This is a genomic window from Paenibacillus sp. LS-5 (assembly GCF_056121505.1).
In genome coordinates this window covers 57,672-115,342 of the sequence record NZ_JBWAVA010000013.1, presented here as the reverse complement: position 1 = coordinate 115,342, position 57,671 = coordinate 57,672, and the positions used below count along the sequence as shown (strand labels likewise).

Genomic DNA, 57,671 nt, shown 5'->3' with positions numbered 1-57,671 from the left:
GGGGAAGGATTCCACATTGTGCAGTCCGGTATCACGGAAGATCACTTCCAGTTGCTTTCTGTCCGGGAACAAGGCGAGAGATTCAGGAAGCCATTTGTATTGTTCATATCGTTTAGCGAAAAGTTTGCCTAGCAGCGGAAGGACCCGCTGGAAATAAAAATAATAAATGCCTTTGAATGGCTGTTTCATCGGTTTGGATAATTCGAGGCATACGACCATGCCTCCCGGCTTCACTACGCGTTTCATTTCGTTCAATACCTGAACCGGGTCAGGGACATTGCGGAGTCCAAAGCCAATCGTTGCGTAATCGAACGAGTTATCGCCGAAGGGAAGCTCCATGGCATTGCCCTGTACCAGAGAAATCTGGTTCTGAAGATTTCTTGCTTCTACTTTGCGACGGCCCACTTCCAGCATTCCTGCACTGAAATCCAGCCCCATAACACTACCGTTCCCGCTGGCTTCCGCAAGCGCGATACTCCAGTCACAGGTACCGCAGCACAGATCAACTGCAGAGTCTCCAGGCTTCATTCCCATCTTCCGCATGGTGAACTTACGCCAAGCTTTATGTCTGCGGAAACTCAAAATGTCGTTCATCAAATCATATTTACCAGCAATGCTCTCAAAAACGGAATGTACAAACTGCTCCTTGGGTTTGGTGCCTTGATCACTGAGTGTGGTCGTTTTCTCTATTGTCATTCCCTAACCCTCCACGGCAGCTTGTCCGGAAATTTTCATATGCAGGAGAAGGCGGTCAAGCGCAGTATTCAACTCACTGAACAAGCTTTCGTCCTTTACCCCCTGCAGTAGTCCCTGAATGGACTGAATGGATCCATGCAGCTTGTCCGTCAGCAACGAGTCGCATTTGTATTTCATCTTTAGCTTTTTCCAATCTTTAAGATCAATCTCTCTCTCCAAAAGCCGGCGCCGTTCATCCTCTGCAGCGGATTCTAATATCTTCCAGTAAGAATAGCCATCCATTGCATTTCCCGCATCATTTCCACGACGCAACTCCAGAAGAAGGGTCTCATACTGGCTGACTTCGGCAAGGAGCATCTCCCATAACTCTTTAAGCGGTTCCTCAATCATGGGTGTAAAAGAAAGGAACAGCCTCATATTGAGCTGTACCGTGTGCCGCAAATATTGTTCTGCTGAAAAAATCATGGATTTCATCTTGCAGTACAGATTAGCCTTCATTACATTAACATCCGCAATGGCGGTGCTTAAAATGCCCACCATTTCAATCTGTTCATGCTTAGCCAACAGGTGATAGAACCAGCTGCTAAAATAATCCCCGGCCAATACCTTAAGCTGCCGGGACCGCATGAGATCTCTGTCAGGCTCATCCTGCGTTCGGTCGATCGATTCATGGGTATCAAGCCCAAGCTGAACCAGCCCGGTTACTAATGTGAACAGCTCTATGCCTTTCAGATCGGCAGAGGAACCGTGACTCAAAAAAATATATAACAAATGACCACGCCCGTCTGAAAACGGCGGCAAATCCGTATGCCGCTGAATCATGTCGTAGTCTGTATAAGGTTTAGCCAGTTGGGGTATGCGGTACGGTTTCATTTCAGCCTCCGGAGCCATTGACGTTATGACAATCTTTGTTCACAATCTTGTCTATTATATCACATGTTTTTTGGTCACGCACTGTGAGCTCACCTAGTTTATTTTACCCAGACTGGGGATATATGAAATGCTTCTTCCAGAGCTCGCTCTCACTGATACGCAGTCCATTCTTAAGGGATTCCGGAAGTGGACGGCTTGCGGCGCTCTGGAGAGCTTCCTGCAGTACGGGGGACCATTCACCGCGCCGGATATCACCTGCTAGCAGCAGACGGCGGCTATCCAGCCAGTTGTCCTCAGCAACAATCCGGAGCAGCAGCTGATCTACATTTACGGTCTCCTGAAAGGCAAAAGAAATAGCTAAGGCCATATTCTGATAAATCACCTGCGGCTCAGGGCCATTGCCGGTCACCTTCAGATCCAGAGAGAGAACCTTCCCTTTCAACCCCACCCGGTCAATGGAGAGGGTTAAAGGAAGCTCCTCCAGCAGATCTACAAGGTTATTGTTCCCCAGAACAACACCTTCATCGCTGAAGACCTCTACTGCTCCATACTTACGATGCAAGGAAGGCTCAAACGTAGCCAACTGCGGAAGAAGAAGCACGGTAGCCGCAGATATAAGGACTGTGACTGCTGTTCCAATTAGCCAGCTCCTGTTCATGACAAGCCCCCTTATCATTCATGGTTGCCGCCTCTTGGAACGAATATTCGGAAATTGAGACATGGCTATCTTTAGATATATTTTGAAAAAAAGCAGGCTATGCCTGCTTTTCAGCTTTCACTTTCCAATTGTCCGTGTTTGCTCCATACTTCGGCCTTGCCGCGGATTTTCATGGCTGAGGTATGATCGGTAAATTGTGCGATGAGCACTTCACCCTTGTCCAGCTTTTCCGTATGATGAAAGCGTGTGTCCAGTCCTCGGGTGAGCCCAATAACCTGTACGCCGTTCTCTTTGGCTTTGATTACAATATAGTCGCTGCCTGCCGGGGCGGGATTAACGCCATTATTCTTCTCGGTCATGTAGAACCCTCCTATAAGTAATTTGCGGGCATATCATACCCTCTCAACAACAAATGCCGCCTTGGAGGGCGGCATCGTTATTACTCAGAAAGACTATGGGATAGATATGTAGAAATCTCTATTTGATTCCGTCTTTAAGAGCTTTACCCGGTTTGAATGCCGGTACCTTGCTCGAAGGAATTTCGATTTCTTCACCAGTCTGCGGGTTACGGCCTTTACGTGCGGAACGTTCGCGCACTTCAAAGTTTCCGAATCCAACCAGCTGTACTTTATCTCCGCTTTGCAGAGCTCCAGTGATAGCTTCGAAAACGGCGTCTACCGCTTTAGTAGCATCTTTCTTGGGAAGTTCAGTTGCTTCTGTAACTACGTTGATCAAATCTGATTTGTTCATGTATTCTCACCTCCCTGGGCAAATTTCCGGTATCATACACTGTTTCCGTTTCAACGCAAATTATACGTGATAATCCCGTTATTACTAGATATCAGCACTTCTATTCCTAGAAGCGCAACAAACTTATAGTAATACAGCCCACCCAGAATTTCAAGGCGTTAGTCAAAAAAGGAGAAGAAAGTAGCATTTTTGTCCTCTAAATAATGGGTTCAAGTAATCATTTGCACAAAAAACAGAGCAGGATCGCTCCCGCTCTGTTCTCTTGCACTCTATGATTTTTTTTAGAGAATGATAGCGATGAGGCCGCCTGAACCCTCATTGATGATCCGTCCCAATGTTTCCTGCAGCTTATAGCGGGCGTTATCCGGCATCATAGCGATTTTCCCTTGAATACCTTCACGCACGATGGAGTGCAGCGAGCGGCCAAAAATATCGGATTCCCATATCTTAATCGGATCATTCTCAAAATCCTGCATCAGATACCGTACCAGTTCTTCACTCTGCTTCTCCGTGCCAATAATTGGGGAGAATTCAGATTCAACATCCACCCGAATCATATGAATAGACGGGGCAGTAGCTTTCAGCCTTACTCCAAAGCGCGAGCCTTGACGGATCAACTCCGGCTCATCGAGCGCCATTTCGGCGAGTGATGGGGCAGCTATCCCGTAACCCGTCGTCTTCACCATTTCCAGTGCTTCTGAGAAGCGGTCATATTCCCGTTTGGCATGCGAGAAATCCTGCATCAGCTGCAGCAGATGGTCCTTACCGCGGATTTCTACACCCACTATCTCCATCAGAACCTGATCATAGAGCTCCTCAGGCGCGTATAAGTCGATCTCTGCCACACCTTGACCCATATTCATACCGCTAAGTCCGGCCCGGTCAATGAAGTCATATTCCGTGAATTGTGATACGAGCCGGTCGACATCACGCAACCGACGGATATCCTTCACCGTGTCACGGACGGAATTCTCGTAACTGCTGCGCAGCCAGTGATTCTCGCCAAGTACCATCACCCAGCTCGGAAGATTCACATTCACCTCGTGAACCGGGAATTCATAAAGAACTTCACGGAGGACGCCAGTTACGTCGTCTTCGGTCATATTCGCTGCACTGAGTGTCATGACCGGGATATCATATTTGGCAGCCAGCTCACTGCGGAGCTGCTGAGCCTCTTCACTGCGCGGTCGGGTCGAGTTGATCACAAGTACAAACGGTTTGCCGACCTCCTTCAGCTCAGCGATTACACGCTCTTCAGAATCCACATAGGAGTGGCGCGGAATTTCAGCTATAGTACCATCTGTAGTCACTACTACACCCAGCGTGGAATGCTCCTGAATGACTTTGCGTGTACCTATTTCCGCTGCTTCCTGAAAAGGAATCGGCTCCTCAAACCAAGGTGTGGATATCATTCGGGGACCGTTTTCATCCTCATATCCCTTGGCTCCTTCAACAGCATACCCTACACAATCTACCAGCCGGACATTGACCTCCAGCCCTTCCGCCACCTTAATCTGCACCGCATTGTTAGGCACAAATTTAGGCTCTGTTGTCATGATTGTTTTACCTGCCGCGCTTTGCGGAAGCTCATCCACCGCTCTAACCCGATCCGCCTCATTCGTAATGTTCGGCAAGACGATCGTTTCCATAAAGCGTTTGATGAATGTTGATTTCCCCGTGCGAACCGCGCCGACGACGCCAAGATAAATGTCTCCGCCGGTACGCTCGGCAATGTCCTTGAAAATATCCACTTTTTCCAAAAGAGATCCCCTCCTCATATTACTCCGAAGAAAAAATGCCTGAAGAGCATCGACTTCGCGTTCCGCCGGCAATCTGACCTTTGCAGGACACCTACCGGACTGACATTGTCCGCCAGGGAGCCTAGCTGCTGACTAAAGGGCGGAACCTGCATTGCCCCACGCTTAACTCCGAATGCTCGGACATGCATTTGGACTAGTATCATCATATGTATCCAGAACGGATTTATGACCCGCTACCCGCGCAATTTTTATCGGAATTTCGTAAAATCAGCTACTGCGCCTGCAGAACGTCATGACGCCCGGAAGCCTTCTCAGCTAGCCTATGAGGTGAATCTGGGAGATAGAACCTTTCTTTTGTGAATAAGCCTTGTTTGTAGCATTAAAGTAGAGGGGGCTGGGGAACAGGCTGGCCATTCACCCAGAAATAAGGCAGGGATTTGACAGGCACATAATAAGAGGCCTGCTCCAATTGGAGACGCAGATCTGTATTTTTTATAGGAGTGGTAGAATTTTTCTGTATCGCCGTCTGAATATCGATGCTGTAATCCACATAAACAGTGCCGCTTTTATCCATGATGAATGGCAACAGCCGGCCTGAATAAATGCTATTCAGTGTGATCGAATCCGTACCCGCTTTCCGGGCAGCAATCGTGAACAAACCCGGATATATCTCCTGATCTGCCGGGAGATTCCCGCCATGCGCAGACTTATACCGGTTTATCTGGCGCTGTACATCATTCACCTTTTGTACCGTTATCAGATCCATCAGTTTTACCGCTGGATCGTGCTCTTCATCCAAAATAAGAAAATAAGAGCTGCCCCCTTTTTCAAAGGCTGCTGCTGGAATTTCATCCAGATATCCCGTTTGTTGCAGCTTGTCCAGATCAACTAAGAATTTCTCATATCTGGGTGTAGCCTCATCAGCATTTAGAATAGGCAGCAATCCTTCTTGCTGCTGGTAATCATCCACTGCTGCCTGTACCCGCTGTACGCTCTCACGGTAGCTTCCTCCCGCCTTTTCCTTCTCAGGATACATACAGCCGGCAATCGGGCCTGCCAAAAGGATGAATACCACCAATAGTACGGTTTTACTGTGTAATTTTTGCTTGTTGTTCCGCTTCATGCAGCGCATCATGCCCGCATCCCGCCTTTCTTAAAGTCGTCGCTAACAGGACTACCAGAGCTCATCCTCTTCCCCGCGGCGGGCTGCTTCGAGCTTACGCCTCACGGCAGCTTTGAGCGGGTCCTCAGGAGTAAGCACAGTAACATCACCACATACGGCCGCCTGACAGGCCAGACGGACCCCTTCATCCAGCAGACCGCCCAGTTTTCGCCGTTCGGCATCACCAGCTGGTCTCAACCCTGCGCTATATTCTTCAGTTACCTTCACTTTGCACATCAGACAGCCGGCTTTTCCGCCGCAACGGGTAGTGATAGAAACTCCTGCTTTGCGTGATGCCTCCAGCAGAGAGGTTCCTTGCGTGACAACGGCTATTCGCCCCTCCGGCTGAAACGTGACGGTCCATCCCTTTTGGCGTTTCATGCTGCAGCTTCCTTCCTTAACTTTATGGAAAAGATTTGATTTCATTGGAACAGACAAGCAGCCCTGAAGCTTCAATTGAATGTAAATGCTTACATAATCGAAGCGGCTCCACCCAGCAAGCCAATAATCATAATGACGAAGGCGACTACAGACAAAACACCCCTTAACAGCCCTTTGGTCTTACTGCGGGCAAAAGTAATCAAAAACACGGATAATCCCATAATTAGAACTGCGGCAAGTGACAACCACATCTTTGTCATCGGGTCCATATCAATTGCTTCCCCCATTCTGCTAATTTGGATTGCGAATATTATAGCATGAAATACTGTCCATTTCTGAATGATATCCTCCTGATTTCAAACAAAAAAAGAGCAGAGATTCACAGAATCTGAGGGATTCCGGATCTTCTGCTCTTTTACATGAAGCCCAAGCTATTTTTTTAGCATCATTTTCATTAAAGACTCCATTGTGCCTGAATTCGCGCCGCCTTTTTTGACAGCATTGATAATCTCCTGCACAGTAGCTTCACTAACTGGCACCTTGGCCATTGATGACACCTGCTTGATCAACTGGCGGAGCTGGGCTTCATTCTGCGTAGTTCCTGGCTTGACCGTACTGGCCAGCTTCTTCACGGCGCCTTCCGTGATGTTCTTTCCCGCCTTTTTGTTAATGGCGTTCAAAGCATCCTTGGAAAAATCTCTGCTCATTCTTCATCCCTCCTCCGTCAATCCCCATTACAACATATGAGTATTTCCGGCAAAAGGTGAACGTCGAACATCCTCAGGAATGCCACTGTTCCCATGTTTCCTGTGAGATGGCTTCCATTTCCGTCTTGCGGTCCCTTCCCATCAAGGCTTCTACCGCACTGCGTGGAGACTTCCCTTGGAACAATACGTGGTATATCTGATCCGTAATTGGCATTTGCACTTTTAGCTTAAGCGAAATCGCATAGGCTGCTTCCGTTGTGCGTATACCTTCGACCACCATACCCATGGATTCAAGCACTTCAGCCAAAGGTTTGCCCTGGCCGAGCATGGATCCCGCCCGCCAGTTGCGGCTATGCTTGCTGGTTGCTGTTACCACCAGATCACCGAGCCCTGCCAGGCCGGAGAAAGTCAGGGGATTAGCTCCAAGTTCTACGCCAACACGCGAGATTTCTGCCAGCCCACGGGTAAGCAGCGCGGCCTTGGCATTGTCTCCGAAGCCCAGACCGTCTGATAAACCAGCGCCGAGTGCGATAATATTCTTCAACGCTCCAGCCAATTCTACGCCAACCTGGTCCCTATTCGTATACACCCTGAAATCATTATTGATGAAAAGCTCCTGCGCAGCAGCTGCGCGGTTCTCATCCGGCGAAGCCACAACTACTGTAGTTGGACACAGACGAACAACCTCTTCGGCGTGACTAGGTCCTGAGAGAACTACGATCTCCCCTTCATTACAGCTAAGCTCCTCAGAGATTACCGTGGACATCCGCTTCATAGTTTCCGTCTCGAAGCCCTTGGTAGCATGAATGCAGAGCATGTCTTCCTTCCAGAAAGGTCTCAGCGCACGGGCAACCTGCCGCATCCCCGAGGAAGGCGCAACAATAACAACCGCCTTGGAACCCTTAACGGCAGTTTCCATATCTGTAGTAGCAATAATGTTCGTAGGCAGTGAAATGTCGGGAAGATAATGCTGGTTCGTATGCGAATGATTGATCTCGTCAGCTTGTTCAGGTCTCCGTGTCCACAGATAAACTTCCGAGTGGTTAGCCGCCAGCACAGATGCCAGCGCAGTTCCCCAACTGCCCGCGACCAGCACGGTTACTTTATCAGACAACCCGGTTCCCCTCCTTGACCTTCGAGCCAATTTTATTCTCCCGCCCCTGGCTAATCTTCACGATATTACTCCGGTGCCGCCAGAAAGCAAAGAGGGCAATAATAAGACTACCCCACAACTCAGGTGCTGTAAAATCACTAAAAAGAAGGATCACCGGGGTCAGCGCTACGAATAGAAGCGAGCCAAGAGATACGTATTTGGTGATCACAATCGCTACAATGGCAACTATCCCGGCGATCACTGCTGGCCAAAAACAAAGCGTAGCCATAACGCCTATAGTAGTTGCAATGCCTTTGCCTCCGCGAAAATGAAAATAGAGGGGCCAGTTGTGACCGATTATGGCTGCGATCCCACAAGCCACAGCAACCCACGTCCCCCAGCCGCCAGCCCAGGTTCCGAGCCAGACAGCAGCAATTCCTTTCATTACATCCAGTACCAGCACAAGAATTGCCGGCCCTTTCCCCATCACACGCAGTGTATTGGTCGCACCTGCATTTCCGCTGCCGTATTGCCGGATATCCACACCTTTGAGCAGGCGGACCAATAACACACTGAAGCTGACGGAACCAAGCAAATAGCTTACTACGATAACCAGAAGTTCAAACGCCACTGTCTTCTCCCCTAACCTTCGTTCTCGGATTTGCGCCGTGTAAAGAGACGGATCGGTGTGCCCTCAAAATTGAATGCTGCGCGGATTTTATTCTCCAGATAACGTTCATAGGAGAAGTGCATCAGCGAAGGATCATTAACAAACACTACTATCGTTGGCGGCTTCACAGCCACCTGGGTCACATAGTTGATGCGCAGGCGGCGGCCTTTATCCGTTGGCGGAGGATTGATGGCGACTGCATCGGACACCACATCATTGACAAGATGTGTCGTAATCCGCAGCGCATGCTGCTGGGCTACGTGCTGAACCACCGGAAGCAGCTTCTGGAGGCGCTGTTTGGTAAGCGCAGACAAAAAGACAACAGGCGCATAGCTCATAAACAGGAAGTGATCCCGAATATTCGTCTCAAAGTTCTGCATCGTCTTATCGTCCTTCTCGACAGCATCCCACTTGTTGACTACAAAAATCGAAGCCTTGCCTGCATCATGAGCATAACCTGCAATATGCTTGTCCTGGTCGATAATACCTTCCTCACCGTTGATGACCACAAGCACAACGTCAGCGCGCTCAATAGCCTTCATGGCCCGCATAACACTGTATTTCTCCGTGTTTTCATAGACCTTGCCGCGTTTGCGCATGCCTGCAGTATCGATCAGCACATAACGCTGGCCGTCCCGCTCAAAAGGTGTATCAATGGCGTCGCGCGTGGTACCGGCAACATCACTGACAATTACCCGTTCTTCTCCTAAAATAGCGTTGACCAAGGAGGATTTGCCAACATTCGGACGCCCAATTAGTGCAACACGGATGACATCATCATCATATTCCTCATCGGTTTTCTCTGGCAGACGTTCAACAACCGCATCTAGCAGATCGCCGATACCTGTACCATGGCTACCTGATATCCCGATGGGATCACCAATTCCAAGGCTGTAGAATTCATAAATATCCTCTGTACGTTTCATGTTGTCAACTTTATTAATGGCCAGGACAATCGGCTTACCGGATCGGAAAAGAATTTGCGCAACCTCTTCATCCGAATTGGTTAATCCGGTTTTTGCCTCGCACATAAAGACGATGACATCTGCTTCTTCGATCGCCAGCTCCGCCTGAACGCGGATGGACTTCAGAATGGCATCCTCACCGTCAATTTCAATACCTCCAGTATCAATTACGCTGAAGGATTTGCCGTTCCAATCAGAAACGCCATAGATCCGGTCACGTGTGATTCCCGGTTTATCTTCTACAATGGCCAGTCTATCACCAATTAGCCTGTTAAATATCGTCGATTTACCGACGTTAGGCCTCCCAACAATGGCCACAACGGGTCTTGCCATATTCATTCCTCCTGTCATCCTTACGCTACTCATCATAGCAAAAAACGCTCTAATTGGCTAACATAGTTACCACTAATCTTTCCATTTGAGTGGTCTGTAAAACATAATCGGCGAACCCCCGTATCGAGGGTTCGCCGATTACTTTACCCATATATGTGTAAATACGAAGGGATTAGTTATTACCCTTGAATTTATCCAGCTTGTCACCGAAACGTTCAGCCAATGTGAAGCTGAGGCCTTCATTGCTAAGCGACACGTTAGGGTTGTTCAGCACTTCTTTAGGCGCTCTGTCTCTGTTGTTGCTGCGTTCTGGTCTAGCCACCTGTGCTGGGGCTTCTTCGGTTTCCTTGATGCTGAGGCTTACACGCTTCTCAGAAGGGTTGAAGTCCAGAACTTTAACCTGTACTTCCTGTCCTTCTTTTAGCACTTCATGCGGAGTACCGATGTGCTTGTGGGAAATCTGAGAGATGTGCACAAGACCTTCTACACCTGGAAGAAGTTCAACAAATGCACCGAAGTTCACAAGGCGTTTAACTTCACCTGTTACAACGTCGCCAATGTTGATTTTGCCTGCTGCAGAATCCCAAGGACCTGGAGCAGCTGCTTTGATGCTGAGGCTGATTTTTCCTTTTTCAGGATCAACCTTAAGTACTTTAACTTTAACTTTTTCGCCTTCGGATACAACATCAGAAGGTTTCTCAACGTGGTTCCAAGCAATCTCGGATACGTGAACCAGACCATCAACGCCGCCTACATCAACAAACGCGCCGAATTGAGTCAGACGTTGCACGGTACCTTCGATAATTTGTCCTTCAGACAGCTCGGACATAATCTTCTGTTTGTTGGCTTCGAATTCTTCTTCAAGAACTTCTTTGGCAGAAAGAATAACTTTGCTGTTCTCACGGTCCAGTTCTTTCACTTTCACACGCAATGTGCGGCCTTTGTAGTCACTGAAATCTTCTACAAAGTGACGTTCAACCATGGAAGCTGGAATAAATCCGCGTGCGCCAACATCAGCCACGAGACCACCCTTTACAACGTCAGCAACAGTTACTTCGAACGATTCTTGGGAAGCAAAATACTTTTCGAGATCTTCCCATGATTTTTCGCTGTCTACTGCACGTTTGGAAAGCACCAGGCTCTCCTTGTTGTCGTTGATGCTGACTACCTTGCATTCCACTTCTTGTCCAACTTCAACCGCTGCTGCAGCGTTGTCCAGTTGTACGGAAGACAATTCGCGAATAGGAATAACGCCGTCGTATTTATATCCAATGCTTACATAAGCTTGGTTATCTTCGATTTTGACGATTGTTCCTTTCACGGTATCGCCTTTTTTCAAAGAAATGATCTCCAAACCTTCTTGGCTAGTCACTTCTTCTTCATTGCTGGCAACTTCTTCTGTAGCACCGTTGTTCTCTGCTGCTGCGGTTTCCACAGTTTCAGTTGCTTCTACGGCTCCATTGTTTTCTACATTAGCCGCAGTTTCCTGATTTTTAGTTTCTTCAGACATGTGATTACCCTCCTCGATTCAAAACCCCATTTATTTAAACCCGCGTATAGCAGAGTTCAAAACAAGCATTGCATGATATCACTTACACTTTCACGTTAGTATGTTCCAAAAATTAGCGGTTATGCCGATATTATAATCAGTGGAACATCCATACGCCTGCCATACATTAATTCACAGTAGGCTGGCCGGTCTTTGACATCTCATGTATCCGTCCCATAATGACATCAGTGACTTCTTCAAGAGATTCACTGCCTGCTCCGGCGAATGAACTGAGATCTATGGGAGCCCCATAAATGACAGTGATCCGGCGAAAAGGCTTGTAAGAACCGACAATAGCGGCAGGAACAACTGCTGCACCGCTGCGAAGCGCAAAACTCGCTGCGCCTTTTTTGGCCACACCGGAGTCAGAGTTTCGTGTCCCTTCCGGAAAGATACCCATAACATTACCGCTGCGAAGCGTATTAAGGGCCGTTTTGATGGATTCTTTGCTCACGCCGCCACGTTTGACAGGAAAAGCGCCCAATTTATTGATGAGCCAGCCTAATACAGGAACCTTAAATAGCTCCGCTTTGGCCATATACTTAACCTGACGATTCAGCTTGATCCCAATAGTCATCGGATCCAGTAAGCTGATATGATTGGCGCACAGCAGAACTCCGCCTTCCTCCGGCACATTCTCTTTTCCTATTATCCTAAGCGGAAAGAAAACGGCATAAATCAAGCGAAGCAATCCACGGCAAATGACATAAATCATAAATGATTTCTCTCCCCGTCCACATATGATCTGCAGTGGGATACAATGGCTTCCACAACTTGTTGGATATCCATATGCGTCGTATCCAGAAGAATTGCATCCTCTGCACGGCGCAGCGGTGAAATCTCCCGTCCTTCATCCAGACGGTCCCGCGCGGCAATATCGTGTTCAAGCTGCTGGAGCGTCACTGTTTCCGCATCTTTCAGTTCCTTGTAGCGGCGGAGAGCCCGCTCTTCCACACTTGCCGTCATGAAAATCTTCACTTCGGCATCCGGTAGTACAGTCGTACCGATATCTCGGCCGTCCATCACAACTCCCTTGCGGAGCGCCATCTGGCGCTGCAAATGGCTCAGTCTGGATCTTACACCCTCGATTTTCGAATACTGCGATACTTGGCCGCTAACCTGAAGACTGCGAATATGCGGAGTCACGTCTTCCCCATTGATCAGCACCTTCTGCACGTCCTGTTCCGGGATCAATTCGATCACCATATCGCGGACCTTCTGGTCCACTAGATGATCATCTTCAGCCGGAATGCCTTCACGGATCATATACCAGGTAATCGCCCGGTACATTGCTCCAGTGTCGACATAAATGTAAGACAGCTTCTGGGCTACCAAACGGGCAACAGTGCTCTTGCCTGCCCCGGCAGGTCCGTCGATGGCGACGTTAATTCTGTCGTAAGTATGTGTACCCTGCCTATCCAACGGGGCATTCCTCCTCAAACACTCTTTCAGTCAAGAAAATACAAGCTTGCTGATTTTATCAAGAAAAAAGCAGGCATTGCCTGCGACTTATAAAATTATACCACAGGTTAACCCTCAGTGCAAAATGACACAGAGGTATTTGTATAGAAAAAAGCGTTATTTTATGCCTTTTTTTGCTCTGCTCACCGGTTGCGGAAATCAAACTGGCGTTCAAAACAGAAACGTATAATTTTTTGCCGTTCCGAATCGGTAATCGCTGCGAACTTCACCATCACGAGCTTTCGCCCCGTATCCAAAGTCTTAACCCGGACAATCTCACCTTCAAAGTTCACATGCTCTGTGCTGCCGTTCCGGTATGGAACCAATAGCCAGCAGAATAGCTTGCCCCCCACTTCAGGCTGCACCTTGGAATCGCTAAGAAAGGACGTTCCTCCGCCGCCGATATCTTCAGTACGCACCAGGTAACGGCTGCCCAGGGAGTCTTTCACCGCAAGCTCAAGCTCTGCGTTCACGCGGAAGAAGCTTCGGCGCTGGACCTTGAAGATAGAGTCTTTATCCGGCTTCTGTATTCGTACCATGCGGATCACATCTTCCTTAAAGCCTACCACATGGGTATTAAAGTAATTTTTGATACCGCCTTCCGTCAGAAAATGTACGGACAGCTCATCCCCTATAAACAGTTTTTTCAACTTACCGTTACTTTCCTGCATTGGGATTTCGATCAAAAAAGCCTCATCTTCAAGCTCTGCAATTCTCGATCTATATTCCACTTCTGCTTCTGCAGCATCACTTGAAGCAACCTGTATGTATAGATATTCGTTAATTTTGGGATACAAACCTGTCACCGCCACATGATTAGTATTTATTCTAAAATAGATTATAGCATGGAGATTTAATGCTCGGTGAGAAATATTATTCTGATTTTGAAATAACAAAAAGGTGCGTTCCACACGGGAACTGCACCTTTCAGTTTGGTTATTGCTTTTCAGCGTAAATATGTTATTTATCCTGTGCGCCTGAAGATGTCCTGGCCTCTTCGACTGCCTCCTCGTGACCGTCTTCAGCGTTTAAGTAAATCCGGTACTGTGAGCCGTTGATTCTGCCTCCAAACTCATAGGTGAGCACCTCTTCGGCATCCTCATTCTCTATCCAGGCTAACCTGCTATATAGAACCTTATATTCCGGATTCAGCATTTTTTGGGCAGCAGCCAAAGTCAGAGCCGGTTTGGGTATCACTCTCTTCTTCTGACGCTCACGGACGTAATCACTCGCCTGAAATCCTGTGGGTTCTCCAGTATCTAATCCAACGCGAAGCGTCATCTTTTCAGGATAAATCAGGACGCCGTTACGGCTGGTGACGAAGGTCAAATTACCCAGATTATCGTATCGGTCCGCGCTAACAGCGGTCATATCCGGATATCCTTTTTTCTTCAGGAATTCTCCCGCTTTGGCAACAGACTGATTCATCGAAACCTTAGCCGGACCTACGTTCCGATTGTCATTGTAGGAGATGAGCAACCCGCCATTTACGGTAAAATCCATACTGATCGGCTCTTTATGATCTTTGCTGGTTACTACTGCGGTATACGACGCCCATTCGGTTCCTTTGCCGTTTTCCTTGATCTCAACACTCGGATTCCCGGTGATATCCGCAAATTTGATCGCGTTGCGCTTCACATCTTCTACGGTAACCGGCTTACCGCTTAGCTTCTTCACAGAGCGTTTATTATAAATACTGGCCACAGAAGGACCGTAATCCAGCTCAGGATAAGCGGCTACCCGTTTGTCCACGGTTTTGAACCCATCGATAATCGTGTTGTCTTCCGCTTTCTCCTCTGTTGCCAGCGCAGATTCCACATCCATCCAGCGCAGCCTGTTTGTGATTACCTTATTTTGAACCTCCTGAAGATCCTTGGAGATTTCACCCGAGTTCTTATAGAGTGCCTTTAGATTACCCATTTCATTGTCTGTAAGAGGCTTTTTGGTAAAATCACGCACGGCCGCTTTATAAGAGAAGTTGGAGATTTTGGACAAGAACTCCTCCGTCTCACTGAACGGCAGCAGGGTAAGAGGCAGCTGATTGATCTCATTCTGCGCTTCACTGGTCAGCCTCCAGACATTCACAAGCCCCTTGCGGTGCATACCACTCGACGTATTGTTGACTGCCAGTGTATTCCCAAGCTCACCATGAAGCTGCTCCATGTGATAAGAAAGGTCATGAAAAGCGCGCTGATATTGGTTCTCCGCTTTGATGAGAATCGAGTTCTTCTCTTGGTTCTCCTGGTACCCCCACACTAACGCACCAATCAGCAGCAGCGTGGTAATCGGGAACATTAAGGCACTTAATCTTTTGTACATAGGACCGCAAGACTCCCTTCAATAGCTTATTGCCGTTAGTTTGACAATAACTGAGAAGTCTTATGCACCCAAATGATCTGCAAATCAAAAAAGGGAACCCTACCAAAAAACATGTTAAGCCCGCTCTTCAATTTCAAAGCCGCTGCTGCTGTTGCACAGACACTGTTTGAATCCGGTCTGAATCACCCCATGCTCTTTGTTCCCTCTTAAAATGTAGCTTTCACCGCAATGTTTGCAAACAATCCTAACCTTTACACGCAAAAAAGACACCTCGCTCCTTTCTGGAATTCCTTGCTTACGGAACTACCTTTCAGGTATAAGTGTGTCCATCTCTACTAGAGGTTAATCTCTTCTTCACGCTTCAGGAACCGGAACGGAGAACGGTTGTTGGCCCGTGCCACCTTTCCCATGCCCCCATACCATAATACAGCCATCAACGGGACGATAAACCAGATCCAGGTATTGGTCATGGTCGTAAGGATAAAGTCATAAATACCGTGCCACAGCCAAGGCAGCAGCAGGGACATGATCAATATCCCCTTTGTTTTGACGCCCCCCGAGAACTTGGCCCTGCCCATATGGTAGCCCATAATAACCCCGAACATGGCATGACCCGATACCGGAAGCAGCGCCCGCATAAACATAGATCCGATTGAAGCGTGGCTGTACCAGGCATACATTACATTCTCCAAAGTTGCGAAGCCGAGCGAAATCGCTACGGCATATAGTATTCCATCATAAGGCTCGTCAAATTCGGTATGATTGTAGATCATATGGTACAGCACAAACCACTTCAGGCCTTCTTCCACACCGGAGGAGATCAGAAAGGAATCAACGTATGGCCCGCCATCCAGTCCAAGCACAAGGCCTCTTTGGATAATCATAATAGGAAAAACAATCAACAGTCCTAGCAAAAACACCTTCAGGACTATAAGAAGCGGCTCCTGATCATACTTGTCCTTAAGATAGAAAAAAGTCAGCAGCGCAAGTCCCGGTGCTACTGCTGACGAAATGACCGATAACAAAAGCACCGATTACCCTCCCTGCGCTCTCAGACTTCATGTCCCTCATATTCAGAATTCCATAAGTAATAGCAAGAAAGGGATCAAAGATAACTTTGTTCCCCTTCTATCGTCATTGCTGGCGTTTGAAATGAGTGCAGATTAATTCTATTGCATTTTCTTGCATAACCGTCTTCCCGTATTCAGACAAAACGGCTTCAGTTACAGGCGATGAGTCCCCGAACTCGGAGAGTACACCCACTAGACCAGATAATGCAGTTTCTTCAAATTCCTTCGGATCAAAGTAGAGATACCATATATCATTATAAGAATACAGTTTTCCTTGAGAAGTAATATTGCCGAGGAGCACATGAGCCGCTTCAACCAAAGCCTCAAAATCGCGGAATGCATATACAATGGAGTCGCTTTGTTCTAGAGTAACTTCCATTTCATAAATCTCTTCGGGTAATTCTTCTTCACCGGATACACCGTACTGATGGTGATCATATTTCCCCCTAGTCACTATAACGACCATACCTTGCGCGGGCAATGCGAATACTTCCACGGCAAGCGGACCGGTAGCGTCAAAACCAAGTTCACTGTACGCTTGATCCATCATTTCCGTAAACAAGTCATGCACCTTGGGAACTTCCTGCCACATATCTTCCTTCTGGATGCCCCGCTCGCTCAGGTCGTCAAAAGTGAGGAAAATCCGTATCTTATCTTGACTTAATCGCTCTATTCTCATGACAGGATCCTCCTTTTGCAAGCTCATTTATTATAATGTATGATGAGTCCCGAGTAATGAGCCAAAAATGGTTACTATGTATGTATGTTATCATTTTGACACAGCAAATGCACGTAAATAAAAAATTATTTCTTCCCAAATCTAAAGAGATATTCTTGAAAAAAAGAATCATTTTGCGGACGCTAGTCCCCAAAATGATTCTGCAGTAATATTTTGCGTTTACAATCCCGGTATGGCGGTATGTGTATCCTTGAGAATCTGCTCTACTTCATGCTTCACATCAGGGTTGCTGCGGATGAAATCCTTCAGCATTTTAAGATTGGCTTCTCTGGATTTAACCGTCGACTCCACCTTGTGTTCGTTATTGCCAGCGGAGGCATGTGTGCTGGTATCCTTATTGCCGCCAGCAGCAGCATTTCCAGCTGCCGTACTGCCAAAACCAGTCATAGCCATGTTCATGATTTTGTCCTTTGCCTTTTCGCCAGCCCCGTTCATCAGACCGTCCGGCTGAAGCAAATTGGACATCATGGCTCCGCGTTTTTTGGACATCATCATACTTATTGTAGCACCCAGCAGCACTCCGCTAAAAAATGACGAAGTATTCATATCTCTAACCTCCTTGTATGGTAAAATCATGCTTAGTGTTCGCGGAAAGAATCCGGCTCATACAACTTAACAACAAGAAAGCGAGATGAAATAAGTGGGTAAAGCAACCTCAGCGCTGCTGCTGTCCGTTCTTCTGCTGTCCGCATGCAGTAGCGGAGCTAATGAAAATGCAGGGCCAGTTACGACAGAGCAGCCTCCAGCGGCTACATTACAGGCAGCACCGGAATCATCGCCACAGGCAAGCACCAGCCCTGAATCAAGCGCGACTCCTGAAGCGATACCTTCAGAGGCTCCAGCAGCAAGCTCCACTCCGCTATCACAAGCGGATAATGCAACTGGAACCAGTAAAGAACCCGTTAACAATGCCGCTGCAGAGATTCCGCTGCTCTATCATATGAACAAAAATTATGACATTATCCCCAATGCGGAAGGCACTGCCAAAAAAGTAATCCTGCTCACCTTCGATGATGGCCCAAAGGACGCAAAAATGATTAACCCTTTGATGGATACACTCGACAAGCACCATGCCAAAGCCATCTTCTTTGTGAATGGTTACCGGGTGAAAGAACATCCTGAACTCCTCAAGCTCATTCATAGCCGGGGCGGTATTATCGGCAATCACAGCTGGGATCATATCGTATTGAAGGATAAATCCTACACTGAAGTCAAGAAGCAAATTGAGGACGTACAGGCTATTGTTAAAGAAGTTACTGGCGATACCCCGGCGTTTTTCCGTCCCCCACATGGAGCGGGCGGTGATGTTGGCAAGAAAATTGCTGCCGAGAACGGCATGCTCTATATGACCTGGTCTGTAGGTTCACTGGATTGGGAGATGAAAGAGAAAGATAGCGGCAAAACAGCGAAGCTGATCTCGAACGTTACAGGCCAGCTCCACTCCGGCAGTAATATTCTAATGCATGAACTTCCTTGGACGGTAGAAGCACTGGACACTCTATTGACAACACTTGAAGGCAAGGGTTACAGCTTCGTAGATCCGAGCAGCATTGAACTAAAAATGCGTTAAGCTGTATTAATTAATAACATCAGAAGTATTTGGCCGCATTTAAAAAGGTATCTCTTGCTGAATTCGCAGGAGATACCTTTTTTCTATTCTTTAGCCGCTGACACCCTGATCATTTCCTCTAAGAAGTGTGATCACATGCATTTCAGATGGACTCCCCCAGCGAAGTGGCAGATGTGCAGTTCCAAATCCCCGGCTGATCAAGATTTTGACCTTGGTTTTAGAGCCTTCTTTTCTCGGAAGCACATAATGTCCAGCGTTATATTGCCGGTAAAAGGGGTCAACATGGCGATGGCCTACGAAAGGTAAAACCACCTGTCCCCCGTGCGTGTGACCGGCCAGCACCAGATCCGCTGGAATCTCCGATTGCACCGAGAGCCACAGTAGATCATGTACTAGGATAATTCGGCAGAGTGAAGACTCTGGTCCTTGAGGTGGTGGTAAAGGCTGATACGCTTTTTTACCGCCCTTCTGCGGATAATCAACACCAGTCAGAAGCAGTCTGCTCCCATCATTCTCCATGATGACATTCTCATCCTGTAGCAAAACAGCCCCGCTCCCACGTATGATGTTGTCTACAAGAGAAATATTCGCCCTGTAATCATGATTACCGTGCACCGCATATACCGGTGCCAGTCCCGTCACCAGCTTCATATTATCGTAGAGACGGTTAATGGACCCGCCCTTTTCCGTCAGGTCCCCTCCAAGGAAGACCGCATCCACTCTCCCTCTCAAAGGACTTAGGAGTTTTAACGGCAGGCGCCTCCGGTGAATATCCGAAATAAAAAGAATGCGGAAGCCTTCAAAAGCCTCAGGTAATGCTTCAAGAAATATTTCCTCGGCAATAATCCGGCTGCTGAATGCTTTCACAAACATCATAGCCAGTACCACTGCAGACAGCAGCACAAAGCCCGACAAAATACCCAGTAACCAGGAGGTTACCATAGTGTATTCAAATCTGGAGCCCCTATAAGACCCCAATACAAAAGGAAAATGAGCAAAAGTAAAAAAATTACAATTAATGAGTTTATGAACATCTTACTCAACCGGAGCCGCTCTGAAGGGTAGCTCTCTGCACGTGAAGGTGTTGAATTTTCTTCATCCACCAGACTTTCTTCCCGTTTTACCTGTTTTATAGGCTGTACCGAGGAGTGGCGGCTTTTTCTCGACAAGGTTCCGGCTGCTGCTACAGTAGAATCAGCAACCAATGGTACAGTTGATGGGTGCTGCTGCGATTTTGTTCTTTTTCTCACTGATACAGATTGTTCGTCTCTATTCGTTTTTTTGCGGGACTTCACCCGGCTAAGTTCTTCACTCATGACTCCCTCCGGTAACGGATCACAAGACCCGAGAACACATCGATGATAAAGTGGCATAGAATGGGTGCCCAAAGTGTGCCTGTATGAATGTATATATATCCCAGACCATAGCTGCTGAGGAACACCCATCCTGTTGGGATCCAATGCCGCAAATAACGCACATGAATCACGGCAAATAAAATGCTGGTCCAATAAAGCCCAAAAGAATGCTGAACTGCTCCGCGGAATAGCAGCTCCTCACAAACCGATACAATAGCTGCGATGACAATAATATGCCACAAGGGTCTTTTTCCAAAGAGCAGTTCGTTAATTCCGCCATCATCCATGCTGTCTGCGGGAACAATATGGGTAAGCAGAAAGTCCACCACCAGCATAATTATGGCAAGTCCAAGTCCCCAAAACACAAATTGTGCGTTTTCCGGAAAATTTAATATGTGAATAGGGCTTCTTTTCTGTAATAATATCCATATCAGACCGATAATTAAAGTAAGGCCCTGCGTGATATATAAGTTCAGTAAAAGAAGCTTATCGGTTAACTGCTGAGGATCGGCTTTTTTAATCTTGATGTCACCAAATTTGAATTTTTTCATTGTAACCTGCCTGTTCTCTATTGTTTTTACATAAGATAATTCCCCTAGACGAAGGAGCATAATTATGAAAAGCCGTACCTCCCGCACTCAAATGTTATACACACTGGGTTTTCTATTTTTTCTGATTTCCGCATTCGCCGCTTTTTTTACGGGAGTGAAGGTCGGGGCAGACAAAACAGAAGCCAAATACGAACAACCCGATACTAAAAATTCCGCAGAGGAATATTCCGGCTCCTACCAGCAGCAGGATCTTGTTACGTTCTATCATAACGTATTTTTGCCCTATCGGGAATTCAAGCGCAATTGGAACAGCGAACTGGACAGCCTGGCCCGTAGCACAGATGCCCGTGAGAATGCGGCAACCCTTAAGAATCTCAGTATTCTGGCAGACAAGCAGTATGACAAGGTTACGCAGGATTCAATCTTCACCGGCTCGCCTATGCTCTACGAATCCCAGTTGAATATACTGAAGAGCCTCACCTTGTTCTCACAGGCTGCCAGCAAAGTCAATGCAGGCGCATCAGGGACTGAAACAGCCAAAGTGCTGAAGAGTGACAATTTCACGGCAAGTGCTGTCAAATTCGGATTACTGGCACAAAAGGACTTCTATGACTCCATGCTTAAATGGGGCTCCAAAGATAACAGCAAAATCCCTTCGGAAGCCGGTGAGCTGAAGACTCTTTCTTTTATCCAATGGAAAAAAATGCCCCTCTTGCTTAAGAACGCTTCGATCGCTGACATTATGCTTAATCGATCCATCTATGCGGGATTCGATCCACAGGATATTACAGCCAAAATTGACGATATGATCTATTCCGGGACGGCCAGTTCACTAAATCTCAAGAATGTTCAATCTGCCGTCACCCTGTTGATTTCTACAGGAGCCGTGCAGGAGCAGGATTTCATGAAGTGGCGTGAACAATATTATGGCAAGGAAACCATGCCGCAGCTTCCGTTTTTTTATGAGTAGAACCAGCTATTGCATCATAACGAAAAATGAGAGTCACTTCAAGGCGGCTCTTCCTCAATAGACTATTGACACATTTGGCATCACCATGTTACATTATGAAAAATTAATCAAGAAAAACCGATGATGGAACAAAGATTCTGCAAGTCTTCAGAGAGCCGGTGGGTGGTGCAAACCGGTGACAAACAGAATTCTTTAGCACTCCTGAGATATTGTGTCGAACCTATACAGTAGGCACAATCGGATCATCTCCGTTACCAGTGTGGCCTTTGCGGGCCAATGAGGCTGCTTCTTCAAACGTTGCAGTGAATTAGGGTGGTACCACGACAACTCTCGTCCCTTACTACGGCAGTAGTATGGGGTTGGGAGTTTTTTTGTTATTTATTTTCCAGTTCAGGGGTTAACAAAGCCCAGATTCCGGATTCTCCGGTCTGCTGCACTCTTTTTCTTTTATGCGACAGCGCGTTCCTCCGTTATTCCGACATATTTTTCACTAGTTGTTTTTGGCTTCTGGTACTGTGGACTGCCTCTTCAGGGCATCCTTGGGCATATATAGCTTTCCAAATTTAAGGAGGACAAGAAACCATGTTTAAAGTACTAGTATCGGATCCGATCAGCGATTTGGGCATTCAGCAATTAATGGACGCAAGTGATGTGACTGTTGACAAAAAGACGGGTCTTAGCGAAGACGAGCTTATCGCCATCATTGGCGAGTATGATGGCCTGCTCGTACGCAGCCAAACAACTGTAACAGAGAAGATTATTGCAGCGGGTACCAACTTGAAAGTCATTGGCCGTGCCGGTGTTGGTGTTGATAATATCAAGCTCGAGGCAGCCACACAGCGCGGTGTCGTTGTTATCAACGCTCCTGACGGCAATACAATCACAACCTGTGAGCATGCTTTTGCCATGATGATGGCACTGGCCCGCCACATTCCTCAGGCATACGCCAAGACCATTTCCGGTGTATGGGACAAGAAAACTTTCCTGGGTGTAGAACTACGCGGCAAAACCCTTGGTGTACTTGGTATGGGCCGGATCGGCAGTGAAGTGGCTAAACGTGCCAAAGCCTTCGGTATGAATATCCTTGCCTATGACCCGTTCCTGACCGCTGACCGCGCGGAAAAGCTGGAAGTGAAGCTGGCTTCGGTAGACGATATCGTACGCGGTGCGGATTTCATCACTGTTCATACTCCGCTTACCCCGGAGACCCGCCATATGATCTCCGGTCCGCAATTCGAAGTCATGAAAAAAGGAATGCGCATCATCAACTGTGCCCGCGGTGGTGTTATTGATGAAATGGCGCTGGTTGAAGCCATTGACAGCGGCATTGTAGCTGGTGCAGCTTTCGACGTATTCGAGAAGGAGCCGCCGCAGGCTGATCATCCGTTCCTTTCCCATCCCAAAATCATCGTAACACCTCACCTCGGTGCTTCCACCGTAGAAGCCCAGGAGAACGTTGCTATCGACGTATCGGAGCAGGTGCTGCATATTCTGCGCAATGAGCCATTCATCAACGCTGTGAACATCCCTCCTGTCGCTCCTAGCGTGATGAACAAACTTCAGCCTTACTTCACACTTGGTGAAAAGCTGGGCAGCTTCGCCACCCAGCTTACCGATGGCGCGATCCGCGAAATCCAAGTGGAGTATGCCGGTGATCTCTCCGATGTAGATACACAGCCCCTAACCCGCTATATAGTCAAAGGGGTACTTTCCCGTCACTTTGGAACGGATGTGAACATCGTTAATTCGATGCATCTGGCCAAAACCCATGACGTGAATGTTGTTGCAACACAGGCATCCAAGACGAAGGGTTTCACCAACCTCATCACCGTTACACTGAAAGCCGATCCTGATGAAGAGCGTCTGGTGGCAGGAACACTGTTACAGGGTTATGGGGAACGAATCGTACAGGTTAACAAGTTCCCGGTCGATATCGCTCCAGAAGGCCATCAGATTGTGATTTCACATAACGATAAACCGGGTATCATCGGTGCTGTCGGTACATTGCTTGGGGAAAATGACGTCAATATCGCCTCCATGCAGGTAGGACGTAAAATCGTTGGTGGTGCAGCGATCATGCTGCTTACCGTCGATAAGGCGGTTCCTCAGGCCGTTCTGGTGAAGCTGGCAGGACTGCCAGAGATCAATACTGCGGAAGAAATCATTTTACTGTAAAAAGTCTCTGAATAGACGCTCTTTGGAACGCTTGCATACGCCTGCTGTTCCAAGGAGCGTTTTTCTATTTCGGTCGTTGCCTGTGAGCCGGATGAACTAGTGATAACAAACTTGTCTATTTGTAAGAATGATTACATTATATGAAGCAACGCTTTCAATATTAATGCCCGAAAGACCTATAAGAGCATTTTTATGTCAGTTCTTACAATAGACCTCCCCCATGAAAACGCCTATAATATTACAATAACCAACATTATTTTAGGGGGAACTTTTTATGATGGAATGGATGAACAAGCTTCCGTTAAAACAGAGAATTATTGCCGGTTGTTACCTGGTTGCCGCTTTATTCGCTGTCCCTGTATTAATCATGTTTATAGCAATGGGCAAGATGCTTATCGGCATTATCATGGTAGTGGTCTTGGCTGGACTGACTCTCCCTCTCGCACGCTTTATTGAGAGAACGCTTACATCCTCTTTTGACGACATTTCCAACGTAACTCATACGATTGCCAAAGGGGATTTTACAACCCGGGCAGATGAGAACGGTTCCATGGGTGAGGTCAGCCGTTCCTTTAATATAATGATCGACAAGCTAAAAAAAATCCTTACCGAAGCCTCACAGATTACCCGTCAGGTTATGGATGCCAGCCGCGGGATTGAAGACAAGAATCAAAATCTGAAGATTGTAATGGCCCAGGTCTCCTCCTCTTCCAACGAGCTGGCTCTTGGCGCCAATGAAATCTCCGTAGACATTGCCGAAATGACTGAATCTATCAAGGACATCGAAACCAAGGTTTCGAATTATACTAGCTCTACTAAAGAAATGAATAGACGTTCCGTACATACGCTGGAATTAGTGGAGAAAGGCCGCCTATCTGTTGATACTCAAGCAGAAGGCATGCGTAAAAATATACAAGCTACCCAGAAAGTCGCCGACACGATCGAAGCCTTATCACATAATGCCCAGGGGATCACGATGATCACCAAAACCATTACAGAAATCGCCGAGCAGACCAACCTGCTTTCACTCAATGCATCGATCGAAGCTGCACGCGCCGGTGAACATGGCCGAGGCTTCGCTGTGGTGGCCCAAGAAGTACGAAAGCTTGCCGAAGAATCCACAGCCTCTACCAAAGAAGTATTCAGTCTGGTACGCAGCATTGAGAGCGATATCAAACAAGCGATCGAGAATATTGCTATCAATGAGGAAGTCGTACAAGTGCAAAATGAAATGATCCTTGAAACGGCTAATATTTTTGCCCAGATTGTCCAAAGCGTCCAGTACATAACCGAACAAATTGCTTCTTTTTCCTCCGAGAGCGACCTGATGCTGGAAAGTGCCCTGAAAATTTCCGGAGCAATCGAAAATATTTCTGCGATTACTGAAGAAACTGCGGCAGGAACCCAGGAGGTGTCGGCAGCAATGAACGAACAAATTAATGCGCTGCAATCCGTTGCCGAAGAAACCGAAAAAATGACCCAAGCTGTATTCCAACTCCAGAAAACGATCCATATTTTCAAATTCTAATTCCTTTCCACTTGTGCCGCTTCTAATGAAGCGGTATTTTTTTGTTCACAAAATGCTCGATGTTGATTTCATAAAAATCAGTTTTTTGACAGCAGTTCGAACCGGTAATGGTTTTGCACTTCCTTACACAGGTTTTAGTGAAAGCTACAAATCTGTAAAGAGTTGGATCCAAACGACATCTCGTTCTTAAGTCTTATTAAACTATTAACAATGAGACTCCGCCTAATCATTTCAGTCCATAAAGCCTTATCCCGATAATTAATTAGTTCTATAAACCTACACTCATTTAATTCTGATTTTCTATCACAATTTGTATTTTTAAGATTTTCTTAAATTTTATTTTAGGATAGTTTCCGATTACCTACTCTCTCTTGCACTACATTTTACAATTCACATGGATTGTAAATTTCGTCAAAAACTGAGTTTTTCGGGACAAATATATTGACAAAAGAGGAGTCAGAAATATATTGTAAAGTAAAATTATACATTTTTTATTACCACATATCGGCAAAATTCTCCGAAAGGGAATGACGCAAAGCCATGGATCTACAGTCTCATTTTTATGGGACCATGACAGCCAGGTTGCTGAACAACCGAACGTTAGGGAAACCTCGTTCTTAATGGTTATTCAATGCAGCCGGCCTGTACTCTCTTGAGTACAGGTTTTCTATTTTACTAAATATAAAACATTGGGTGGGTGGATTCTCTGAAAACAGTCGCAGATTATATGGCTGAGGCACTAAAAAACCTTGGTGTAACACATTCTTTTGGCATAATCGGCAAGTCTATTTGTCCTGTAGTTCTGAAAATGGTTGACTATGGGATTGAATTTATTCCCGGTAGACATGAAGCGAGCTCCGGGTTCGAAGCAGCAGGCTATGCTCTTAAAACTGGCAGACTAGGTGTGGCTTTTGGGACCTCCGGTCCAGGAGGAACTAATCTTCTTACTGCAGCAGCACATGCTAAGGCGAATAATCTGCCAGTGCTGTTCATTACAGGACATCAATCTATCAAGGAACTGGGAATCCCCCAGTGCCAGGATTCTTCTTCCTATCTGGCCGATCTGGCGGACATGTTCAAACCCGCTACACTCTTCAGTAAGCTAGTGGAACGCGGCGATCATTTCGGCACCCTTTTTAATCATGCCGTTTCCATTGCCTTGGGCGGACAGCGTGGACCGGTCCATTTGTGCATCCCGTTTGATGTTCAAACAGAAATGTTGGAAGAATGCCGGATAGTGATCCCTGAGCGCGAACATCTTGTTAATACCGCTAATTTTGAACGTGTAATTTCAGCAATCAATGCTTCCAGTCATCCGCTGATTATTGCAGGCAAAGGGGTTAACCGTTCTCTTGCACACCAAGAGCTCATTCAGCTGGCAGAAACCTTTAACATCCCTGTCGTTACTTCACCAGGTGGCAAAGGTGCAGTTCCTTGGGACCACCCGTTGTATCATGGACCGATTGGTGTTGGCGGATGCAAGCATGGTGATGATCTATTGAACCGCAGTGATCTGTACATTGTGCTTGGTTCACGACTGAGTGATATGACCATATGCAATCTAAAGGCTGAAAACCACCCGAAAACACTGATCCAATTTGATGTAGATCCTACCTTTGTAGGGAAAATCCTAACTTCAGAGACCCTCTCAATCGGCGGAGATTTGCGCGACAATTTAGCTTATTATCTTCAAATTTTAGATACTGCTGCTATAAAAAAACACGTAACAGAAGCCGATGTTCATTATGTGGAAGAGCTGCCTGTTCTCTCCAAGCTGTCTCTCGCCTCAGTTATGAGCACCTTAAGCGATTTGATACCTTACAACAACACTGTGTTTGTGGATGACGGCAGCCATGGCTTTAACGCCGTGAAATGGTACAACGTGAAAAAACCAGGCAGCTTTGTCTTTGATGCTTATTTTGCCTGCATGGGCAACTCTATTGGCATGGCGATTGGTGCTAAGGTGGCAGCCCCTGAAGAAACGATCGTATGCATTACCGGGGATGGCTGCTTCATGATGCTCGGTACGGAAATCAACACCGCAGTGTGCAAGAATATTCCGGTAATCTTCATCGTGGTGAACAACATGCAGCTGGATATGGCGCTTAAAGGTATGCAAAAGACAACAGGCAGAATCGATGGTACGATCTTCGAAGTACCTATGGATGCCGTGAAATTCGCTGAATCCCTTGGAGCCACAGGCTACAAATGCGAGACTGCAGAACAATTCAACGATGCAATCCAAGCCGCAGTCGCATCGAACCGTGTAGCGGTCATTGAATTGCTGACCGACCGTGATGAAGTGCCTCCAACAGCTCATCGTGTGTTGAATCTCAATTAAAATTACAGCGACGTCAAGAATCATTTCTCTCATGATAGATCCTTGACGCTCATCAGAATGCAGGAGGCTTGTCCGTGGAAAACAACATTAACAGTGGACTTAAACATTTTTCCAACCTATCCGGGGACTATGGTGCCAAGGCGCTTGCGCCTATTAAGGAGCATTTTCCCGAACTGGCCGAGTACATCATGGGCAACGCCTACGGCGACATTTTTCAACGCACAACGATTGGTTCTGACTGGAAGGAAATCGCCGTCATATCGTCTTTGATTACTATGGGCCAATTCGAGCAGCTTGGAGTCCATTATGTGATGGCGCTCAGCGTCGGAATGACTGTGGATCAGATCAAAGGCATCTTACTGCATTTGGTGCCGGTAATCGGTGCTCCAAGAGTCATTTCAGCTTTTAATGTGCTGCTTGCAACCCTTGAAGAAATCCAATAATTGCTTTGTAAACAATTTTATACAAAGTTCGACTTTTTTCTTGCAAATATGTTAAAAATATGATTCTATTAGAGGGAAAATGTCCCAAAATTAAGTATTCATGTCGAAATAAGGCGTGGGATTATAGGTTTCGGGATTTATTCTGTTATACACATTTATTTTTTGGGAGAGATGAGCAAATGGGTAAATTTATTTTGAAAACCGATTCTGTAAACAAAGTCATTAATATTGAATTAGAAGGAACCTTCTCCAATGAGGATGGTCTCAAATCGATTCAAGCTTACCAGCAGACCATTAACCCTATTACGCCTTCAGAATACGCGCTGCAAATTGACTGCAGAAAGCTGAATGTTACTTCTCCTGATGTTGTGCCTTTGCTTGAAGGCTGCTTCATTATGTTCAAATCGGATGGTTTTGAAAAAGTAAACATGACTCTTGAAAACAACCCCATTCTAAAAATGCAGCTCGCGCGTCTGGGCCGCAAGGCTGGACTTGAAAACTTGGAGATCACTTCAACTGTTTAATCATAAATATTGTTCATCGCCAGCAACTCGAACGAGGGCTGACAAGCAAGTCTAGTACGAAGTTGGAGACGGGAAGAAGCGCTCATAAACTTTTAGGAGGATTACCATGGCCGGGATACGAATTAAGGATATTGATATCTATCATCCAAGCAAAAAGATTGGCAACGACTTTTTCATACAGCATTTTGACGAAAAAGGTATTGATATCCGTGGACTCCTGACAGCACTTGGCCGTGAAAACCGCTATAGCATCGACAGCAATGAAGAGAATTCTCTGACCATGGCTTTCGAAGCAGCAAGCAACGTTCTGGACAAGACCGGGCTTACCGGGGCTGACATCGACCTGATTGCATATGCCAGTCAGACTCCTGAATACATCTTCCCGACGAACTCACTCATGATTCACCGTTTAATCGGTGGCGCATCCCACGCGATCTGCATCGATAGCAATGCCAACTGTGCGGGTATGACCGCCTCGGTAGAACAGGTAAGCCGTCAAATGATGGCCAACCCAAGAATCCGACGTGCACTGGTAATCGGTTCAGACCACGTTGCTCCGCATGCGGATAAAAACGATCCTGTCTACTATGCCAACTTTGGTGATGCTGCTGCTGCCGTTATTCTGGAGCGGGATGAGAACTCCGTAGGCTTCATTGATTCTATTTACCAGACTGACACTTGTGTCTATGGCAACTCGATGTTTCCTGCAGAAGGTTTAGCTAACCTCGGACGTGGTGGTGTAGGTGCCGGAGAGTTCAATGTGAAGTTCATACCTTTCGACGACTCCATTTGTGTGGATGCTGCCTCTGAATCAATCAATACATTGCTAAGCAATAATGAGATTGCTCCCGAGTCCATCAAAGCTGCCTGCTTCTCACAGCTGTCCCTCCCTAATATTCGCGCCGTATCCGACAAAACAGGCATCGACAACGATGTAGCGGTCTACATCGGCGATGAATTCGGCTATACTTCGACAAGCAGTCCTTTTGTAGCCCTGCACAAAGCAGTGACTACTGGAATGATTGAACGCGGTGACAAAATCCTCTTCTGGACCGTTGGCGCAGGCTGGCAGAACGTAGCTTTTGTAATGGAATACTAAGCCCTCATTCGTGTGGATACCAAAAATGGCCCGTAAGCAGATTCTCTGCTTGCGGGCCATTTGCTATAAGTTCACATATAAATTCAGTACCTCAGCTCAGTGAGCTTTCCTATCTGCATTAACGGTGCCCTTCGTGCTTCTCCCAGCCCATCGTTCGCGATACAGCATCCTGCCAGGCATGGTAGCGGAGTTCCCGTTCTGCTGACTCCATGGAAGGGGAGAATACTTTCTCAGCCTTATTGAAGCTCTCAAGCTGTTCCCTGCTCCAAATTCCTGAAGTCAGACCGGCCAGCAGTGCTGCTCCAAGTGCTGTAGTCTCTGCATACATGGTACGTGTAACCTCACTACCGAGAATGTCCGCTTGAAATTGCATGAGCAGATCATTGCGCACTGCGCCGCCATCAACCATAAGTCCTGTGAGCGGCATACCTGCATCCTTTTCCATAGCACCGATTACATCTCTTGTCTGAAATGCAAGAGACTCCAGGGTGGCCCGGACCAGATGGCCTGCCGTAGTGCCCCGCGTCAGACCGAAGACCGCCCCGCGGGCATACATGTCCCAGTAAGGTGCTCCAAGTCCTGTAAAGGCAGGAACTACTACAACGCCTTCACTATCCTCTACTTCACCGGCTTTTCCCTCTGAGTCAGCAGGAGCTTCAATCAGTCCCAGCCCTTCATGCAGCCATTGTACCGCCGCTCCGGCTACGAACACACTACCTTCTAGTGCATAATACAATTCATCTCCCATGCCCCAGGCCACTGTTGTCAGCAGTCCATGGCTGGAGACTACAGCCTCGGTCCCGGTATTCATGAGGATAAAACAGCCGGTACCATAAGTATTCTTGGCACTGCCTGCTTCAAGACAGGTATGTCCGAATAAAGCAGCCTGCTGATCCCCAAGCACAGAACGAATCGGAATCTGAGCTCCAAACCATTTACTGCTGGCTGCTCCGAATTCCCCCCCAGACATTCTGACTTCAGGCAGTATCGAACGCGGTATCCTAAGCTCCGCAATCAATTGTTCATCCCATGTCCGCTCATGCAGGTTATAGAGCATGGTGCGGGAGGCATTCGTCACATCTGTTGCATGCACAGCTCCTCCTGTAAGCTTCCAGATCAGCCAGGAGTCAATTGTTCCTCCCAGCAGTTCACCTCTCTCCGCGCGCTCACGCGCCCCAGGAACATGATCCAGAATCCAGGCCAGCTTGGTTGCTGAGAAGTACGCATCCACTACAAGACCGGTCTTGGAAGCAATCACATCTGTAAGTCCGCGCCGCTTCAATTCCTCGCACTGCTCGGCTGTACGGCGGTCTTGCCAGACGATAGCCGGATAAATAGGCTTCCCACTGGCTTTCTCCCAGATCAGAGCGGTCTCCCTCTGGTTGGTAATCCCAATAGCCGATATTTCATCAGCGGGCCTCCCGCTGCCTCTTATAGCCTCTTTGGCTGCCGCCAGCTGTGTTTCCCAGATTTGATTCGGATCATGCTCCACCCAGCCGGGCCGGGGAAAAGACTGGCTTATCTCATACTGCCCCTGTGAGATCATTCCTGCTTCATAATCAAAGAGGATCGCACGTGAGCTTGTAGTTCCTTGGTCTAAGGATAAAATCATCAATATATGCCTCCTAAAACTGGCTTCGTAAGCATAGTGGTATGTTCCACGATGAACAAGATTAATGTGGTGATTTCAACAAAAAGCACCTCTGCGGTCAGAGGCGCTGTCATACATTGTCTTGGGTTTACTGTTTTTCGACAGGGAGCCTGAGAATGAACTCAGTTCCTTCTCCCAGCTTGCTGGAAGCTGTGATGGTCCCGTGATGCGACTCGACAATATTCTTGACAATCGCGAGTCCAAGCCCGGTTCCCCCAGATTCTCCCCGCACGCGGGCTTTGTCCGCTTTGTAGAAACGCTCAAAAATATATGGAAGGTCCTCCGGAGCAATACCAGCCCCTTCATCGCTTATAACAATTTCCAGATAACGGCGGCCTTCAAGAACAATAGAGCCGGTCAGAATCTTGATGTGCTTGTCTGCAGGCGTATGCCGAAACGCATTGTCAAGCAGATTGGTTAGCACCTGCTCCAGCTTGTCTTCGTCCGCCGCTTTGAGTAGGGGCATATCGCTCCCGAAGTTCAATTCGAGCTGAATTCCCCGCTCCTTGGCCCGGACAGAAAATTTGCGGTAGACCCGTTCCAGAAGTACCTCCATATTCACAGGCACTTTCATCATATCCGTGTGTCCTGCTTCCATACGGGCAAGATCCAGCAGATCCTTCACCAGCCGACCCATCCGCAGTGATTCATCATGAATAACTTGAACCAGCTCGCTGCTCTCTTCAGGTGAAGAAGCCATGCCATCCAGCAAAGCTTCGCTGTAACCCTGCATCATGGACAAGGGTGTTCGGATCTCGTGCGAGACATTGGCGACGAAATCCCGGCGCATCTTCTCAAGCTTCACCTCTTCGGTCACATCACGCAATACAGCCACTGCACCGCGAATGGTATCATCCGAGTATAGCGGAGCCATATGAACAGACCAGACTCCTTGACGTACATGCACTTGGGAGCGTTGATCCCCTCCCTGGCTGAGTGTACTAAAGAATAAGGGCCGCAAGGGAGGTGGCACCTCGCTGTCAGCCACATCCTGGGGATAGAGCTCGGAGTCACTCTCCAATTCCCAGCTAAGGTCGCTCCACGTCTCCAGCAGCGCCTGACCATGAGGATTAGTTAAAATGATCTTCCCTTCAACATCAAAGGTTAGGACCGCATCGCTCATGCTGCGCAGAACACTGGACAGATGACCCTTCTCATGATTCAGACTGCGAATATTTTCTTCCAGCTCTTCTGCCATATGATTGAAGGAGGTGGCCAACTGGCCGATTTCATCACTGGTCACCAGTGTGAGTCTCGTCCCATATTCACCCCGGCGGATGTTATTCGCCGCTTCAATGACCTGCTGCATCGGCTGTGTGATCTTGGTGAACAGGAACAAAGCAAAAAAAGTCGTTAAGGAAAATCCTATCATACAGACATAAGTGAATAAGCGTTTGATCGCCCCGGAATTGGCGAAGTTGCTGTCGATATAGGGCAGCAGAAACAACCCCAGTGTGATAAGCACGACAGCAACCAGACAGATAATCGTGATCCACAGCTTCCCGACAAGACTTCTCCAGAATTTCACTTATTTTGGTACCTCTAACTTGTAGCCTACTCCCCATACTGTGGTAATCATCGCTGCCGATTCCGGTGATACTTTATTGAGCTTCTCACGAAGTCTTTTGACATGTGTATCCACTGTACGTAAATCCCCGAAGAATTCGTAATTCCACACATCCTTCAGCAACTCTTCACGCGAGAACACCTTGTCCGGTGAAATAGCCAAATAATGAAGCAGCTCATACTCTTTCGGAGTAAGGCTTACTTCCTGGCCCCCGGCGGTTACACGGTGTGCATCATGTTCAATGATGAGATGGGGAAATACAATATTGTTGCTGGAATTACTCTCTTTGGACAAAAAGGCTGTCGCAGAAGAGCGGCGCATAATCGCTTTTACCCGGTAGATCACTTCACGGGGACTAAACGGTTTGACGACATAATCGTCCGCGCCCATCTCGAAGCCCTGCACCCGGTTGATCTCCTCACCTTTGGCTGTTAGCATCAAAACGGGGGTCGATTTGACCCCTCTTAGCCTATTCAGTACTTCAATGCCATCGATTCCCGGCAGCATCACGTCCAGCAGAATGAGGCCATAATCATTAGCCGTTGCTTTGCGAAGTGCGATCTCTCCGTCTTCAGCTTCATCAATCTCGTAACCTTCTTTTTCAAGATACATCTTGAGCAGGCGGCGAATGCGCTCTTCGTCATCCACCACCAGTATTCTGTTCAAATGCTCTGCCATTTCACAACAACCCCTTCATCAATTACAGTACAACGTTACCCTTAGGTATAAGTGCCTCTTCGGCAGATTGTAGATTCAGTCTGTTCCGGCATAGGAATGAAGTCCGGCAATCACCAGATTCACTCCAACCAGGGTAAACATTACGACCAAAAAGCCGAGTACGGCGAGCCATGCAGATTTGCGTCCCTGCCATCCGCGGGCGAGCCGCAAATGCAGGTAGGCGCTGTAGAACAGCCAAGTGACCAGTGACCAGACTTCCTTGGGGTCCCATCCCCAAAACCGGCCCCAGGCCACTTGTGCCCATATCATTGCAAAAATCAAAGCCCCCAGTGTAAAGATCGGGAAGCCGATGGCAATTGCCCTGTACGTAATTTCATCGAGGTCATTCTCATCAATTCCATCCAGAACCGGATGAATCGCTCTGCCCAGCGGTTTGCGGGCAGCCAGACGCAGAATTCCATATACAATCAAACCGGAAATCAGCGACCAGAGAACTGTGTTGAATTTACGTCCGGCATTGACACCATTCATCCAAGATGGCGCTTCAAAAAGCGGCTCTTTCATTCCAAGAAAGGGCTGGAAGCTCTCAATTTCGCTATGGTAAGGTGCCACGATGGGTGGCATTTTATAACTCACTTTCTCTATTGTACTATCTCCCTGCCCGGGGCTGTCAATCGTAACGTTAGAACGAACGAAAACCGTTTCGTATCCTGCACCCCGAAAAGCAAAAACCGATCCAAGAAACCCAATTATAACAATGATTGAGAACAGAGTAAATTCTACCAGACGCTGCTGCTTACGATCATCCTTCTCCTTGCCGGCAAAATTAACAGTATGAAGAAGATACATCAGCCCGGCGGCAAAACCTACGGCAAAAAAGGATTCGCCCAATGCGGCCAGCGTGACATGAATATTGAGATAAATCGATTTAAGCGAAGGGATGAGCGGCTGAACCTCTTGGGGAAATACTGCCGCATATGCCATAACTATGATCGAGATCGGTACCGCGAAGACTCCGAGAATAATTTTGCGGTAAATAGAGAAAATCACAGTAAAAGCTACCATGACCATCATGGATAAGAATGTCATGAATTCGTACATGTTGCTGACCGGAATATGCCCAGACCCGGCCCAGCGGGTGAAGAAATAGGCAAGATGACAAACCAGGCCCAAAGAGGATACGATAAAAGCAATCCTTCCCCAACGGGCAGTGTGCTCCTCCGGTTTCCTGCCGGACCATTTCCGGCCCATAATCGCAATAGTGTATAACATGAATGACCCGCTGTATAGAAAAAATGCGGCAATAAAGACGTCACTGCTGAAGTCGAGCAAGCTCATGTCATGCCTCCCCCGTTATCCAGAGATTTTTCATCCACGATCAGATCCGCTTTCGCCAGAATCGACACGATCTCGCGGCGGAAGCCGAACCAGTTCTTGTTCGTATGACCTCCGAGTACCAGCTCACCATGATCGATAGCCAGCCATATCCGCCGATGCTGCCAGTAGAAGCCAAGCACCAATCCAAGCATAACAATGCCCGCACCAATCCAGACAAAAGGCATAGCCCGGTCTACGCGCAGGTTCAGGTAAGCTGTTGATTCCGAGAAATCCACATCTCCCATGCTCCCTACTTCAAGCTCAAGGAACCGCCCGTTGCCGCCAAGCTTGTCATTAATGGCATTCATCTGGAACTTTTCTTTGTCCACCTGTTTTGGAAAATAGAAATACTGCTGCCCTCCGGCCGGCAGATCCGGTCCTGTAATGAGGAACAGGAAGGCTGGGGCATTCGGATTGGGGGATTTGGACACTGGCTGTCCTTCATCATTCAAACCGAAGTCCATATATTTCTCTTTGAGTTCCAGCGTATAGGGGCCAAGCTGAAATGTCCGCTGCGGATTTTTCATGTCCAGCTTGAACTTGCCATAGACCTCACCATTCTTAGAATTTATAAGTTCCGGCTGTACCGAACGCAGTACCGGGGTTAGATCATAGTCAAACTGATACGCTTTCAAACCTTTGTAGCTAAGCGGAGAATTCACCCGGATATCATGTCTGGCCACCTCGGTCAGCTTAGGCTCCTTGGAGGGGTCTGTACAGTCTGCAGTGCATTCGTAGAGAACAGCCTTAGTCTCGTAAAGTTTCGGAAGAACTTTGGTCCCGCGGAATTCCTTGGGCATTTCTTCCTCTGTATAGAACTCTACAGTAAACTTCTCGTTCTCGAGATAATAGGTAGTGTCTGGAATTCTTACTGCATCACCTTGCTGAAATGCCAAATGCTGATCCATATTCAGCCCCGGGAGACCTCTGGCCAATACTGCCAGTAAAAAAATAATCAGGCCAATATGTATGACATAAGGCCCCCAGCGGCTAAAACGGTGTTTCTCGGCGAGCAGTGCGCCTCCCTCTGTCCGGACACGGTAGCCCTTCTTCTGGAGCGGCTTCACCAGACTTCCGACCCAGACTTCAGGCTCTTCCTGCAGCTCAGTCACAAGCACCACCTTTTGACGGGTAAGAAACTGCCGGTGCTTGCGGATTTTTTGCCGCGTTAATGCCTTGTATAGAGGAAGCACACGGTCGAGGCTGCAGATAACCAGTGAGGCGCCAATGAGCACTAGCAGAGACACGAACCACCAGGATTCATAGGTGTGCGAAAGGCCGAGTTTATAGTAAATCTCCCCGGCTGTTCCGTACGTTTCTTGATAATAGGTTGATGCATCAATATTGAGAAAAGTGCTCTCCTGGGGAAATATCGTTCCCAGCATAGAACCCAGCAAAGTCAGAACTATCAGATAAATGGCGATCTTGACCGAGGAGAAAAAATTCCACACCAGGTCGATCACCCCGGGATTCACCCGCTGTGAACGCCGGGCTACACCGTCATATCGCATTTCCAGATTGCCTGCGGAGAGCTGTTCCTCTCCGTCGACCGGCTTGCCACAGGCCTCGCAAAGGACCGTACCTACCGGATTCTGATGGCCGCATTCACATTTGGTGTTGGTGATCATTGGGGTTCGCTGTTCCTTCACGGCTCCACCAGCTTCCTGATCTGATCGTCAAGTGTGCCAAGATCCAGCTGTCCGATGTGAATGCTGTCCACCCTGCCCTTGGTATTAATGAAGAAGGTGGTTGGAAGCGGTGACACACCATAGCTGCGGACGGCATCGCGGCTGCTGTCCATGACCACGGGAAAATTGATATTGACAAGCTTTACAAAATTCTCGACTGTCATCTGATCCTCACCGACATTTACGCCTACAACCACTACGCCCTGATCCTTCCACTTCTGCCATTGCGCCTGCAGTGCAGGCATCTCTTTGACACATGGGGCACACCAGGAACCCCAGAAATTAAGCACCACGGACTTGCCTTTGTATTCGCTAAGCGTATGAGTCAGGCCATCAAGCCCCAGCAGTTCAAAAGACGGAGCTTTGCCGCCTTCCTTGGGCTTCCCGTCTCCTCCAAATACCGAGGAACCGATTGCATAACCTCCAAGCAGGATGATTACAAACAGAATGATAATTTGAACCGGCTTTCTCGCTTTGCCCACACGCCAAGCCCCTTTCTGTGACGCAACTCATTATTTTAGTTGTTAGGTGTGAACATCCTATGAACATTATAACGAATATTGTCACAGTTTTAGGAGGGGAAATTGTGAACTTTATGTGTCTTTGCGGGTTGGGTTCGCTTTTAGCATCCCTGCCTTGGCAATTTGCTGAAGATGATTGATCTCATCCTTGGTCAAATGGCGGTATGAGCCTCGCTTGAGATTCTGCAGCAGGATATCCCCGAAGGAGATCCGCTTCAGCCGGATGACAGGATGGGACACCGCTTCGAACATGCGCCGTACCTGACGGTTGCGGCCTTCATGAATCGTAATGCTGATGACGGTTTCTTTGTTGGCTTCATCGATATCCTTGTATTCTACTTCTGCCGGTGCAGTCATACCGTCTTCCAGCTTGATGCCGGCTTTCAGCTTGTCCAGCGCGCTTCCATGCGGCACCCCTTTGACCGTGGCCAGATAAGTTTTGGGTACATGGTGCTTCGGATGGGTGAGCAGGTTGGCAAACTCTCCGTCATTCGTCAGCAGCAGCAGCCCTTCTGTATCATAATCCAGACGGCCTACAGGGTATACACGCTCTTTGATGCCTTTCAGGTAATCCGTTACCACTTTGCGTCCCTTGTCGTCGGAAGCGCTTGTAATCACACCTTTAGGCTTGTTGAACATAATATAGATTTTGTTCTCGCCCCGGATCAGTCTACCTGCGACCTTAATTATATCTGTTGCGGGGTCCACCTTCGTGCCAAGCGTAGTTACGAGTTCCCCGTTGACTTCCACTTTTCCGGCCAAAATCATTTCTTCACACTTGCGTCTCGACGCTACACCTGCCTGCGCCAATATTTTCTGTAATCTTTCCATTTTCGACTAGTCACCTCAGGTTAATGATAACCATCAGCGGGATAAATCACAAGTTCATTCCAAGGAAAAAATGCTCCCGGACAGGTTTTTGTGTGGGTTTCTACCATCAGCGGGTCAATTTGATAACGCGAAGCTAACTCCAAGATGAGCTTGCCGGCCGCAAACAGCTGAACTTCACGCTTAAGCACAGGCGGCAGCATATTCTCCTCACCGTAGTTACCCTCAAGGCAAACATGAATATACTCCGGGTCGGTGAGCAGCGGCGCGGCATAAATCGAACCATCTGCTCCTACCCAAAAGTCAAAGCCCTTGCCATTAATCGACGGACAGCGGGAATGATGCAGAATAAAGCCTTTGTACTCCATCTATTTCTGTCAGCTCCCTCCTGTATTGGTGCATTAGCATATGACACAAGGGGGAGCGGGGTGAGGCTGTGGACTAAAAACTTTGACCAGTTGACTAATTGTAACTCCAAGGTACGTTTGGACTTCCCGCCGCTGACGCTCCTACAGTTCCAAACTTCCTCTCCGTTACTCCGTCAAAGCAGCTAGGCACGTTCAAAGATAAAAGCCAAACAGCCCTCACCCGCACTTAAGGGGGAGGGTAGTGCGCAAATAAGAGCATTCCAGTGCGTAGCGAGCTGTATCCTCTACCGTTCGCAAGATAATGCTGCTCATGGAGCATGACATGATGTCCGCCAGCGATCCTCCACGGATATCCAGCAGCAGAGATCACCCAAACACCAGCAGACACACGGCAATTGCGGCAACAAAGCCGACGATATCGGAAAAAAGCCCAACCTTGAGGGCGTAACGCCCGTTGCGGATGCCTACGGCGCCGAAGTACACGGTCAGCACATACAGAGTAGTATCAGTGCTTCCCTGTATCGTAGAGGCAATCATACCGATTAGAGAATCGGGACCGTGAACACTAATAAGATCCGTGGTATACGCAAGTGAGCCGGTACCCGTAAGCGGACGCAATAAGCCGAGCGGCAATACTTCGGCAGGCACGCCCAAACCGTCAAGGGCAGGAGCGATGAAGCTCATGAGGAAGTCCAAGGCACCCGATGCACGAAAAACATTAATGGCAACAAGCATGCCGACAAGATGCGGAATGATTGCTATAGCGGTACCGAAGCCGTCCTTAGCCCCTTCGACAAAGGATTCATAGACTGGAACCTTACGTGTGAATGCGTATAGTGGAATAAAGGTAATCATGACCGGAATTGCCCAGGCCGAGATAAGGCTGATTAGCTGAAACAAGGCAGGCTCACCCTTTCAGGGAAGTATGCGGCAGCGCAGAATGAACTGGCTTTACGGCAGGCGGCGGCCCGGGTGGCCTGCGGAGGAGTGCCAGGCGGCGGCACAACCTGTCTGCAGCAATAGCCGCCAACGTCGCTACCGCAGTTGCCGCCAGTGTGGTGCCGACGATAGCCGCAGGATCTGCCGATCCATAGTTCAGCCGGATGGCAATCAGCGTTGCCGGGATCAGGGTAATGCTGGCGGTGTTCAGCGCGAGCAGTGTACACATTGCCGGAGTCGCAGTCTCCTTGTCCGGATTCAGGGTCTGCAGCTCCTGCATCGCCTTGATCCCCATTGGTGTCGCTGCATTGCCGAGACCGAGCAGATTGGCACTCATATTAGATAGGATGTAGCCGATGGCGGGGTGACCCTTCGGCACATCAGGGAACAGATAAGAAACAAGCGGGCCCAGCACTTTGGCAATTTTTTTGAGCAGGCCCGCATCTTCGGCAACCCGCATGATCCCCATCCAGAACACCAGGACACTGATTAGGCCAAAACTGACAGTGACCCCGTTTTTTGCTCCGTCAAAGACAGCAGCCGTGAAAGCGTCCATGCGGCCGTTCACAGCCGCAAATACAAAGCCGATGAGGATCATCCCCAGCCAAATTCCATTAATCATGTGATTCCCTCCCCATTCTATGCCGCCTTCGGTTCACTTCCCTGTCTCACCCATTTGAAAAAGAGCCCGCAGTGCGCTGCCGAATGCCTGCAGCCAATGATGCACCGGATACGCTGCTGCTCCTGCCGATCCGTATTTTTTATAATAGGGGGATTGCTCTGGCGGCAGCTGATCCGGCGGATAGACTGGAACACGTCCTATCTCCTTGCCGCCAAGCTGCAGTACCAGGATTCCTTTGAGTCCAAAGCCAGTGTTGCTTCGCGTCTTTTTCGGCTCAGCCGCCTTTATCTCCGGATTAAGTACAAGCCTGGTAACAAGCCGCACTTCCTCGCCCTGGCCTAGAGGGTACGAAAATGACCGGCCTGTCACGTAACCATACCCGCTAATTCCTTCTCCCCGTTCAACGAGCCGCTTGAGCGGATAATGATTGAACCCGAAATCCAGCAGCGCCGCATGATCATTCCAATCATCCCCATCATTCAGCGTAACAGCGACCAGTTGCTGGCCCCCCCGGGTAGCGGAGCTAACGAGGCAGCGGAGTGCTTTTTTGGTATATCCCGTCTTCACCCCGTCTGCCCCCTCATACAAGCGCAGCATTTTATTCTTGTTATGCCATTTGTAGTCCCATTTCTCATACGGATTATCAGCCGTTTTCTCCTGGGTTTTGACAATCTTCTTAAATACCGGATTATGCATCGCATAGGCTGTGAGTACAGCCAGATCATTCGCGCTGGAATAATGGCCTTCCGCATCCAGTCCATGGGGATTGGCAAAATGGGTATTCCGAAGCCCCAGCTCTTCCGCTTTGGCATTCATCAGATAGACGAAGCCCTCTTCCGTTCCTCCCACATGCTCCGCGATTGCTGTTGCCGCATCATTTCCCGAGCGCAGCATCAGCCCGTACAGCATATCCTCCAAAGTCATTTCTTCTCCTTGTTTCAAATACAGAGAGGAACCCTCTTTGGCGAAGGCATTCCTGCCCACCTTGACCTTGGAGAGCAGATCCCCATGTTCTATGGCCACAAGAGCAGTCATGATCTTGGTCAGGCTGGCAATCAGCATAGGCTCGTCCCCACGGCTGCTGTACAGCATCCTGCCCGATTCTACATCAATCAGCGCTGCAGCTCTGGCATGGGTGGAGATGGTGCTATTCTCGGCTTGAATGATAGGCTGTGGAGCTATACAGAGCAGCAGAGCACATATTAAAATGATCAGCGGCGATTTAAGATTTGGTGTATTCATGTTCATCCTCCGGCTTCTTATCAGTTCGCTTGTATAGTACAAGTGTATGCAGGGCAAGGGACAGGTATGTCCTTCTTTATCATCAACAAAAAGGGACACCGCCGTCTAAGCGATATCCCCTTGGCTGCTATTCCGTTGTCATAATGAACCTGTACAACTAGTGTGTCGAAGGATCCGAAGTGACCGTCTCGTGCTTGATCACTTCTTTTTTGACCACCGGGTTTCCTACCACTTCTGCACCTACAGGAGTACCATTTTGTGAGCCATTCTGGAACATAGTTTGAATTTTGTCAATGAGCCCCGGGGTGGCATCGATAATTTTTTCAAACAAATGGGTTTGATTATCCAGTGGTACAATGTGCACACCTTCTCTGCCGACTACGAGAAAAGCAATCGGGCGAATCGATACCCCGCCGCCGCTACCGCCGCCGAACGGAAGCATTTTGACACCGGACCCTGTACCATTCACACTCGGAGCATCATCTTCCACGCGGAAATCACTGCCGCCTGCGGCAAAGCCGAAGGCTACTTTACTAATAGGCAGAATCACGCTGCCATCAGGTGTTTCTACCGGATCGCCAACAATCGTATTGACATCCACCATGCCTTTAATATTTTCCATAGCGGTCTGCATGAGACCTTGAATCGGGTGATCTGACATCTAAGTACTCCTCCTCTGCGTTCTGAAAAGATAAGGGAAATGCCTACTCTTGTAACAGTTTGCTCATATACCGGGTATGATATGTACAGCAGATGATAATAAAAATACGGAGGCAATCAAAAAGCTTCTGGTGATCTGTCCAGATCTAGCCTTCGCCAATTCGCCTCACATAAAATCCGCCGGAGAGGCCAAAATGATGCCTAAGCAGAAAAATCTGTCTATGGAGGCTGAGTGATGATTTTCACAAAAATTTGGCAAGCGGATATGGAAGGCAGCGGCGTGATGCCTCTGGTAAAAGGCTTAAGTGATGGGCAAAAGGATCCGCACAAGGGGTATGTGGTCGTAGATATGAATCCTATGCCGGAGCAGTATGCGGATAAAGGAAAGGAGTGGAGTGACGGAGATCAGATCAAAATCTTCAAGGAGGTCGTCATCCCAAGCGGCAAAAGGCTGTCCTACGATCTGTTCATGCAGCTTCATAATAGTTATGAACAGAATGTTAAGCAGAGTGATTCGGCCTCATCCGGAAACTCGAGAGAAATCAATGAGTTCCTTGAATATGCAGCCGTTACGGCACCTATGCGCCTTGCCCGCAAATACGCTGAGGATTATCATCATATCCGCGCCGGCTGTTCCAAGGAAGACTGGATCGATACGCTCCGCTTGATCTGGTTCAAAGCAGACAAACCGAACCGCCCTACCTACTTTGAGCAGGTTTATATCGGAGAAAGGGCAAGCAGCCGCGAAATATGGGGAGAACATCATTTTTGGTACCCTTATTCTATAAACAAAGGTCCTGCTCTGTCCCTGGAAAATGCGAATTCCAAAGTCTTTGTTAAGCATATTGAAGTTGGCCGGACCGGAAAAAGCAATCTGGCAGAGATCATTACGCTAACCTATACTCTGGAAGAGAAGATGGATAAAGGCAGCAACATAGAACAAGTCAGAGAACTAGGCGGACTGTTAGTAGGGATAAGTGCAGAAGGCCTAATGGCCCTGGGAACCGTTGCCTATCTGGACGGACGGGAGCAAATTCCTATGGAGCTTAACGGAGAAGCTTTTGAATTAATGATGTACAGAACAGAGGATGCTGCTAACAATCCACAGGTCTTCTTCCTCAAGTCCAAGTCCCCGGCGCTTATATAAACCGCAATATAACATTAGAAGACAGGACGCAAGTAACTACAGCGCCACTGTCTTTTTTATTGTCCGCTATTCGGATTTCCCCATGGGACTTTGAGTTTTGCGGCTTAACAGTTCCCTCCAGCGGCGCAGACCGCCTTCCACTTTGGATATGCGCCGCAGAAGCACTATCCCTGCAAAAAAAGCATAGCCTGCAGACAGCTTTCCGACACATACTGCTTCGGTGGAGAAGCACAGCTCATCCCGGAAAACCGGAGCAACAAACAGCTTTGGGGCCTTTTTCAGCCGGACCAGACTGGACAACCAGCCTGCAATCGTCCACTTCAGTCCCCAAAGTGCACCCACTGCCGTCGCCGTCCCAGCCGCATCCCCCAGTGAGAAATCAGTGGACCAGTCAAACTTCGTGATCTGGAGATGGGACATCGTATTTCTCAGCCATTTCTTCAGACCATATGTCGCCTTAAGCGCCTTACGGATATTCTGCAGCCATTCGGTAACCAGTTCTTTGTCGATTTGCTCTTCTTCGTCTTTATCTGTACGGACCGGTGCGATGCCGCTCTCTTCCAGCTTGACTTTGATACCCTTCTCCATCCCCTGAAACACCAGCGCAGGCAATTCATAGTGAAATTTGACCAAGCCAAAGACGGCTTTGATATCCAGTTCTAATCGGTCATCTGTTCCCAGCCTGCACAACCGGAAATGAAAATGTATGTATGAAGTCAATATCAGAAGCAGCAGTCCAATCACAAGCAGCAGCAGCGCGAGGGATATTGCCAGCCATAACGTCACGAAAGTAACCTCCATGCAACCCTATATTAGGAGCCTTTGGTTTAGTATGGCTATTTGACCTGGAATAAATTCCATACTCCGACAAAAAAGCCCCATAACCTCCTTCATGCGGTGATTCCGCATTATGTCGGGGGATATTAGGGCTATGCTAATTCATAAAAGTATGGTTGCATTATGCCTGTTCCGTATCCTCAAAACTCATCTGGCTATCCAGCTTGCTGAACAGGAGCTGCGTCTCCTCTTCCAGATCGTCGGAGGAACCATCGAAACTTGAAGGCTCCGGCAGTTCCTTCAGGTCCGCCAGGCCAAAGCTCTCGAGGAACGATTTAGTTGTTCCGTAGAGAATGGGACGGCCCACTGCCTCTGCACGCCCCACCTCATGGATCAAATCCTTGTTGTTCAGCGTATGGATGGCCCGCTCTGACTTCACACCACGGATCTCTTCAATCTCTACTCGGGTAATCGGCTGACGGTAGGCGACAATAGCCAGCGTCTCAAGCGCTGCCTGTGATAGCGATGAACGTGAGGGCGAATAGGCAAGCCGCTCAAAATACGGAGCATGGTCAGGCAGTGTTGCCAGCCGGTAATTGCCGGCAATCTGCACCACCTGCAGACCACGTTCCTGTGAAATATAATCCTCTTTCAATTCCTCCAGCGCTTTGCCGGCAACATCCGGCCGCTGCTCGGTGATCTCAGCGATCTGACGCACAGACAGCCCTTCATCGCCGGACAAGAACAGCAGGCCTTCAATAATCGATTTCAGCGTTTTGTATTCCACTAAATGCTTCTCCTCCTCTCCACTCCATTACGATGTCATCAAATAATTTCTCCTGATAGCAGAATATCGCCTTCATCTTCATCAGCTCCAGAATAGCGAGAAAGGTGACCACGATCTCATGCCTGGCCATTTCATCATGCAGCAATGCAGAAAACCGCATTCTGCCACCTGCCCCCTTGCGCTGGAGGGCTTCAGACACATCCCGTATTCTGTCTTTCACCGAAATTTCATCCCGGGTAATGCGCTGATAAGAGGATCTTCTAGCTGCTTTACTAAGCGCTTTCCGAAAGGCAGCGATAAGATCCGCAGTATGCAGACCCTTGATCGTATTGTCGATTTGGGCTGGCACGAATGGACCCAGGTCCTCCGGCTCCTTGGTAAAAATCAGACTTCGTTCACTCTCCATATCCAGCAGCTGCACAGCAATGCTCTTGAATTTTCGGTATTCAATCAGCCGCTGAACCAGCTCTGCCCGCGGATCGTAGCCGTCATCCTCGTAATATTCGAAATCTTCAAATTCGATCACCGGCGGCTTCGGCAGCAGCAGCTTGCTCTTGATCGACAAGAGGGTTGCAGCCATCACCAAAAATTCGCTCGTAATATCCAGTTCAAGCTCCTGCATGCTCCGCAGATATTCCATGTACTGCTCGGTGATCTCGCTGACCGGAATGTCCTGGATGTCGATTTCCGCTTTGTCAATTAAGTGTAAGAGCAGATCGAGCGGACCTTCGAACGTCTCCAGCTTGTACAGTACAGTCACGCGGTTTCCTCCCGCCAAAAAAAAGTAAAGTGCAGCGCCGCCCGGGCGCTACACAAGTAGAAAGTTCTTATGGTTCATGCTTTCTTCTTATACATATAAATAAGCACGATTTAAGCCGATTCGTCAAGAGGCTCCTTTACTCAAGCAGAAATAGAAGGTTTATATTTTGAAGAGTTTGTTCAGGTTCGCCATTTCAATTGCAGCGGTCGCGGCATCCCAGCCTTTGTTGCCGGCTTTGGTTCCGGAGCGCTCGATCGCCTGCTCAATATTCTCGGTTGTAACCACACCGAAGATAGTTGGGATACCTGTTTTGAGATTGATCGCTGCTACTCCTTTAGCTACCTCGTTGCACACATAATCATAATGTGTCGTAGATCCGCGAATGACGGTTCCAAGAGTAATAACCGCATCATATTTGCCGCTTTCAGCCATTTTTTGGGCGATCAAGGGAATTTCAAATACTCCCGGAACCCAGGCTACATCCACTTCATCATCCCCTACACCATGTCGCTTGAATGCATCAAGTGCGCCGGACAGCAATTTGCTTGTAATGAACTCGTTAAAACGGCCTACAACGACCCCGTATTTCAGTCCCTCGGATACTAAATGTCCTTCTAAATAATTCGGCATTGTATTCATCTACCCTTCATTAGTAAGTTAGTAAGTTATGGATGTTACAGCTTGGAATCCTCATTTTGTTCAATGTTATCAAAAGTCAGCAGGTGGCCCAGCTTGGCCTGCTTCGTATGGAGATAGTTGGTGTTGTCCTTGTTCTCCGGCATTTGAATCGGCACACGTTCCACAACCTCTAGACCGTAGCCTTCCAGCCCTTTGATCTTGCGGGGATTGTTGGTCATCAGCCTGATCTGGCGCACTCCAAGATCCTTCAGGATCTGTGCTCCAATCCCGTAATCACGGAGGTCGGCCGGGAAGCCCAGCTTCAGGTTGGCATCTACAGTATCCAGACCTTCCTCTTGAAGTTTGTAGGCGCGAAGCTTGTTAATTAGACCAATGCCCCGTCCCTCCTGGCGCATATAGAGCAGAACACCGCGGCCTGCGGCTTCAATCTGGCGAAGCGCCGCTTCGAACTGCGGTCCGCAGTCACAGCGGTGGGAATGGAACACATCTCCGGTCAGGCATTCGGAATGTACACGTACCAGCACTGGCTCCTCACCGGAAATATCACCTTTGACCAAAGCAACATGCTCTTTGTCATCTACTTCATTCGTGTACGCGATCGTCTGGAAAACGCCGAAGTCTGTCGGCAGATTGACCGACACCTCACGGTTCACCAGCTGCTCCTTCTCATTGCGATAATGAATCAGGTCCTTTATACTGATCAGCTTGAGATCATGCTTCTTCGCAATCTCCACCAGATCCGGCAGACGGGCCATCGTCCCATCTTCCTTCACGACTTCGCAGATAACGCTGGCCGGATAAGCACCGCACATGCGGGCCAAATCCACTGCAGCTTCCGTATGGCCGGAACGCCGCAGCACGCCGCCTTTCTTCGCAATCAGCGGGAACATATGGCCCGGTCTGCGGAAATCGGAAGGCTTGGCATTCGGATCCATCAGGGCCTGAATGGTTAATGATCTTTCTGCGGCAGAGATGCCTGTGGTGGTATCCTTGTGATCGACGGAGACGGTGAAGGCAGTGCCATGGTTATCGGTGTTATTTGCCACCATCGGCTGAAGATCCAGCTCCTCCGCCCGTTCTGCTGTAATCGGCACGCAGACCAGTCCGCGTCCCTCGGTAATCATGAAGTTGATCACTTCCGGTGTAGATCGTTCGGCTAGTGCGATGAAGTCCCCTTCATTCTCCCGGTCCTCATCATCAACCACGATAATGACCTTGCCGCGCATCAAATCGTATATCGCGTCCTCAATCGGGTCCAGGACGCTGTCATTCTTCGCTTGCTGGCTCATCATTTTGTCCTCCTGACAGCTTTACGTCTAACCTTGCGGGCTAACCGTAAGCCTGTTCATAATTTATACAAACCCGTTCGCCGCGAGAAAATCGTGGCTGATCCGGGAGCTGTTATCCTCTTCCCCATCTCCTGAACGTGATCTATAGTTCAGCAGATGATCCACATATTTGCCGAGCACATCGCATTCGATGTTGACCCGGTCCCCGTTCCGTTTGTGAGCCAGGACCGTTTCGCCGAGCGTATGTGGAATAATTGAAACGGTAAACATGGAAGCCGAGGTGTCCACCACCGTCAGGCTGATGCCATCAATCGTGATAGATCCTTTGGGAATAATAAATTTGAAAAGCGATTTACGCTCCGGCGCTATTTCGAACACAACCGCATTCTGATCCCGTTTGACCGAACGAATCTCACCGGTTCCATCCACGTGGCCCTGAACGATATGCCCTCCGAAACGCCCACCTGCAGCCATGGCACGTTCCAGATTCATCCTGCTGCCGCTTCGCAGCTCCTTAAGCGTGCTGTTGCGGTAAGTCTGGGGCATAACATCTACGGTAAAAGAATGATCTCCGAGGGAGGTCGCCGTAAGGCAAACCCCATTGACGGATACACTGTCTCCTATTTTCAAATCATCCATAATGAGGGAAGCGCCGATATTCAGCACCATCATTTCGCCGCCACTGGTTACCCCGCGCAGGACGCCGACCTCCTCAATCAAGCCTGTGAACATGTGATCCCCTCCTGAAACTTGCTTTAGCGGATAGGCGTCCCGCTGATACACACATTATCCCCGAGCACTTCGACTTCCAATCCTTCGAGTGTGATCGCATTCTTCATCAGCTCGACACCCGGAAAGTCAAAGGTTCCAGGTGCAGCAGCACCGCCGCCGACAATCTTCGGAGCGAAGAAAAGAATCACTCGGTCCACCAGCCCACTCTCCAGCATGGCGCCATTGAGCGTTCCACCACCCTCGAGCAGGATCGAACCGATCTCTAATTCGCCTAGCGCGCTCATCGCCGCCTTCAGATCCACTCGCGGCCCGTTGCCGCTGATAACGATCTGCACACCAGCGTCCTTAAGCAGCTCCTGCTTTACCGGATCAGCGGATTCTGTAGTCACGACAATGGTAGGTGCCTGACCATCGCTTACGACTGCGGAATCCAGTGGAATCCGCAGCGCCGAGTCAATCACGATACGGACAGGGTTCAGTCCCGGCACATCCATTCGGGTCGTTAAGGAAGGGTTATCGGCGATCACCGTGTTGACCCCGACCATAATACCCTGGTGACGGTGCCGCAGCGTATGTACGATCTCCCTGGACTGGCCATTGGATATCCATTTGCTGTCCCCTGTCCGGGTCGCGAGCTTCCCGTCGAGCGTGCTGGCGCTCTTGAGTGTGACAAATGGCTGCTTCGTCAAAATATATTTGATGAACTTCTCATTAAGACGCTGTGCACGGCTGCGGAGCAGCCCTACTTCAACCTCAATCCCCTGCTCGCGGAGCATGGCAATGCCCTGGCCGGCAACCTGGGGATTAGGGTCCTCACAAGCCACGACCACACGGGCTACACCTTCATCGATCAGCCTTTGGCTGCAGGGCGGAGTCTTGCCATAGTGGCTGCAGGGCTCAAGGGTTACATAGGCTGTACTGCCTTGTGCCTGGCCTGCCGCCATATTCAGCGCATGCACTTCAGCATGACCAGTCCCGCGCTGCAGATGAGTGCCCAGCCCGATCATTGCACCGTCTTTTACAACTACACAGCCAACTACAGGATTAATACTTGTCTGTCCTTGCGCTCTTTCCGCCATATCCAGGGCGAGCGACATATAGAATTCATCGTTCATTGCATCCATGTCCTGCCTCCGATCCTCTAGCTGTATCATTCCTGATTCTGTTCGAAACATTCTGTTACAATAGAAAACCCGCCTCAATCTCCAGGTGGAGTTCAAGACGGGTTATACGAGAGTTTACTGGCAGTTCGAATAAAACTGCGCGTTTCACAGTCAAAAAAACAATTGTGAAAGTTCGCACATATTATTCGATAACACTGCAGTACGCCTGTCTATATAAGCACAGAACGTCAATCTCTCCTTCTTCCATCCAGACTATACTGTCGGTCCTGGAATTGCACCAGGTCCACCGTCCATATGATACATACGAAGCGGGTAGCGGACTTAGCAGCGCCATCAGCTTGTTCAGCTAATTGCAGAAGCATCACCGCCGGTAGGGAATTACACCCTGCCCTGAAGGATTGATAATATTTAATTATTTTTAAGTTTACCTACAACAAAATTATCACTTTGACACAGGAAATGCAAGTGCGTTTATGAAATTAACTTTATTTAAGTAACTCAATTATCTTTTTGCACCTGATGATCCGCACGCAATAAATCACGAATCTCCGTTAGCAGGACTACCTCTGGACCGGGGGCAGGTTCTTCCACTACCTCAACTTTTACCGTTTCCTTACGCTTGAAGCGGCCAGCCAGCTTGATCACCATGAAGATGGAGAAGGCGATGATAAAAAAGTCAACGACCGTCTGCAGGAACACACCATAACTCACTACTGCCTTTCCATGGGTGAAATGGAGTCCGCTCAAATCGATTCCGCCGGTGATCATACCTATCAGCGGCATAATAATATCGGCAACCAGCGAGGATACAATTTTGCCAAACGCTGCACCAATCACCACCGCTATTGCAAGATCGAGTACATTTCCCTTCAAGGCAAACTTTTTAAATTCCGACCACATATGAACTTCCTCCTATGCTTTGTGTTTGAAGTTATTATAGCATTTCTTAAGACCAGAGGAATTTGGCTATAAAAAAAATACACGCGGCAACAACTCTGCCGCGTGCATTTATTACAATGCTTGGGTAATCCTTACTCTTTACGTCTTCTGAATACCATGCTTAGGATTAAGCCTGTAAGGATTAGACCCAGACCCGCCATGTAGATAGGCAAAGGACTGTTCTCTCCCGTCTGCGGCAGTTTGCCGGTTGACGCTTCGGCAACCGTTCCTTTCGGAACATCATTCTCGTCGACCTCCACACCGCCAAGCGGAATGTCATCATCAGGCAATATGACTGCTGCCGGTGACGAAGAAGGCGATGGTGATAATGACGGTGTTGTACCTGGAGTAACTACCGCACCTGCAGGTATTTGCGGTTCATTGATGATGACCCCTGGCACACTTGAAGCCGCAGGTATGGTTGTTGCAGGTACTCCCGGAACAACCGTCGGAGTTGGTGCTGCAGTAGGAATTGTCGTCGATGTTGGTGGTGTTGACACAGCCGGTGTCGACGACTCGCCAGGTACAGTAGATACCGTCGGCGTCGGCGTCGGTGTCGGCGAAGCTGTCGCTGGTGCCAGCTTCGTATTGAGCACAGTCAATTTGATATTGGCTGAAGAGCCAATGGTCACCGGATACTCACGGGAATCCAGCGCATATCCTGAAGGAGCTGCCGATTCAATCAATACATAGCTTCCCAGCCAGATATTGTTGAACACCGCATGACCCTCCTCATCTGACGTCCGGGTGTTAACAAGCAGACGTTCGGATCCATTCAGGCGATACAGCTCGAATGTTGCCCCCGCAAGTTTAAGTCCGCTGTCTGCTGCATCCTGCTTCTGGACTGTCAGCGTTCCGCGTATACCGCTGCCTGTTCCCGAACCACTGGAAACACCTACTATAACTTCTTTGGTAGTGTCCTGGGTGACCGACTTCACATTCAAACCGCTGAAATTGACAGTATTGATCAGTTTATCTCCAGTATTCGCAACGATCAGTGACTGATATTCCAGAATATAAGTATAAGATATATTACTAAGGAAACGGAGTACGAAGCTCTGCTTGCCGTCAGCATCCGTACTGATGTTCAAGGTATAATCCGCATCCTTCACTAACTCTGAATCGTCCTTGAAAATCTCTCCGTTACCTGCCACTAAGGTACGATAGAGGTGGAAAGAATCCGGAAGCAGGATTTGGTTCGAGCTAGGAATATCGGTCAGTACCGCATTCTCCACATAAGACTGTGAACGGTTGACAAAGATAGTCCAATTCAGCTTATCACCATTTTGCAAGCCATCCTTGTAGACATATTCTCCTCCATAAGGAATGTTTACCGTAGCGTATAAATCCTTGGATACTCTCTTGGTGCCATCCAAAAGCTTCGCAGCATTATCGACCGAAGGACCGATCAGTTGTCCTTCAATACGTGTATTGAACACTACGTAATACGGGGAGCTTATCGCATCTGCGAATTCAATCTTCAGTTCGTTGCCGGTGCCGACAGAATAAGAATAAGCATTCTTAGGAATCTCTGATCCGCGGGACGGTTCACCATTGGCATCGATATTCATGTTAAAGACCCTCATTGAGTTATCCCCGATTGTCTGTCCGGAAGTCAGGATATCCGTTATATTCGGGTCGGCAATCGCCTTACTGTTGTAATTGATCCCCAGGCTCCAGGCGAATATTTTATGTCTAGCATCATAGGACCCTGTTTTGAAACCATTGTTCTTCACCTCGGCACGGGGAATAAACAGTCCCTTAGCTTCCGTCCAAAGCGCTCGGCCTTCAACATCTTTCCAGTCAATCCGGGCGTTGTTCACAAAATTATCTGTATTGCCGTAGAGCCAGTCGTTATTGAACTCTGTCCGGTAAGTGATGGTATGGGTTACGGAAAGAGGCTTCTTAAACTTGACCTTGAATCCGGATTTCGGTTCATCCGGTTTATTCAGCCCCCACTCGTAATCGGACTCATTCAAGACTGTGCCGCTTGCATCCCTTACGACCAGAGTTCCCGGAATGAACTTCTGTCCTCCCTGCGGGAAGGTATCGGTCACCACTACGTTTCTCATGGGCAGATTGTCACCGTTCACAGTGATTTTCCACTCCGTAGTATGATTCTTATAGTCTACTCCTGACAGTGTTTTATATATGATGGCCGAACGGATCTTCTGTGTCGCATCCACACTATAGGTGCTGTCCGAGACGGTATTGGTAATGGTGGTGTCCTTTATTACACGGGCTAAGGATTGGGTTTTGTATTCAATTCGGTAGGCTGAAGAAATATCTTTCAGGAACTCCAGCTTGAAGCCGTTTTTCTCCACACCGATTAATCCGGTTACGGTATAGTCCACGTTCTCCAGAAGAGGTGTCCCTTTTATGGCTGTACCTGTGGAGTTGAGGGTCACCGGATAGACGACCAGCGAATCTGTAATCAGCCTCTGCGAGTCGTTGAAGTAGTCTGTAAGCACCCCGCTGCCTTGCGGGATTATTTTGTTGTTATAGTTGTACTCGATGGCCCAGGTGATGATCTGCTTACCCCATTCATAGTTCGTTGCCATCTTGTTCAGACTTCCGCCACGCTCAATGGTTACGGTAGCGGATGAGCTTACCGGGTCACGTCCCTCTCCCGCAAAAGTAGCCGTATTCGTAAAACTGCTCAGCACATCGCTCGCCACTGCCGTCGAATAGGCAATCCGGTATGCTCCGGTGATTATAGGATCAGTGAAGCGCACTGTAAGCATCCCGTCCGCAATATCATAAGAATATTTGCTGCTGTCAATCAGTGCACCTACAGTGACTGTGCCATCCAGTTGAATACCCAGTTGATATACAGCTAGCGAAACGGTGCTGTCCATGGACAAGCCTTCGGGAACCGGATCCGTAATAACCGCACCGGTTACCGCCTCCAGCTTCTTGTTGACATCGACAGTCCAATCAATATGTCTCGCATTGAAGCCGTCCGGGGTACCTTTTTTCTCAATCGTTGAACCCACGGACGGCTTGAAATTCACCGTAACCGTCTGAGAACCCCCGTTGACAGGGAATATAATATCTTGGGTCGTACTGCCTGAAATGACCTGTTTGTCAAATTGAGTATGGATGCTAAGAGTACCTTGAATGTTGTCATGCGTCTGGATGTAGCTGTTGAAGCTCATGAGTACCTGATGTGTGGACTGGCTGACCGTGAAGGTGCCTACCTCTCCATCATCCGAAACCAGCGAACCGCTAATGTCGTTAAACAGCTGGAATTGTGCCGGAAGCTGAAAAGCAAACGTGTCTCCTGCAACGTATCCGTGTCCATTAGGAAGCGCCCATGTATAGTCCAGAGTGACCTTGGAATCCACCTCATACACATTATCTGTCACTGTCTGGCCATCTGGCCCGTACACCGCCATAGACACGCTTGTAATAATATCACGGTCATTCTCAATTCCTGCAGCCGTTACCTGCGTAGTAAACCCTATGCCGTATGCATATTGCACTAACAGCACGAGGATAACCAAGGCCACACTTACTCTTTTTTTCACCATACTCAAAAGCCCCCGTTCCCCAGTGTTTTGTCGGATTTCTGATCCTATTGCCGCGCCTCTGCCCAAGATTGCCGCCGAACCGCCCAGTTATAGACATACTCCGCTTGAAAGCCAGTTATGTATTCCGGATCATCCATGCGTCAACTTATGTAGATTTTCTATATATTTTCCTTTTCTGGCCAGAGTCTGCGATATATACTTATATCACCTTAGAGTAGATCATTAGAATCAGAAATTGTTAAAATTCCGGATTTTTATTTTTTGTCAAATTATTCTCGACTTCCAAGGGGGAAACCCGTGAACGATCACGCTTTTTGGAACCGTAAGCATGCCATCGATTTCATGATGTTCTCAGCATCACATTGGATAGCTGTATCTTTAGTCGCATGTTTCTGTGTGCTGCTCTTCGGCCTTCGCCAGACCATCCGTTCTAACCCGGGACTAAGGGCATTCATCCGCCTGCTGCTTGTAGCCGTACTGCTATTCTCGGAAGGCAGTCTCCAGCTATGGTACATCACTCAAGAGATATGGGAAAAAGACTCCTCCCTGCCGCTGGAACTGTGTGGAATCACATTACTCCTGTCCATCGTTATGCTGCTTACCCGCAGCCGTCTGCTCTATTCTTCTCTATATTTCGCCGGAACGGGGGGTGCATTCATTGCACTGCTGACGCCTAATCTGGTGTACCCCTTTCCCCATTTCCGCTTCTTATTATTCTTTGTGGCACACGGAGGAATCGTTCTGGCTTCGCTGTACATGACCTGGATCGAAGGTTACAAGCCCACCTGGAAATCACTCTTTTTCACCATGCTCTGCCTTAATATCGTCGCTGCCCTGGTCTATGCCGCAGATCGCACCTTGGGAGCCAACTATATGTTCCTCGTTCACAAGCCGGGCACGTTTTCGGTATTGGACTACTTTGGAGCCTACCCATACTATTTGCTTGTTGAAGAGGCCTTTGCCTTTGTTGTCTTTCTGCTGATGTATCTGATATTCTTCTGGCTTCCGCAGCGTTTCAACTCCCGTCATGACCGTATGGGACGCTAGAATAATAGATTCGTTAGACAGCAAAAAGGCAGACCTCCTATTCGGAGGTCTGCCTTTGTTGGAATTGTACAAAATCAGGAAAAATTAAGCTTCGATAATTTCCACCGAAGTCATTTTGTCGCGTCCCTGGAAAGCATCTACCTTGTCCATACCTTCTACGACTTTACCGAATACGGTGTGTACGCCGTCCAGGTGAGGCTGTGGAGCATAGGCGATGTAGAACTGGCTTCCGCCAGTGTTTTTGCCGGCATGGGCCATAGCGAGCGAACCGCGTTCATGTTTGTTCGGGTTGATCTCACAGTTGATGGTATAACCCGGACCGCCGGAGCCTGTACCATTCGGGCAACCGCCCTGAGCTACGAAGCCGGGAATGACACGGTGAAAGACCAGACCGTTGTAGAAGCCGTCTTTTGCCAGCTTTTCAAAGTTGGCAACTGTGTTGGGTGCATCGTTCTCAAACAGATCGATCAGCACGACGCCGCCATTTTCAAGTGTAATTTTCGCTTGCTTTGCCATATGTAAATACCCCTTTCGAAATCACAGATGTTGAACACGCTTATTAGTTTACTATGAAATCACGCACAAAGCAAAGCAGACGGAAAAGGATTTCCGCCTGCTGCATGCTACTTCGCTACGGTGTCCGCAGATATTCTTACTTCGTCACCGTCTGCTTCGCAATACGAGCCGGGATCACATCGTTGGCAATAATGTCCTGATGGGACTCCCGCCGCACCACAAGATCGCTCTGACCGTTCTGCACGAATACGACTGCCGGACGGCGAATCCGGTTATAGTTACTGGCCATGGAGTAGTTGTATGCGCCTGTGCAGGCTACAGCGAGCAAATCTCCGCTCTCCACCTTCGGCAGCTCCACATCCCAGATCAGCATATCTCCGCTTTCGCAGCATTTGCCGGCAATGGAGACTGTTTCTTCATTCGGTTCTGCCGCACGGTTAGCCAGCAGCGCCTCATATTTGGATTCATACAATGCCGGACGCGGATTATCAGTCATACCGCCGTCAACGGCAACATATTTGCGCACGCCTGGAATCTCTTTGTTCGTACCCACAGTATACAGCGTAGTTCCGGCATCGCCCACAATGCTGCGTCCTGGCTCTACCCAGATCTGCGGCAGCGATTCGCCGATTCCGGCAAAATGCGTCTTCACCGCACCTGTGATGGCAGCCACATATTCAGACACCTTCAGCGGTGTATCGCCTTCAACATAACGGATTCCGAAGCCGCCGCCAAGATTGACAACCGGGAAGGATACGCCGAGATCTTCTTTAACTTTGCGGGTGAAGTCGGCAATCCGCTCAACCGCAAGCTCAAAACCTTCCGTTTCAAAAATCTGCGAACCGATATGGGAATGAACGCCCAGCAACTGGAGATTCTCTTGTTGTGAAGCCCGGCTTACCGCTTCCAGTGCAGAGCCATTGCCAATGTCAAAACCAAACTTTGAATCTGTCTGGCCCGTCGAAGCATAGGCGTGATGGGCATGCGCCTCCACACCTGGAGTCACCCGCAGCAGAATATTAACGGTGACTTCCTTGCGCAGAGCAATCGCCTGAAGCAAGCTGAGTTCTACCAGATTGTCGACTACGAAGCAGCCGATTCCGGCATCAATGGCCATCTCGATCTCATCCGGTGTTTTGTTGTTGCCATGGAAATGAATGCGCTCTGCCGGGAACCCGGCCTGAAGCGCGGTATACAGCTCCCCGTCCGACACCACATCCAGTGACAATCCTTCTTCGTCAGCCAAGCGGCACATCGCCATAACCGAGAAGGCTTTGCTGGCATAAGCAACCTGAAATCCGAGCCCGGATGCAGTAAAAGCCTCCATGTATTCGCGGCACCGGCGCCGGACCAATTGCTCGTCCATTATATATAGCGGGGTACCATACTCCGCCTTCAATTCCGTCACATCACATCCGCCAATCTCCAGATGATTGGCATCATTAATTCGGCTCGTACCGTGTAAAAACATTTGCGCAGTCCTCCAATTTCTGTGGAAAGTCATGTTCCACCCTATCTATTTAGTGTATTCAGTATAGCAGACAGAGGGAACGCCATTGAATGGACTAATTTGCAGTTGATTTGTATTTTCCTACGACTTGTCTTTTTTCTTCTGAACCGGAGCCATCCGTGTATTATCTCTGGTTTTGTTGAAGGAAGGCCTTGTTTTGGAGCTGAGCACAGGCTGGCGCAGTAGAATAGCACCCATCGCCTTTGCATTAAACGGTATAAACGGCCACATATATGAAGAATTGTAGGAACGGTTCATAGTCAGCAGGACGATCACGAGGGTAGAGCCGATCATAAAGCCTGGCACCTGGAACGCCGCAACGGCTAACAGCAGCGCAAGCCTGACGATCCGGTTGGCCAGCCCCAGCTCATAACTGGGCGTAGCAAACATGCCAATGGATGCGACAGCCATATACAGCACAACCTCATTAACGAATAGACCTGTCTGAACCGCAATGTCCCCCACCAGGATAGCTGCTATCAGACCCATGGCCGAACCGAGTGGAGTCGGGGTGTGCACAGCTGCCATCCGCAGCAGATCTACCCCCAGCTCAACAAGGAGGAACTGGGCCAGCAGCGGGATTTTGGCAGTTTTCTGCGGTCCGATGAATTCGAGCACTGCAGGTTTCAGCTCAGGGTGAATCACGAGCAGCATCCAGAGCGGCAGCAAGAATAGTGAGGCAAAAATCCCGATGAAACGCACCCAGCGCAGGTAAGTCCCCATAAAAGGTGTCTGCCGGTTCTCCTCGGCGTGCTGGCAAAGATCAAAAAAGGTTGTCGGCAAAACCATTACGCTCGGAGAAGTGTCGACAAAAACCACCACCCGGCCTTCCAGCAGATGGGAGGCAACCACATCCGGACGCTCTGAATAACGGACCATCGGATACGGATTCCACCCTCCGTCGACGATGGCCTCCTCCAGCTGTTTGTCGGCAAGCGGGATACCGTCCATATTTACACTCTTTATTTTGTCGGTAACAGCCTTCACC

58 protein-coding genes, 2 riboswitches and 1 other annotated feature (2 of these 61 cut by a window edge) are annotated in these 57,671 nt (G+C 48.6%); of the genes, 10 read left to right on the top strand and 48 right to left on the bottom strand.

Annotation, left to right across the window (positions count from 1 at the left end; genetic code table 11):
• The 21 genes from AC0MA3_RS18650 to AC0MA3_RS18550 all read right to left on the bottom strand — a co-directional run.
• Positions 1-696: the 5' portion of a demethylmenaquinone methyltransferase gene (locus tag AC0MA3_RS18650; protein ID WP_379162326.1), read on the bottom strand. It extends 57 nt beyond the left edge of the window; the window shows 696 of its 753 coding nt (coding positions 1-696); the start codon lies at positions 694-696; the stop codon falls past the left edge of the window.
• A 3-nt stretch (positions 697-699) separates the two neighbouring features.
• Positions 700-1,569 (bottom strand): heptaprenyl diphosphate synthase component 1, encoded by an 870-nt coding sequence (locus AC0MA3_RS18645; RefSeq protein WP_379162323.1) that lies wholly within the window; start codon positions 1,567-1,569, stop codon positions 700-702.
• A gap of 103 nt (positions 1,570-1,672) precedes the next feature.
• The gene (locus tag AC0MA3_RS18640) at positions 1,673-2,227 is read right to left on the bottom strand and encodes a hypothetical protein (RefSeq protein ID WP_379162320.1); all 555 of its coding nucleotides are present in this window, start codon (positions 2,225-2,227) and stop codon (positions 1,673-1,675) included.
• Between the two features lie 110 nt (positions 2,228-2,337).
• Complete coding sequence (gene mtrB / locus AC0MA3_RS18635) at positions 2,338-2,586, bottom strand: trp RNA-binding attenuation protein MtrB (RefSeq protein ID WP_379162317.1); 249 nt, start codon at positions 2,584-2,586, stop codon at positions 2,338-2,340.
• Between the two features lie 118 nt (positions 2,587-2,704).
• Complete coding sequence (locus AC0MA3_RS18630) at positions 2,705-2,977, bottom strand: HU family DNA-binding protein (RefSeq protein ID WP_019909963.1); 273 nt, start codon at positions 2,975-2,977, stop codon at positions 2,705-2,707.
• Between the two features lie 281 nt (positions 2,978-3,258).
• Positions 3,259-4,737 carry a stage IV sporulation protein A gene (gene spoIVA, locus AC0MA3_RS18625; protein WP_379162314.1) on the bottom strand — a complete coding sequence of 493 codons (1,479 nt, stop codon included), beginning with the start codon at positions 4,735-4,737 and terminating at the stop codon, positions 3,259-3,261.
• 379 nt (positions 4,738-5,116) lie between these two features.
• On the bottom strand, positions 5,117-5,872 hold the full coding sequence (locus AC0MA3_RS18620) for a DUF3939 domain-containing protein (protein WP_474657280.1): 756 nt from the start codon (positions 5,870-5,872) through the stop codon (positions 5,117-5,119).
• Between the two features lie 39 nt (positions 5,873-5,911).
• The gene (locus AC0MA3_RS18615; RefSeq protein ID WP_474657279.1) at positions 5,912-6,280 is read right to left on the bottom strand and encodes a 2Fe-2S iron-sulfur cluster-binding protein; all 369 of its coding nucleotides are present in this window, start codon (positions 6,278-6,280) and stop codon (positions 5,912-5,914) included.
• A gap of 89 nt (positions 6,281-6,369) precedes the next feature.
• Positions 6,370-6,549 carry a DUF2768 family protein gene (locus tag AC0MA3_RS18610; RefSeq protein WP_379162558.1) on the bottom strand — a complete coding sequence of 60 codons (180 nt, stop codon included), beginning with the start codon at positions 6,547-6,549 and terminating at the stop codon, positions 6,370-6,372.
• Positions 6,550-6,711: 162 nt separating this feature from the next.
• Positions 6,712-6,987 carry a stage VI sporulation protein F gene (locus tag AC0MA3_RS18605; RefSeq protein ID WP_379162308.1) on the bottom strand — a complete coding sequence of 92 codons (276 nt, stop codon included), beginning with the start codon at positions 6,985-6,987 and terminating at the stop codon, positions 6,712-6,714.
• Positions 6,988-7,060: 73 nt separating this feature from the next.
• Positions 7,061-8,101 carry an NAD(P)H-dependent glycerol-3-phosphate dehydrogenase gene (locus AC0MA3_RS18600; RefSeq protein ID WP_379162305.1) on the bottom strand — a complete coding sequence of 347 codons (1,041 nt, stop codon included), beginning with the start codon at positions 8,099-8,101 and terminating at the stop codon, positions 7,061-7,063.
• The gene (gene plsY, locus AC0MA3_RS18595) at positions 8,094-8,711 is read right to left on the bottom strand and encodes a glycerol-3-phosphate 1-O-acyltransferase PlsY (RefSeq protein WP_474657278.1); all 618 of its coding nucleotides are present in this window, start codon (positions 8,709-8,711) and stop codon (positions 8,094-8,096) included. The genes AC0MA3_RS18600 and plsY overlap by 8 nt, the downstream gene beginning before the upstream one ends.
• A gap of 11 nt (positions 8,712-8,722) precedes the next feature.
• On the bottom strand, positions 8,723-10,048 hold the full coding sequence (gene der, locus AC0MA3_RS18590) for a ribosome biogenesis GTPase Der (protein WP_474657277.1): 1,326 nt from the start codon (positions 10,046-10,048) through the stop codon (positions 8,723-8,725).
• A 172-nt stretch (positions 10,049-10,220) separates the two neighbouring features.
• Positions 10,221-11,558 carry a 30S ribosomal protein S1 gene (gene rpsA / locus AC0MA3_RS18585; RefSeq protein WP_379162296.1) on the bottom strand — a complete coding sequence of 446 codons (1,338 nt, stop codon included), beginning with the start codon at positions 11,556-11,558 and terminating at the stop codon, positions 10,221-10,223.
• A gap of 166 nt (positions 11,559-11,724) precedes the next feature.
• Positions 11,725-12,312 carry a lysophospholipid acyltransferase family protein gene (locus AC0MA3_RS18580; RefSeq protein WP_379162293.1) on the bottom strand — a complete coding sequence of 196 codons (588 nt, stop codon included), beginning with the start codon at positions 12,310-12,312 and terminating at the stop codon, positions 11,725-11,727.
• Entirely contained in the window at positions 12,309-13,019 is a 711-nt protein-coding gene (gene cmk, locus AC0MA3_RS18575; protein WP_474657276.1) for a (d)CMP kinase, read from the bottom strand. Before cmk ends, AC0MA3_RS18580 begins: the two co-directional genes overlap by 4 nt.
• Positions 13,020-13,201: 182 nt before the next feature.
• The gene (locus AC0MA3_RS18570) at positions 13,202-13,855 is read right to left on the bottom strand and encodes a flagellar brake protein (protein WP_379162287.1); all 654 of its coding nucleotides are present in this window, start codon (positions 13,853-13,855) and stop codon (positions 13,202-13,204) included.
• 163 nt (positions 13,856-14,018) lie between these two features.
• Positions 14,019-15,377: a germination protein YpeB gene (gene ypeB / locus AC0MA3_RS18565; protein WP_474657275.1), complete on the bottom strand. Its 1,359-nt coding sequence runs from the start codon at positions 15,375-15,377 to the stop codon at positions 14,019-14,021.
• Between the two features lie 335 nt (positions 15,378-15,712).
• A complete protein-coding gene (prsW, locus tag AC0MA3_RS18560) occupies positions 15,713-16,408 on the bottom strand; it encodes a glutamic-type intramembrane protease PrsW (RefSeq protein WP_379162281.1) in 696 nt (231 codons plus the stop codon).
• Positions 16,409-16,511: 103 nt separating this feature from the next.
• On the bottom strand, positions 16,512-17,126 hold the full coding sequence (locus tag AC0MA3_RS18555) for a genetic competence negative regulator (protein ID WP_379162278.1): 615 nt from the start codon (positions 17,124-17,126) through the stop codon (positions 16,512-16,514).
• A gap of 219 nt (positions 17,127-17,345) precedes the next feature.
• A complete protein-coding gene (locus AC0MA3_RS18550) occupies positions 17,346-17,732 on the bottom strand; it encodes a hypothetical protein (protein ID WP_379162275.1) in 387 nt (128 codons plus the stop codon).
• A gap of 94 nt (positions 17,733-17,826) precedes the next feature.
• Here AC0MA3_RS18550 and AC0MA3_RS18545 point away from each other — a divergent pair, with 94 nt between their 5' ends.
• Complete coding sequence (locus tag AC0MA3_RS18545; RefSeq protein ID WP_474657274.1) at positions 17,827-18,756, top strand: polysaccharide deacetylase family protein; 930 nt, start codon at positions 17,827-17,829, stop codon at positions 18,754-18,756.
• Positions 18,757-18,846: 90 nt separating this feature from the next.
• Here the strand turns inward: AC0MA3_RS18545 and AC0MA3_RS18540 are convergent, their stop codons facing one another.
• Genes AC0MA3_RS18540 through AC0MA3_RS18530 form a run of 3 tightly spaced genes read right to left on the bottom strand, consistent with a single transcriptional unit; the run spans position 18,847 to position 20,662 of the window.
• Positions 18,847-19,698 carry a metallophosphoesterase gene (locus AC0MA3_RS18540; RefSeq protein WP_474657273.1) on the bottom strand — a complete coding sequence of 284 codons (852 nt, stop codon included), beginning with the start codon at positions 19,696-19,698 and terminating at the stop codon, positions 18,847-18,849.
• On the bottom strand, positions 19,692-20,072 hold the full coding sequence (locus tag AC0MA3_RS18535; protein ID WP_474657272.1) for a hypothetical protein: 381 nt from the start codon (positions 20,070-20,072) through the stop codon (positions 19,692-19,694). The genes AC0MA3_RS18540 and AC0MA3_RS18535 overlap by 7 nt, the downstream gene beginning before the upstream one ends.
• The gene (locus AC0MA3_RS18530) at positions 20,069-20,662 is read right to left on the bottom strand and encodes a CPBP family intramembrane glutamic endopeptidase (protein ID WP_379162264.1); all 594 of its coding nucleotides are present in this window, start codon (positions 20,660-20,662) and stop codon (positions 20,069-20,071) included. The genes AC0MA3_RS18535 and AC0MA3_RS18530 overlap by 4 nt, the downstream gene beginning before the upstream one ends.
• Positions 20,663-20,726: 64 nt before the next feature.
• On the opposite strand from AC0MA3_RS18530, the gene AC0MA3_RS18525 reads away from it, so the two are divergent.
• The 7 genes from AC0MA3_RS18525 to AC0MA3_RS18495 all read left to right on the top strand — a co-directional run bounded on the left by AC0MA3_RS18525 (position 20,727) and on the right by AC0MA3_RS18495 (position 29,742).
• Positions 20,727-21,632 (top strand): hypothetical protein, encoded by a 906-nt coding sequence (locus AC0MA3_RS18525; RefSeq protein WP_474657271.1) that lies wholly within the window; start codon positions 20,727-20,729, stop codon positions 21,630-21,632.
• 111 nt (positions 21,633-21,743) lie between these two features.
• Positions 21,744-21,973, top strand: a binding site (T-box leader).
• 241 nt (positions 21,974-22,214) lie between these two features.
• Entirely contained in the window at positions 22,215-23,807 is a 1,593-nt protein-coding gene (serA, locus tag AC0MA3_RS18520; RefSeq protein ID WP_474657270.1) for a phosphoglycerate dehydrogenase, read from the top strand.
• Positions 23,808-24,084: 277 nt separating this feature from the next.
• Positions 24,085-25,335, top strand: coding sequence for a methyl-accepting chemotaxis protein (locus AC0MA3_RS18515; RefSeq protein ID WP_474657304.1), 1,251 nt, complete (start codon positions 24,085-24,087; stop codon positions 25,333-25,335).
• 496 nt (positions 25,336-25,831) lie between these two features.
• Positions 25,832-25,925: riboswitch (cyclic di-GMP riboswitch) on the top strand.
• A gap of 107 nt (positions 25,926-26,032) precedes the next feature.
• Positions 26,033-27,676 (top strand): thiamine pyrophosphate-binding protein, encoded by a 1,644-nt coding sequence (locus AC0MA3_RS18510; RefSeq protein ID WP_474657269.1) that lies wholly within the window; start codon positions 26,033-26,035, stop codon positions 27,674-27,676.
• 74 nt (positions 27,677-27,750) lie between these two features.
• Positions 27,751-28,119 (top strand): carboxymuconolactone decarboxylase family protein, encoded by a 369-nt coding sequence (locus AC0MA3_RS18505; RefSeq protein ID WP_379162252.1) that lies wholly within the window; start codon positions 27,751-27,753, stop codon positions 28,117-28,119.
• A gap of 179 nt (positions 28,120-28,298) precedes the next feature.
• A complete protein-coding gene (locus tag AC0MA3_RS18500) occupies positions 28,299-28,643 on the top strand; it encodes a hypothetical protein (protein WP_474657268.1) in 345 nt (114 codons plus the stop codon).
• Positions 28,644-28,749: 106 nt separating this feature from the next.
• Positions 28,750-29,742: a 3-oxoacyl-[acyl-carrier-protein] synthase III C-terminal domain-containing protein gene (locus AC0MA3_RS18495; protein ID WP_474657267.1), complete on the top strand. Its 993-nt coding sequence runs from the start codon at positions 28,750-28,752 to the stop codon at positions 29,740-29,742.
• A gap of 118 nt (positions 29,743-29,860) precedes the next feature.
• Here AC0MA3_RS18495 and glpK read toward each other — a convergent pair whose 3' ends face one another.
• The 12 genes from glpK to ytfJ form a co-directional block, all read right to left on the bottom strand.
• Positions 29,861-31,354 (bottom strand): glycerol kinase GlpK, encoded by a 1,494-nt coding sequence (gene glpK / locus AC0MA3_RS18490; RefSeq protein WP_474657266.1) that lies wholly within the window; start codon positions 31,352-31,354, stop codon positions 29,861-29,863.
• A gap of 127 nt (positions 31,355-31,481) precedes the next feature.
• Positions 31,482-32,921, bottom strand: coding sequence for a HAMP domain-containing sensor histidine kinase (locus AC0MA3_RS18485; RefSeq protein WP_474657265.1), 1,440 nt, complete (start codon positions 32,919-32,921; stop codon positions 31,482-31,484).
• Positions 32,922-33,638 carry a response regulator transcription factor gene (locus AC0MA3_RS18480; protein ID WP_474657264.1) on the bottom strand — a complete coding sequence of 239 codons (717 nt, stop codon included), beginning with the start codon at positions 33,636-33,638 and terminating at the stop codon, positions 32,922-32,924. It lies immediately after the preceding gene.
• Positions 33,639-33,713: 75 nt separating this feature from the next.
• A complete protein-coding gene (ccsA, locus tag AC0MA3_RS18475; protein WP_474657263.1) occupies positions 33,714-34,976 on the bottom strand; it encodes a cytochrome c biogenesis protein CcsA in 1,263 nt (420 codons plus the stop codon).
• A complete protein-coding gene (resB, locus tag AC0MA3_RS18470; protein WP_474657303.1) occupies positions 34,973-36,643 on the bottom strand; it encodes a cytochrome c biogenesis protein ResB in 1,671 nt (556 codons plus the stop codon). The genes ccsA and resB overlap by 4 nt, the downstream gene beginning before the upstream one ends.
• Before the next feature lie 17 nt (positions 36,644-36,660).
• Positions 36,661-37,185, bottom strand: coding sequence for a redoxin domain-containing protein (locus tag AC0MA3_RS18465; RefSeq protein ID WP_379162231.1), 525 nt, complete (start codon positions 37,183-37,185; stop codon positions 36,661-36,663).
• A gap of 111 nt (positions 37,186-37,296) precedes the next feature.
• On the bottom strand, positions 37,297-38,055 hold the full coding sequence (locus AC0MA3_RS18460) for a pseudouridine synthase (RefSeq protein WP_379162228.1): 759 nt from the start codon (positions 38,053-38,055) through the stop codon (positions 37,297-37,299).
• A 20-nt stretch (positions 38,056-38,075) separates the two neighbouring features.
• Positions 38,076-38,420 carry a peptidoglycan recognition protein family protein gene (locus AC0MA3_RS18455; protein ID WP_379162225.1) on the bottom strand — a complete coding sequence of 115 codons (345 nt, stop codon included), beginning with the start codon at positions 38,418-38,420 and terminating at the stop codon, positions 38,076-38,078.
• Positions 38,421-38,786: 366 nt separating this feature from the next.
• A complete protein-coding gene (locus AC0MA3_RS18450) occupies positions 38,787-39,275 on the bottom strand; it encodes a spore maturation protein (RefSeq protein WP_474657302.1) in 489 nt (162 codons plus the stop codon).
• 52 nt (positions 39,276-39,327) lie between these two features.
• On the bottom strand, positions 39,328-39,981 hold the full coding sequence (locus AC0MA3_RS18445; protein WP_474657262.1) for a nucleoside recognition domain-containing protein: 654 nt from the start codon (positions 39,979-39,981) through the stop codon (positions 39,328-39,330).
• A 33-nt stretch (positions 39,982-40,014) separates the two neighbouring features.
• Positions 40,015-41,229, bottom strand: a complete 1,215-nt coding sequence (locus tag AC0MA3_RS18440; RefSeq protein WP_474657261.1) for a D-alanyl-D-alanine carboxypeptidase family protein — start codon at positions 41,227-41,229, stop codon at positions 40,015-40,017.
• Between the two features lie 151 nt (positions 41,230-41,380).
• Positions 41,381-41,884 (bottom strand): GerW family sporulation protein, encoded by a 504-nt coding sequence (ytfJ, locus tag AC0MA3_RS18435; protein WP_379162217.1) that lies wholly within the window; start codon positions 41,882-41,884, stop codon positions 41,381-41,383.
• Positions 41,885-42,118: 234 nt separating this feature from the next.
• On the opposite strand from ytfJ, the gene AC0MA3_RS18430 reads away from it, so the two are divergent.
• Positions 42,119-43,030 (top strand): hypothetical protein, encoded by a 912-nt coding sequence (locus tag AC0MA3_RS18430; RefSeq protein WP_474657260.1) that lies wholly within the window; start codon positions 42,119-42,121, stop codon positions 43,028-43,030.
• 66 nt (positions 43,031-43,096) lie between these two features.
• Here the strand turns inward: AC0MA3_RS18430 and AC0MA3_RS18425 are convergent, their stop codons facing one another.
• The 9 genes from AC0MA3_RS18425 to AC0MA3_RS18385 all read right to left on the bottom strand — a co-directional run bounded on the left by AC0MA3_RS18425 (position 43,097) and on the right by AC0MA3_RS18385 (position 53,610).
• Positions 43,097-43,816 carry a DUF2953 domain-containing protein gene (locus tag AC0MA3_RS18425; RefSeq protein ID WP_474657259.1) on the bottom strand — a complete coding sequence of 240 codons (720 nt, stop codon included), beginning with the start codon at positions 43,814-43,816 and terminating at the stop codon, positions 43,097-43,099.
• A 172-nt stretch (positions 43,817-43,988) separates the two neighbouring features.
• A complete protein-coding gene (gene scpB / locus AC0MA3_RS18420; protein ID WP_379162208.1) occupies positions 43,989-44,594 on the bottom strand; it encodes an SMC-Scp complex subunit ScpB in 606 nt (201 codons plus the stop codon).
• Positions 44,563-45,354, bottom strand: a complete 792-nt coding sequence (locus tag AC0MA3_RS18415; RefSeq protein ID WP_474657258.1) for a segregation and condensation protein A — start codon at positions 45,352-45,354, stop codon at positions 44,563-44,565. Before AC0MA3_RS18415 ends, scpB begins: the two co-directional genes overlap by 32 nt.
• Positions 45,355-45,513: 159 nt before the next feature.
• On the bottom strand, positions 45,514-45,984 hold the full coding sequence (gene ribH / locus AC0MA3_RS18410) for a 6,7-dimethyl-8-ribityllumazine synthase (protein WP_379162202.1): 471 nt from the start codon (positions 45,982-45,984) through the stop codon (positions 45,514-45,516).
• Between the two features lie 44 nt (positions 45,985-46,028).
• Entirely contained in the window at positions 46,029-47,282 is a 1,254-nt protein-coding gene (locus AC0MA3_RS18405) for a bifunctional 3,4-dihydroxy-2-butanone-4-phosphate synthase/GTP cyclohydrolase II (protein ID WP_379162199.1), read from the bottom strand.
• Positions 47,283-47,345: 63 nt separating this feature from the next.
• Positions 47,346-48,014, bottom strand: a complete 669-nt coding sequence (locus AC0MA3_RS18400) for a riboflavin synthase (RefSeq protein WP_474657257.1) — start codon at positions 48,012-48,014, stop codon at positions 47,346-47,348.
• A gap of 23 nt (positions 48,015-48,037) precedes the next feature.
• Positions 48,038-49,138 carry a bifunctional diaminohydroxyphosphoribosylaminopyrimidine deaminase/5-amino-6-(5-phosphoribosylamino)uracil reductase RibD gene (gene ribD, locus AC0MA3_RS18395; protein ID WP_474657256.1) on the bottom strand — a complete coding sequence of 367 codons (1,101 nt, stop codon included), beginning with the start codon at positions 49,136-49,138 and terminating at the stop codon, positions 48,038-48,040.
• A gap of 231 nt (positions 49,139-49,369) precedes the next feature.
• Positions 49,370-49,540: riboswitch (FMN riboswitch) on the bottom strand.
• A gap of 96 nt (positions 49,541-49,636) precedes the next feature.
• Positions 49,637-50,038, bottom strand: a complete 402-nt coding sequence (gene mscL, locus AC0MA3_RS18390; protein ID WP_474657255.1) for a large conductance mechanosensitive channel protein MscL — start codon at positions 50,036-50,038, stop codon at positions 49,637-49,639.
• A 131-nt stretch (positions 50,039-50,169) separates the two neighbouring features.
• Positions 50,170-53,610 carry a collagen binding domain-containing protein gene (locus AC0MA3_RS18385; RefSeq protein WP_474657254.1) on the bottom strand — a complete coding sequence of 1,147 codons (3,441 nt, stop codon included), beginning with the start codon at positions 53,608-53,610 and terminating at the stop codon, positions 50,170-50,172.
• 297 nt (positions 53,611-53,907) lie between these two features.
• On the opposite strand from AC0MA3_RS18385, the gene AC0MA3_RS18380 reads away from it, so the two are divergent.
• Positions 53,908-54,657, top strand: coding sequence for a YwaF family protein (locus AC0MA3_RS18380; RefSeq protein WP_474657253.1), 750 nt, complete (start codon positions 53,908-53,910; stop codon positions 54,655-54,657).
• A gap of 84 nt (positions 54,658-54,741) precedes the next feature.
• Here AC0MA3_RS18380 and AC0MA3_RS18375 read toward each other — a convergent pair whose 3' ends face one another.
• The 3 genes from AC0MA3_RS18375 to AC0MA3_RS18365 all read right to left on the bottom strand — a co-directional run.
• The gene (locus AC0MA3_RS18375; protein WP_074087558.1) at positions 54,742-55,173 is read right to left on the bottom strand and encodes a peptidylprolyl isomerase; all 432 of its coding nucleotides are present in this window, start codon (positions 55,171-55,173) and stop codon (positions 54,742-54,744) included.
• Positions 55,174-55,309: 136 nt separating this feature from the next.
• Positions 55,310-56,644, bottom strand: a complete 1,335-nt coding sequence (gene lysA / locus AC0MA3_RS18370; protein ID WP_474657252.1) for a diaminopimelate decarboxylase — start codon at positions 56,642-56,644, stop codon at positions 55,310-55,312.
• Between the two features lie 120 nt (positions 56,645-56,764).
• Positions 56,765-57,671, bottom strand: partial view of a spore germination protein gene (locus tag AC0MA3_RS18365; RefSeq protein WP_474657301.1) — the 3' portion only. The gene runs 725 nt beyond the window's last position; only the last 907 of its 1,632 coding nucleotides appear in the window; its start codon lies beyond the right edge, outside the window; it ends in the stop codon at positions 56,765-56,767.

Excerpts from the sequence above, each read along its gene's own strand:
- ccsA (WP_474657263.1), bottom strand. The coding sequence starts at position 34,976 with ATGAGCTTGCTCGACTTCAGCAGTGACGTCTTTATTGCCGCATTTTTT.
- AC0MA3_RS18400 (WP_474657257.1), bottom strand. The coding sequence starts at position 48,014 with ATGTTCACAGGCTTGATTGAGGAGGTCGGCGTCCTGCGCGGGGTAACC.
- AC0MA3_RS18480 (WP_474657264.1), bottom strand. The coding sequence starts at position 33,638 with ATGGCAGAGCATTTGAACAGAATACTGGTGGTGGATGACGAAGAGCGC.
- AC0MA3_RS18385 (WP_474657254.1), bottom strand. The coding sequence starts at position 53,610 with ATGGTGAAAAAAAGAGTAAGTGTGGCCTTGGTTATCCTCGTGCTGTTA.
- rpsA (WP_379162296.1), bottom strand. The coding sequence starts at position 11,558 with ATGTCTGAAGAAACTAAAAATCAGGAAACTGCGGCTAATGTAGAAAAC.
- AC0MA3_RS18515 (WP_474657304.1), top strand. The coding sequence starts at position 24,085 with ATGGAATGGATGAACAAGCTTCCGTTAAAACAGAGAATTATTGCCGGT.
- AC0MA3_RS18615 (WP_474657279.1), bottom strand. The coding sequence starts at position 6,280 with ATGAAACGCCAAAAGGGATGGACCGTCACGTTTCAGCCGGAGGGGCGA.
- lysA (WP_474657252.1), bottom strand. The coding sequence starts at position 56,644 with ATGTTTTTACACGGTACGAGCCGAATTAATGATGCCAATCATCTGGAG.
- AC0MA3_RS18450 (WP_474657302.1), bottom strand. The coding sequence starts at position 39,275 with ATGATTACCTTTATTCCACTATACGCATTCACACGTAAGGTTCCAGTC.
- ypeB (WP_474657275.1), bottom strand. The coding sequence starts at position 15,377 with ATGTACAAAAGATTAAGTGCCTTAATGTTCCCGATTACCACGCTGCTG.
- ribH (WP_379162202.1), bottom strand. The coding sequence starts at position 45,984 with ATGCCGAATTATTTAGAAGGACATTTAGTATCCGAGGGACTGAAATAC.
- AC0MA3_RS18580 (WP_379162293.1), bottom strand. The coding sequence starts at position 12,312 with ATGATTTATGTCATTTGCCGTGGATTGCTTCGCTTGATTTATGCCGTT.
- AC0MA3_RS18630 (WP_019909963.1), bottom strand. The coding sequence starts at position 2,977 with ATGAACAAATCAGATTTGATCAACGTAGTTACAGAAGCAACTGAACTT.
- ytfJ (WP_379162217.1), bottom strand. The coding sequence starts at position 41,884 with ATGTCAGATCACCCGATTCAAGGTCTCATGCAGACCGCTATGGAAAAT.
- AC0MA3_RS18375 (WP_074087558.1), bottom strand. The coding sequence starts at position 55,173 with ATGGCAAAGCAAGCGAAAATTACACTTGAAAATGGCGGCGTCGTGCTG.
- AC0MA3_RS18620 (WP_474657280.1), bottom strand. The coding sequence starts at position 5,872 with ATGATGCGCTGCATGAAGCGGAACAACAAGCAAAAATTACACAGTAAA.
- serA (WP_474657270.1), top strand. The coding sequence starts at position 22,215 with ATGTTTAAAGTACTAGTATCGGATCCGATCAGCGATTTGGGCATTCAG.
- AC0MA3_RS18555 (WP_379162278.1), bottom strand. The coding sequence starts at position 17,126 with ATGAGAATAGAGCGATTAAGTCAAGATAAGATACGGATTTTCCTCACT.
- mscL (WP_474657255.1), bottom strand. The coding sequence starts at position 50,038 with ATGTGGTCGGAATTTAAAAAGTTTGCCTTGAAGGGAAATGTACTCGAT.
- AC0MA3_RS18610 (WP_379162558.1), bottom strand. The coding sequence starts at position 6,549 with ATGGACCCGATGACAAAGATGTGGTTGTCACTTGCCGCAGTTCTAATT.
- der (WP_474657277.1), bottom strand. The coding sequence starts at position 10,048 with ATGGCAAGACCCGTTGTGGCCATTGTTGGGAGGCCTAACGTCGGTAAA.
- AC0MA3_RS18640 (WP_379162320.1), bottom strand. The coding sequence starts at position 2,227 with ATGAACAGGAGCTGGCTAATTGGAACAGCAGTCACAGTCCTTATATCT.
- ribD (WP_474657256.1), bottom strand. The coding sequence starts at position 49,138 with ATGGATGCAATGAACGATGAATTCTATATGTCGCTCGCCCTGGATATG.
- AC0MA3_RS18495 (WP_474657267.1), top strand. The coding sequence starts at position 28,750 with ATGGCCGGGATACGAATTAAGGATATTGATATCTATCATCCAAGCAAA.
- AC0MA3_RS18455 (WP_379162225.1), bottom strand. The coding sequence starts at position 38,420 with ATGGAGTACAAAGGCTTTATTCTGCATCATTCCCGCTGTCCGTCGATT.
- AC0MA3_RS18445 (WP_474657262.1), bottom strand. The coding sequence starts at position 39,981 with ATGATTAATGGAATTTGGCTGGGGATGATCCTCATCGGCTTTGTATTT.
- AC0MA3_RS18525 (WP_474657271.1), top strand. The coding sequence starts at position 20,727 with ATGAAAAGCCGTACCTCCCGCACTCAAATGTTATACACACTGGGTTTT.
- AC0MA3_RS18430 (WP_474657260.1), top strand. The coding sequence starts at position 42,119 with ATGATTTTCACAAAAATTTGGCAAGCGGATATGGAAGGCAGCGGCGTG.
- AC0MA3_RS18605 (WP_379162308.1), bottom strand. The coding sequence starts at position 6,987 with ATGAGCAGAGATTTTTCCAAGGATGCTTTGAACGCCATTAACAAAAAG.
- AC0MA3_RS18405 (WP_379162199.1), bottom strand. The coding sequence starts at position 47,282 with ATGAGCCAGCAAGCGAAGAATGACAGCGTCCTGGACCCGATTGAGGAC.
- glpK (WP_474657266.1), bottom strand. The coding sequence starts at position 31,354 with ATGATTTTATCCTTAGACCAAGGAACTACAAGCTCACGTGCGATCCTC.
- AC0MA3_RS18550 (WP_379162275.1), bottom strand. The coding sequence starts at position 17,732 with ATGAATACTTCGTCATTTTTTAGCGGAGTGCTGCTGGGTGCTACAATA.
- AC0MA3_RS18535 (WP_474657272.1), bottom strand. The coding sequence starts at position 20,072 with ATGAGTGAAGAACTTAGCCGGGTGAAGTCCCGCAAAAAAACGAATAGA.
- mtrB (WP_379162317.1), bottom strand. The coding sequence starts at position 2,586 with ATGACCGAGAAGAATAATGGCGTTAATCCCGCCCCGGCAGGCAGCGAC.
- AC0MA3_RS18645 (WP_379162323.1), bottom strand. The coding sequence starts at position 1,569 with ATGAAACCGTACCGCATACCCCAACTGGCTAAACCTTATACAGACTAC.
- AC0MA3_RS18500 (WP_474657268.1), top strand. The coding sequence starts at position 28,299 with ATGGGTAAATTTATTTTGAAAACCGATTCTGTAAACAAAGTCATTAAT.
- AC0MA3_RS18440 (WP_474657261.1), bottom strand. The coding sequence starts at position 41,229 with ATGAACATGAATACACCAAATCTTAAATCGCCGCTGATCATTTTAATA.
- AC0MA3_RS18530 (WP_379162264.1), bottom strand. The coding sequence starts at position 20,662 with ATGAAAAAATTCAAATTTGGTGACATCAAGATTAAAAAAGCCGATCCT.
- resB (WP_474657303.1), bottom strand. The coding sequence starts at position 36,643 with ATGATCACCAACACCAAATGTGAATGCGGCCATCAGAATCCGGTAGGT.
- AC0MA3_RS18540 (WP_474657273.1), bottom strand. The coding sequence starts at position 19,698 with ATGGTAACCTCCTGGTTACTGGGTATTTTGTCGGGCTTTGTGCTGCTG.
- AC0MA3_RS18460 (WP_379162228.1), bottom strand. The coding sequence starts at position 38,055 with ATGGAAAGATTACAGAAAATATTGGCGCAGGCAGGTGTAGCGTCGAGA.